Genomic DNA, 57,671 nt, shown 5'->3' with positions numbered 1-57,671 from the left:
ATACTTTCCATCATATCCTTAGCATAAAGACTCTCTTTACGGGCTAATCCTTTTGCTACATTCGTCGAACACCACCAAAACTCGTTACATACTTCTGTGAATTCTCGTTGAGTTGGTCTTTTTACATGGTAATCTACATCGGAAGACGCAGGTATATCGTTAAATAAACCATCTTTGTCTAACCAGATAACGGATAGACTATCTTGTTTTAACTTATTTAGTTTCTGTAAAGGGAACAAGGTTAAGTCTAGTCGACTACCATCATCGAATATCATTAAGTAGGCATAAGAGACAGGTATAATACCTTCTTCGTTACCTAAGTACATATCGTCAGGAAGCTGTTCTATGGCAGGTTTACCAAACTTTTTATGCACAATACCTTCTCTTTTTACACTTTCTATGTCATTGACAATATAGACAATATCAAAGTCTTGATATTGATCAGGAGTCACTAGTGAATTCGCTCTAGAACCATTGAGGATTACAGCCCTAATGCGTTCATCTTGTTGAGCTAATGCAAGTATGTTAGTTTCTAATTGTGAAGACATAATTAAATCGCTATAAAGTATAGCTAAGATAGATTAAATTATAGAACTTCATATCTTGATTAAACCAATAATATGTAGTTGACATATAAGCAAAAAACAATTATAAAAAATAGAGTTGAATTAGCGAGTAAAGGCATACTGTGGTTTTAAAGCTAATGAAAGAGCTATAAAGTAGAATTGCTTTGTAGTATTTGGCTAATGTTGTTTATAGGTTAAAGTTATTTACAGTCACTCTCCAATCCACATCCCAAAATTATATCTTCTCGATCAAAGGAGATACTCTATTTGTAATATGCTTTATATCAACTATATATTTATATAGCTGAAAGCTAATAATTCCTAATTGAGCGCAGTCTTTTGCGATTAGTGTCTCTTTGCCCAATGCCTGCCCATTGTGTGCAGTGTTGTTGCTGAAAGAAGCCGTCTGAGCTAGAAATCCTTTATCATTCCTCATGTTTTTAGCAATCATTGGTTAGGCTGATAAAGTATATGGGATGAGTTTGAGGACACTTATAATATCCATACCCCTTAATACATATCCACAAACTCTATTCGTGTGCTATGTCATTCTGACGACAGGAAGAATTGCATCCTATATGTCCACACAATAACCACAATATATATATCCTCAAACTACGTCATCTCGACGAAAGGAGAGACCCCACTTGAAATTCCACACAGTAACCACATTCTAAGTACCTAATGGCTGAAAGCCAACAATTCCTAATTCCTAATTTGAAATTCGTAATTCTTATTTATTTTCCCGTATTTTTGCACTTTAATTTTTATTGCTTTATAGACAAATGCCACAAGAATTACAATTACAAGTTCTTCCAGATGTTGCAGCTACGGCTGATTTATTGACACAGTATGTCGCTAACCAATTAAAATGTTCGACTTCAGACATTAAACACATTACTATCCTTAAGCGATCTATCGATGCGAGACAACGCAGTGTAAAGGTCAACCTAAAGGTAGAAATATTCTTCGCAGACGAAGATGTCGTACACAGACAAATCCACTTTCCCGAGTATAAAAACGTAAAAGACGCTCAGCGTGTTATCGTAGTAGGAGCAGGACCAGCAGGTTATTTTGCAGCCTTGCAGTTAATCGAGCTTGGCGTAAAACCAATTGTTATTGAAAGAGGAAAAGATGTACGTGGACGTCGTCGTGATTTAAAAGCGATCAATATAGACCATATCGTAGATCCAGATTCGAACTACTGTTTCGGAGAAGGAGGAGCAGGTACCTACTCAGATGGAAAGCTATACACTCGTTCTAAAAAGCGTGGTGATGTCAACCGTATTTTAGAACTATTAGTTGCTTTTGGCGCATCACAAGATATCTTAGTAGAAGCACACCCACATATCGGAACCAATAAACTGCCAAAGATTATGCAGGATATGCGTGAGAAGATTGAGGAGTTCGGAGGAGAGGTATTATTTGAGAAACGTGTAGTTGACTTTGTGATCAAAAGCAGTGAAATAAACGGAGTAATCTTACACAACGGCGATGTGATCGAAGCGAAGAAAGTCATCTTAGCGACGGGACACTCAGCACGTGATATATACGAGTTATTAGACCGCAAGAATGTATTTATCGAAGCAAAGCCATTTGCCTTAGGAGTACGTGCAGAGCACCCACAAGCCTTGATTGATAAGATACAGTACTCTTGTGACTACAGAGGAGAGTTTTTACCTCCTGCGCCTTATTCTATCGTGAAGCAGGTGAATGGACGTGGAATGTACTCGTTCTGTATGTGCCCGGGAGGAGTTATTGCGCCGTGTGCCACTGCCCCAGGCGAAGTAGTAACTAATGGATGGTCACCGTCTAAACGGGACCAAGTGACAGCCAATTCAGGTATCGTAGTAGAGTTGCGTTTAGAAGACTTTAAGCCATTTGAGAAGTTCGGTGCCTTAGCAGGTATGGAGTTCCAAAAGGCAATAGAGCAAAAGGCATTTTTATTAGCAGGAGAGACACAGCGTGTACCTGCACAGCGTATGGTAGATTTCTCTCAGTCTAAGGTATCTGAGTCTATCCCTAAGACATCTTACTTACCAGGTACAACGTCTGTAGAGTTAGGACAGGTATTCCCAGGTTTCTTAACGCAAATTATGAGAGAAGGCTTCCAAGAGTTTGGCAAGTCAATGAAAGGGTATTTTACGAATGAGGCTATTTTACACGCCCCAGAAAGTAGAACTTCATCTCCAGTTCGTATCCCTCGTGAGGACTATACTTTAGTACACCCACAGATCAAAGGGTTATATCCATGTGGAGAAGGGGCAGGCTATGCAGGTGGTATTATCTCTGCCGCTATAGACGGTGAGAAATGCGCTATTATGTGTGTGGAAAGCATGCAGTAATTAATTACAAATTAGGAATTGTTGCCTTTCAGGCACTAAGTGAAGTGGACTGTGCCTAGAACCACCCCGGCTTTCAGCCACCCCTCCACAGGAGGGAAATGCTGTGTGTGCCGACTGTGTGTCAGAGGTTTGTCTGTCCAGTATGTCTTTTCTGTTTGTTTTTCCGGTGCTACTATTCCCCTCCATTGGAGGGGTGCCCGCAGGGCGGGGTGGTTTACTACTCACAGTAGCCACAACGATAGAGGAGATCACTACATGCCCAATAATCAAAATACACAAGCCTAATTACGAGAGTAGTTAGGCTTTTTTATGGGGTATTTATATGTCATTAATAGAAGGTTATACAAAATAGTATAAATGTTGTATTTTTAGGGGCTGTCTAAACCCAGAATTAATGAAAGAACTATGAAGTAGAATTGCTTTGTAGTATTTGGCTAACGCTGATTCTGGGTTGAAAGTAGTTTTTAATTGAATAATTATGAAAAGAGTATTATATGTCTTATTCCTTGCAATTTCAGTAATGAGTTGTAATGCTAAAGAAAAAGAAGTTGATTTTAAAAACCTTCAAGAACGAAATGGGGTGTTTTATGAAATCAATTCAGAACAGAGGTTTAATGGTATCGCAAAGAGCTATTATGAGAATGGGCAGTTAGATGTAGAGGATAGATATGTGGATGGCGTACTTCATGGCATAACGAAGGGATATTATAAGAATGGAAAGCTAAAAGCTGAGGTAGACTATAAGGCAGGAAAGATAGACGGAATGAAGAAGAGCTATTACGAAAGTGGAAAGCTACATACTGAAGCAGACTATAAGGATGGCGTACTAGACGGAATGATTAAGGGATATTATGAGAATGGGCAATTATCAGGTGTATCAAGCTATCAGAATGGAATAGAAAATGGAGTAACAAAGGGGTATGATAAGAATGGTCAATTAAATCTTGAAGCAAATTATAAGGATGGTGTATTAGATGGAGTAATTAAGCAGTATTACACAAATGGACAACTAAAATCTGAAGTACATTACAAGGAAGGATCACTTCATGGAACGACTAAGGGATATGATGAAAACGGAAAACTAATAGGAGAAGCAAATTATATATACGATAAGTTAGATGGACCTGTTAAGAGGTATTAACGGGGTAATATCTATACTTTGTTTAGAATTTAAAGTTTTAAGTATTCTTTCTTGTAATTATATTTAGTAAGAAATGTAGCTATTAGTTGTGTCAAGAGTATGTAGTAAATATATCATTAAAATGAATATACAAACTTAATTACGAGAGTAGTTAGTCATATAATAAAAAAAGGCTTCACAAAAAGGAAGCCTATAGAATGGGGACTTTATAATAATGTATTATTCTAAGTTTCTTAAAAGTTGAATGATATGAGGGTTTGTTATCATTAAACTATTCTCTTTTAGTAGAACGATTGTACATTTTTGACAGCTAGGTAGTAAACCTGGATGATCTGGAGTATCTAGAGATAAAGGATTAGGGTCATAAGATATAGCTGTAGCTGGTTTGAACTTGAAATCTTTAGCAGAAGCCGAGGCAATGTTATATACCACTTTTCTATCAATGTCTTCTTGAGTAACAGGATATATAAGTGTGTATACCCATTCTTCATCTACTTCTAGTAAACCGTTATTGTTAGTATCTCCACTCATATACTGAGGTGATAAGCTAGTTCCTATCATTTCATCAATTAATACGACATTTCTTAAAGTAATATTTCCTGTGTTTTTAATTTTAAACGTATACGTTATTGTCTCTCCTATAGAAGCAAAACCTTGATTAGTACTAGTAATATTAAATTCACCTACTTTAGTAAGCCTGATAGCTGGTTTAGATTCTGCTATTTCACTACAGATGCCCTCTATTTCAGCTTTTAGTCCAGGAGGCCACATAGATTCACATGCTTGTTCGTTTGTACATAGATTAGCTTTACCAGGTAGAACGTGTGCTAGTCCTGCAAGAGCAAACCAATTTACAGAAGAAGAATCCGATAGTGTAGCTCCAGGAGTTCCTGAAGCAGGTGCTCTATTTACTACATTAGCAGTTTCATGTCCACCTCCGACATATTTAACCATTGGATAATGAATAGAAGATATAGATAGGGTAGCACAAACATTGATATTAGCACCATCACTTAAATTAAACTGGGCTTTACCGGTACTACTGCTATTTCCATCTGCAGGATCTAATTGTGAAATAGAACCATTGACGCTGAAGAAACTAAAGCTACCTACATTTACAATGGCATCATTTTTACTTCCTTTTTCACCAATGTTTACAGCTCCTTTAAAGAAAAAACCTGCATTATCACAGATATTGATTTCTCCACCTTTCATATGCATTGTTCCTGATGCTTGTAGGATTGCACCCTCAGGGATATATAATTTAGAATTAGCTTCAAGAATTAAACTATTCCCTGTAAGAATAATATCTTGATTGATGTAATACTTTTTACCACTTAATAAAGTTGAGGTATTTGGAGTAAGTAAAATGGCATCTGCAGGAATTTTACAATCTACGTTATTAGCCTTCCCTTGCATTGCTGCAAATAAAAATACTATAAATAATAGTAGTGTTTTTAAAGTGTGAATTCTTGTTTCTTTAATCATGGCTTTTTTTAATGAGTTTCAAAATTTACTTCAATGAGTATTTATTTGTTTTAGTAAGGGTGAATATAATTGTTAAAATAAACGAGTGTTTCAGATTGATTTTAGAAATAATAATAATAATCACAAGGTGTCTATTTGTGTTTCAAAACTCACTAAAATGTACAGTGTATGATTCTCAAAAAAATTTAAATTACTTACTAATAATTTGAAACATATTTTTAAAGTATTGTATACTATGTTGTTATGTAGTATTAGTGCTTTTATAGTTATTAAAATTTTATTTAATAATACAGAATGTGATTTTTAACACTTAAGAAGCACTATTATTTATACTTTTAAACAAAATAAACATATGTTAATCACCAAAAGTGTGAATCAATAGTATAGTATAAAAAGTTAAATACTAAAGAAGGGGATGATTTTTAAACTTAGAAAATTAACAAGTGTACATATTGTAGCTTTCTTATTATTAAACAGAAGAAAATAATAATAATTTGTTATAGTAAATCATGATAAAAACTATGTGAAATATGATATTCATATTTATAGGGGGATAAGGCGGTTTTTTTTGTGCATTTTTATAGTTTAATTAGCTATATTTTACATTATATATTTTTTAAAGTATGAAATTCTTCTGTTCTTTGCTTGATAGGTACAAATAAGCTCATTTTATCAAAAATAGAGTATATAATAATATAGAGTACTTATAAAAATTACATGTTTTATTGGCAATATTATTAGTGTTGTCTCGCAAGAGATAGTTTAGTGTAATAGCAATATAAAATCACTTTAATGTGATAAAGTAGAAAGTGTATGGTAAGAAAAGGAATAAAAAATTTAGCACTTGTATTTCTTTTATTTTATGTGTCATTACAGGCAAAGGAAACGGACCCTGATATGTTGTTGGCTAAAATACTAACTGAAGTAAGGCCAGTTGACCAAAAAAGAGCTTTTTACATCGTTGACTCAATTTATCAAAACAATCCCGATGTGCATGTAAAAGTGCATGCGCTTTTTATTAATGCTTTTCTATATCACGATGATTTTGATATTCCTAATTCATTAAGTAAGGCATTGTTAGCTATAGACTTATCAGAGAGAAACAAAAGTTATAAATGGTTGAGTCGATTATATGGATTTGTTGGGGCAGAATATAGTCGTTTAGAGCTTTTTACAGAAGCTCAGATTTATTTTGATAAGATTGAATCTGTTCTTCCAAAAATTGATAATGAATATGATCGTATCTTCTCTACATACTATTATTATCACCTATTGTCCTCATTTTACTATCAACAAAAAAATTATATCAAAGCTTTAGAGAGTTTACACTTAGGGGAGAGTTATCTTAATCAAATTTCATCGAGATTATTTCGCTATAATCATTACTTGATTTCTAATGAACAGAATAAAGGAATTAATTATTTAGAATTGAAAGAATTTGACAGAGCTAGAGAAGCTTATGAAAAAGGGCTTTTATATTTAAATAAAGAAGAGCTATTAGAGAATGATTTAACGGCTGGCTATATCTATGTAGGATTAGCCCAGGTCTACTATCAGCAGAGAAGTAATGTTTCATCAGATGCGATATTAGATTATTATTTGAAAGGCTTACATATAGCTACAGTAAACAATAGTAGAGATTTAAAAGAAACTACATATTATTATTTGAGTCAGTACTACGATCGTATAAATGACTTTGAAAATTATAGCAAATACAATAAGGCATACCTTCAAGAGAAACAAGCTAAAGAGAACTTTAGAACAACTACAGTTAATGAGTTATTAGAGAAACAATACATTTATAAAGAAGAGATTAAAAGTAAAAACAAAAAGTATTTTATTGTAATACTTTTCTTCTTAGTCGTCTTGATTATTATTCCTACGGTTTACTTTATCAGACATAAAAAGATAAAGAAGCATTTAGTAAACGATATTACTGCTAATGATTTTCTATATAGTTTAACAAATACTAAAGAAGAAAATTTACATGCCTTGTTTCAAGGAGTTTTATGGTTAAATCAGTCTATAGAAGAAGGAGATAAAGAAGTTGTTGAAAAGTTAAAGAAATTTGAACAGACAAAAGGGTACTTAGATAGCTTTGTTACTATTGAATCTCTTGCTAAGTACTGTGATACTGAGATGACAAATATTTCATATATTCTAAGAAAGTATAAAAATATAGATTTTAAAGCCTATTTATCTCAGTATAGATTATTAGAAGTAATCAAATTATTGCGCTTTGAAGAAAAGTATAGAAAGTATAAAATAGGTCATTTAGCAGAGATTATAGGTTTTGGGTCTCATAGTAGCTTTACGATTGAGTTTAAGAAAATAATAGGAGTTAATCCCTCATTTTTTATTCAATATCTAAATGAGATACAAAGTAAAAGTGATATTTAATGGAACAGTACACATTGTATTCTCTTTTAATAGTAGTGGTTGTCACGATGTTATTATCGATAAGTCTGCTTAATTTATTACTTATTAATAAATCAAAAAAGAGTGACTTATATGCGCTAAGATTAAAGGAACAGTCTAATGTTATAGCTTTAGTATATAGTATTGTTTTTTTATTATCACTGTATTTAAACGCTGTTGATTCGTTTAGTAATATTACTTTAAGCTTTTTATTTTTGATTTGGCCAAACATTTATTTTGTTTTTTTAGAGTCTTATGAAGATAATTTCTCTCTAAGCAAATATTACAATATCTTATATGGATCTTATCTGTTAGCTATAGTAGCTTTAATATTCTTTTTTGTATTTGATTTTTATGAACAGTTTAAGTATCCGATAGAGTTTTTTGTATGGAGTCTATTGTTGCCTATGATTTTATATTTTGCCTATTTGTTTATACAAGGGGAACTTTATAGAAGATGTAGAAGTTACCTTATCTATATTGCTTTAATAGGTTTATTATTTGCTACAATAGTTCTTTTTAGTAGTAGTGTGATACATTATTTGAACTACTTAAAGAACCTAAGTCATATTTTATTAGTCATATTTCTCATTTGCATAGCTATTATTAATACTAATGATTTAATAGATAAGCTTAAAAACTATTACAGAGAACAGGTGGTAGATGTTGACGCATATTCTAGTATGGATGAAATAGAAACTAAAGAGATAGTGAATACTATAGCTCATAAGTATGTCAAATCTTCAATCGACAAGGGTAAACAAAATGATATTGCCTTTGCACTAGAGCAATTACCTAAAGAGTATTTTTATAACCCTTATTTGACATTAAATACATTAGCAGACACATTAAATACTTCTTCTTATGAAGTCAGTCATTTGTTCTCTAATCACTTAAATACAAACTTTAATCAGTATATAAATGCTATTAGGGCTTTAAAAGCAAAAGAATTATTAGCAGATGAGCGTTATGCAGATATGTCAGTTAAGAATATAGGCATTGAGGTAGGTTTTAGTTCTAGTTCATCTTTTTATCGTGTTTTTAAAGAAAGATATAATATTCCTCCTTCTGAGTATCGAAGGAATAAGGAGTAAATGTCTAGTTTATAGATGTTTATTTCATTTTTGAAAGAAAACAAATACACCATCTTAGTATTTCTTAATAACTGAATAATTTATATAAGCCTAATTACGAGAGTAGTAAGGTTTTTTTATGGGGTAAAGGAAGGAAGTGCACTGTTGTTTTTAAATTTTTAGAAATTAATTTAGGCTTATAATAGCTAGTTTATTTTTTAGAATTATTACTTTTAGTTTTAAACAATAATAAATAAACCAAATTATGACTACAAATAGAACACGTACCTTCTCTTGGGAGGATCCTATTAAAGTATTAGAAGAAGCAAAGAAACTAAATGGATATGACTTTCTGATGAATGTATTCGAGGGGAATCTGCCACTAGCGCCTATTCAAGAGACTATATCATCACGAGTAGTCTCTGTGGAGAAGGGGCAGGTAGTATTCGAATTAAGAGGAGAGGAGTTTCATTATAATCCGATTGGGAGTGTGCATGGCGGGATTATCAGCACAGTACTAGACTCAGCTATCGGCTGCTCATTATTAAGTACCTTAGAAGTAGGGGAGAGCTTTACATCTCTAGACTTGAAAGTTAACTTCTTGCGTAGGATAACTGCTGAGTCACCTGCTTTAAAGACTAAAACGAAAATTATTCACAAAGGTAGAACTACCGCTTACTTAGAATGTGAGTTAGTAGACGATGAAGGCAAACTATATGCACACGCCGTGTCAAACTGTATGATCTTTAGGTAAACGCTACGCTTGAATTAGGGATTTTTGGCTCGCTATTTAGTGTACGTTATATGTGAGATGCTTCATTCTTCAGCAAAACATTGAAGGTAGATTAAATTAACTAGGAATTGTCAGTTTTATAAGGTTGCTCAAAGCTGGGAGACTTTGCAACTAGGATATAAAGCCCACTCCTCACCTAGTGGGCTTTTTTTGCACTAATAATTCGCAATCAAAAGAACGCAGAATAACAAAAAATAAAATACCTTTCAATCTGTAAATTGCTAACGTTATGAAAGATATATTAAATGATGTTCGTCAGACTTTACAGGATTATATAGAACCTGAGAGAGTGATTATCTCTGACCGATTCTTTAAAGAAAATGAAAAGGCGAAGGTCTATGGCGTGTCTAAAGAGATACTTAGTAAGATTGGTAGAGAGTTGTATAACGAGCTTAAAGGGCAACCGAAGGAAGAAGTATATGCGCTGTGTAATGAGTTGTGGAAATCGCTTTATTTCGAAGAGGGGTATATAGCGTGTATATTGACAAAGAAACTACTGAAGCAGTATGAAGCAAAAGATATCAAACACTTCCGTCTCTGGTTAGAGAAGTATGTGCAGAATTGGGCGAGTTGTGATACGCTATGTTGTTCTACTATTGGGCCTTTATTAATCAAGTTTCCAAATGAGGTAGATCAACTTACACAATGGGCAAGTTCTATTAATCGATGGATGCGCAGAGGGGCTGTAGTGAGTCTAGTTGTACCTGCCAAGAAGGGATTATATCTTCCTAAAATATTCGAATTAGCCACTCTATTAATGTTAGACCAAGATGACTTAGTACAAAAAGGAATGGGGTGGATGCTAAAAGAAGCGTGTAGACTACATCAGGGAGAGGTGTATGACTTCATTATGGATCATAAAGCAGTGATGCCTCGTACTACGCTGCGTTATGCTATCGAAAAAATGCCACTTGACCTAAAGACTAATGCGATGAAGAAACCGTAAGCAGTACACTGTACACTGTACACTGTAAACTGAACCTTATTAATACTATCAATGTATAGAATACCTAGTAGAGACACAATACTTTGTGTGTCACATCATACATCGAAGTGCTCATTTGGAGGGTACTTTACTTTAGTTTTTTGTAAGGGTATTAGGATGAAGTAGGTCGTGTTAGATGCTATGTGGTTTCTTCTTTTACTTTTTTTCTTGATTAAAAAAGTAATAAAAAATCAAGGCTTTAACTCCTAAGCTGTCAATTACAGCACCAATTCCGGAACAAAATTAACTCGCTGTCGCTCTACAGTTTTTTTTTAAAAGGAGTTAGCACCTATTGATACTCGCTTATCTGTCCAGGCCGTTAGGGACTTCGTAAGTCTAGGATATTTTATAGGGTACTTAGTTTTATCACTTCGTAAGGTTATTAAGCTTTTAACCGCAGTCTAAAACTGTCAACCGTTAACCATTAACCCTATAATATTTAAAAAACAAAACTACTTTTTACAATTTTAAAACTACATTTGGAGCAGACTAAACCAATCCTTATTTTATGATTCCAATACAAGATTTACTGTTATTCGCTATGGCAGCTATAGTGCTAGCGATAACACCGGGGCCTAATATGCTTTACCTAATCTCTAGAACACTATCTCAAGGCAAGAAAGCAGGGCTTATTTCCTTGATGGGAGTGATGAGTGGATTCTTGTTTCACATTGTTTTAGTGTCTTTTGGATTGACTGCTATTCTATTTACTATCCCGTATGCCTATGCTATTTTAAAGTGGACAGGTGCCTTATACTTGGTGTATCTAGCGTTTCAAGCCTTAAAGCCAAACAGCAAAAATATGTTTGATGTAGAACAGACCATCAAGACTGATTCTCCACGCAAGCTGTTCTCTATCGGTTTTTTAACTAATGTATTAAACCCTAAAGTCGCAGTGTTTTATCTATCGCTATTCCCTCAGTTTATCAAGCCTGTGTATGGTTCTATCTTTTTACAAAGTTTGACATTGGGGACAACGCAATTGGTAGTGAGCTTTATCAATAACCTATTGATTATACTATTTGCAGCGAGAATGGCAGTATTCTTTCAAAGACAGCCACTATGGGTAAAAATCCAAAAGTGGTTTATGGGAAGTGTATTGTTATTTTTAGCCTTTAAAATGGCGATCTCGAAAGGAAAGTAGACTATAATTAGATGTTATAATGAGAAAGAGATATATCGTTTTATTGACTTTAGTAGTGCTCATTAGTATCGTACTAGTTTTTTCAGAGACTATTATATTTAAGCTAGTGGGGTTGCAAGAGATAGAGATATTCTCTCAGAAGGATTATGACAAATCCGTTGAGAAAATCAAAGAGATTTATTCTGATTCTGCTCAGTTTATAGTGAGTACGAATGAGCAGTTTATAGGGTATTCTTCTTTAGTAGAATCTGATAAACAATATGTTTTGACTAAGCCGATACAAATATTATATTTTAAACAGGATAACTTAGTTTCATTTCACTCGAGCTGTAATGTTCCATTGGATTATTGGACGTGGAAGCTGAATTGGAATGAGGAGAATAGGTTTGAACAATGCCCGCCCAAATCAAGTATGCCTGTATTAGATATTGATCTACAACAGATAAAACAGTTATACCATTTCTCATTAGAAGATGAACATCAGCATACAATAATTGTCTTTTGGAGTCGCCTTTTAAAGAAGCAAGTATATGAAGCTGTGCGTACAGTAGTGAAGAATAAAGCACTCTATAAAGAGGAGACTCCTAAACTTATCTTTATTAATGTGGATCAAGCTTTCTTAGGAAAGACAACGATTGATGAGGGAGAGTAACTATTGGATATATAGTTGCTTTTTTTTGTGTATATTACTTAAATTAATATAAAATATTGTTATGATTATACTTATTAGTTGTTGTTTGTATATTTGTTTAACTTTTAAAATTAATATAAATATGATAGCATCAATGAGTACATATTACATCATCATAGGTGTAATAGTAGTAATAGCAGGTATACTTTATCTGTTATTTAAAAGACGAAATAAGGGAGGAATAAGCAGTTTAATTATGATAGGAACAGTTATCTTATTAGTTGTTATCAATCTTAATGTACCTAGGTGCTTAACTGTAGAAGCCTGTGAACAGTATACAGAAGAAGCAATCTTGTTTCCTACTATCTTAGGTGATGCAAAAACAAGTTATGGTAAATTCACTTATATCATTAATAATTCGGAACAACCACTAGGGCTTGAGTATATATATTACGGTTCGAATGTAGCTAAAGATGATGAGGAAGATGTATTAATTATGCCTAAAGAAGTACAGAGAGTTAAGGGAATTACTATAGATTACTTATTTACTGAACCCGAAAATACAGTCAGTACAAAATCAGACGGAGTTACTAAAACACACCTTTTATGTTTGAGCTTAGAGGATTTTATGGAAGAGTCTGAAGAGTAATTAGACAATCTTATACACAAAAAGGACACTTTTACGAGTGTCCTTTTTGCATTTATACCTATTCAGTAAAATTATTTCCACTTTTTTTAGCAACATTTATAAATAAGCCCGAATGTTTGTTTTTTGAACTAAATAGAGGTTATTTAAGGCTTTTTTGAGTCAAAATAAGCTTAAATAGATACTTTTTTTGACTGTTAGGTAAAGTTGAGGTAAAACGAGTATAGTACTAGCTTTAGCTTATGAATGTGTTCTTAATAGGAAAGTAAATAGAGTTGTAAATGTTAAAAATATTTTAGACTGATGTTGTGTGTATTGATATTTTTATATTTTATACTGTGTTTATTTGTTTTTTATTTTGATAAAATGGTTGTTGTTTGATGAAAATGTAAGTTGTTGTGTGTTTTTTTATTTGGAATTGTTAAATCAATTTATATCTTTGACCTATAATTCCGAAAGTAAAATGAGAAATTTAGTAAGCATTTTAGTGGTCCTAATTATTGTGATTGTGGTAAACACATTTGCACGGGAGCTGCTATGCTAATTTTTTCTATCTAGAGATAAAGAATATTTGAAGCCTCCCATAACGGGAGGCTTTTTTTGTTTATAGTATTTACTTCTAGAGTATTGAATATGAAATAGGTCAAAGCGATAACATAACCAAAAACTAGAAATATGAATGTTTTAAACAAATACAGCCGTGTAATCACACAAGATCAAACACAACCTGCCGCACAAGCTATGCTCTATGGTATTGGGCTTACGGAGGAAGATCTAAATAAAGCACAGGTCGGTATCGTTAGTATGGGGTATGAGGGCAACACTTGTAATATGCACTTAAATGACTTGGCTAAGCAGGTGAAACAAGGGGTAAAACACAGTGATCTAGTAGGGCTAATTTTTAATACCATCGGTGTAAGTGACGGAATATCGAATGGTACAGAGGGGATGAAGTTCTCATTGGTATCTCGTGATATTATCGCTGATTCTATTGAGACTGTAGTGAGTGCACAGTGGTATGATGGTGTTATTGCTATCCCGGGTTGTGATAAGAATATGCCAGGGGCTATTATAGCGATGGGAAGGCTTAATAGACCGTCTATTATGGTTTATGGAGGAAGTATTCACTCAGGTAAGTACAAGGGAGAATCACTAAATATTGTCTCTGCTTTTGAAGCATTAGGCAAGAAGTTTAGCAACTCTATTTCGGATGAAGATTATAAGGGAGTGATTAAGAATGCTTGCCCAGGAGCAGGAGCTTGTGGTGGGATGTACACCGCTAATACGATGGCTTCAGCAATAGAAGCATTGGGGATGAGCTTGCCTTATAGCTCTTCTTATCCTGCCTTGAGTACAGAGAAGAAAGAGGAATGTCTACACACAGGAGAAGCCCTAAAGAACTTGTTAGAGAAAGACATAAAGCCAAAAGATATTATGACACTTGCGGCTTTTGAGAATGCGATGACGATGGTTATAGCGCTTGGTGGTTCTACTAACGCTGTACTACACTTGATCGCGATGGCGAATTCAGTAGATCTAGAGATTACGCTGCTAGACTTTCAGAAGATTAGTGATCGAGTACCTGTGTTGGCAGATTTAAAACCAAGTGGGAAATACCTAATGGAAGACTTGCATAAGATAGGTGGTGTACCAGCTATTATGAAGTATTTGTTAGAGCAGGGGTTACTACACGGAGACTGTTTAACAGTTACAGGCAAAACTGTTAGAGAGAATCTAAGTGAAGCAAAAGACTTAACTGCAGGGCAAGACGTGATAGTGGATTTGACTACTCCGATTAAGGAAAGTGGACACTTACAGTTCCTATATGGCAATCTTGCTGAGCGTGGTAGTGTAGCGAAGATAAGCGGTAAGGAGGGAACGTTCTTTAAGGGGCCAGCTCGAGTATTTGATGATGAGTATGCAGTGATCACAAGTGTCTCAGCGAAAGAAATACAGCCAGGAGAAGTAATCGTGATTCGCTATTGTGGTCCTAAAGGAGGCCCGGGAATGCCCGAAATGCTTAAACCTACTTCAGCTATTATGGGTGCGGGTCTAGGAAATAGTGTAGCCCTAATCACGGATGGTCGTTTCTCAGGGGGAACACACGGTTTTGTGGTGGGACACGTCACCCCTGAAGCTTATGATGGAGGAGCTATTGCCTTAGTTGAGAATGGCGATATGATCAGTATTGATGTAGAGAATAGGAGACTTGATTTACTAGTAGATACAGAGGTATTAGAAACTCGGAAAGCAAAGTGGCAAAGACCTGAACTGAAGTTTAAAAAAGGGGTATTGTATAAATATCTAAACAGTGTAGCAGACGCATCAGAAGGATGCATTACAGATAAAATTACGAATTAAGAATTACGTGTTTGTGACACCATAACGGTAGGGACGTATTACTATAGGCCCACCTAAAACATCTTTAGATGTTTTCATCATACCACGACATCGCAGGGCTAAACGTCAAGAAAATGTCTAGTAGACATTTTTAGTGATAGAGCCAGCCGGCGCACGAGGGGAAATCACGACATCACAACATCACAAAAAAACAAATTATGCAACAAGAACAAATAACAGGAGCACAGGCAGTAATATCTTCTTTGTTGTGTGAAGAAGTTCAGACAATATTTGGGTATCCGGGAGGAGCTATTATGCCTATCTATGACGCACTTTATGACAAGATGAATGAGTTAGAACACATCTTAGTACGTCACGAACAAGGAGCAATACACGCAGCACAAGGCTTTGCACGAGCATCAGGTACCGTAGGAGTAGTATTTGCTACTTCAGGGCCAGGAGCCACTAATCTAATCACAGGGCTAGCAGATGCTTATATTGATTCTACTCCTGTAGTATGTATCATAGGGCAGGTAGCCTCTAAGCTATTAGGGACAGATGCCTTTCAAGAGACTGATGTGATTGGTATTTCTATGCCGATTACCAAGTGGAATTTTCAAGTGACGAAAGCCTCTGAGATTGCACCTACTATCGCTAAGGCGTTTTATCTAGCTAGGTCAGGAAGACCGGGACCTGTGGTTATTGACATCACGAAAGATGCGCAGTTTGAACTGACAACTTTTAAGTACGAGAAGTGTATAGGGGTGAGAAGTTATAACCCGCAACCACAACCAGATTTGGCACAACTAATCAACGCATCTGACTTAATCAATAATGCGAAGAAGCCTTATTTATTAATTGGGCAAGGGATACTATTAGGTCACGCAGAGCAAGAGTTAAAGGAGTTTGTAGAGAAGACAGGTATTCCCACTGCATCGACATTATTGGGATTAGGAGCATTGCCTAGTAACCATCCTAATTTCTGTGGTATGCTAGGTATGCACGGAGACTACGCTGCAAATATTAAGACCAATGAGTGTGATGTACTAATCGCTATTGGGATGAGGTTTGATGATCGAGTGACAGGGGATGTGTCTAAATATGCTACACAAGCTAAGGTTATTCACATTGATATTGATGCGGCAGAGTTAAATAAGATTATCAAGGCGGAAATCCCCATACACAGTGATGCTAAGGAGGCTTTGAGAACGTTGATTGGTTTAGTAGAGCCGACTACACACGCTGCTTGGCTAGGAGAATTTAAACAAGGCAAAATGTATGAACAAGAACAATTAGCTAAACACAGAGAGGAGATAACTGCTGATAAAATACTGATGGAGGATGTAGTGAAACTATTGACAGAATTGACTAATGGCGAGGCTATAATAGTAACGGATGTAGGTCAACATCAAATGATTACAGCTCGAAATAATCAGTATAATACTGCCAAAACTAATATTACATCCGGTGGATTGGGAACGATGGGGTTTGCACTACCTGCAGCAATGGGTGCCAAACTTGGTAATCCTAAGCAGACAGTAGTTGCCATAGCAGGGGATGGTGGTTTTCAGATGAATATACAAGAGCTAGGGACGATTATGCAAAGTGATATTGCAGTGAAGATCATCATCCTAAACAATAGCTTCTTAGGGATGGTAAGACAGTGGCAACAAATGTTCTTTGAGAAGAGATATAGCTTCACTGAAATGAACAACCCAAACTTCGTAGGTATAGCGAAATCCTATAATATAGAAGGTGAAAAAGTAACTCAGTCTAGTGATTTAAGACAAGCGTTAGAAGAGTTATTAGCTCACCCGAAGGCGTATCTATTAGAAGTAGTCGTAGAGAAAGAAGAGAATGTATTTCCGATGATTCCCACAGGAGCGAGTGTATCAGAGGTGTTGTTGAAATAAAGGGTATAAACAAAAAAGGTATGAAAGAAGAATTCACATTATCAGTATTTACAGAGAATAGCATCGGTATGCTTACAAGGATAGCTAATGTGTTTACCCGTAGGCATATTAACCTAGATAGCTTGACTGTATCAGAGTCAGAAATAAAGCAAGTGTTTAAGTATACTGTCGTATTTAAAAGCACGCAAGAGCAAGTCGATAAGCTAATCGGACAACTCGAACGACTAGTAGAAGTCTTTAAGGTATGCGCTTATATGAATGAGGATATCATTTATCAGGAGTTAGCACTATATAAAGTCAAAACAGAGCTAATGTCTAATAAGGAAGTCGAACAGATTATTAGAGAGAGCCAAGCGAGAATATTATCTGTAGATAAGGAGTTTATCGCTATCGAAAAGACAGGATATATCGAAGAAATAGAGAGTCTATTCACCCAATTATCTAGCTTCGGGATACTAGAGTTCACCCGATCAGGTAGAGTAGCGATTACTAAGCCTATGAACTATGAATTTAGAATTTAAATAGGAGAAACAGGAAACAGGGAGCGGGAAACAGGGAGCGGGAAACGGGGAATAAGGAACAGAAAACGGAGATGTATTGGTAATTCGTTACGGTGTCTCGACATCACAACATCACGACATCACAGGGCCAAACGTTAAGAAAATGTCTAGTAGACATTTTTAATGATGGAGCCAGCCGGCTCGATAGGGGAAATCACAAAAAAAACAAAATCAAAAAAACTATAAAAATGGGACAAATCAATTTCGGAGGAACATTAGAAAACGTTGTAACAAGAGAAGAATTCACACTTGAACAAGCAAGAGGAGTATTAAAGAATGAGGTACTAGCTGTAATCGGTTATGGAGTACAAGGTCCAGGTCAAGCTCAAAACCTTAGAGATAATAAGATAAATGTAATCGTAGGTCAACGCAAGGACTCTGATAGTTGGAATAAGGCACTTGCAGATGGATGGATAGAAGGCAAAGACTTATTTGATATTGAGACAGCGTGTCAGAAAGGGACTATCGTGATGAACCTATTGTCTGATGCAGGACAGATTCACACTTGGGATGCAGTGAAGGCAAATCTAATAGCGGGTAAGGCATTGTATTTTTCACACGGTTTTGGTGTTGCATTTCACGAGAAGACGAATATCATTCCACCAGCAGATGTAGATGTGTTCTTAGTAGCACCTAAGGGATCGGGTACATCACTGCGTACGTTGTTTTTAAAGGGGTGTGGGCTAAATTCTAGCTATGCCATCTTCCAAGATGCAACAGGCAAAGCACAGGAGCGTGCCTTAGCAGTAGGTATCGCTATTGGTTCGGGGTATATGTTTGAGACAACTTTTGAGAAAGAAGCCTATAGTGATTTGACAGGAGAGAGAGGAGTATTAATGGGGGCTATCGCAGGTATCTTTGAGGCACAGTATAACGTATTAAGAGCCAAAGGACATACACCTAGCGAGGCGTTTAATGAGACAGTAGAAGAGTTGACACAGAGTTTAATGCCTTTAGTAGCCGATAACGGAATGGATTGGATGTATTCTAATTGTTCTACTACTGCTCAACGAGGAGCTTTAGATTGGAAAGACAAGTTTAGAGATGCCACTACACCTGTATTTACAGAATTATATGAGAGTGTAGCTTCAGGACGAGAAGCCGAAATCGTAATCATTGCCAATAGCAAGAAAGATTATAGAGCTAAACTTGAAGAGGAATTAAAAGAACTAAGAGAAAGTGAACTGTGGCAAACAGGTGTTGCAGTGCGTAAACTAAGACCATCAAAAGCATGAATCTATTAACGAAAGTATATCAAGCACAACAAAACATAGCACGAGTCGTCGTGCAGACTCCTCTTATCAAGAATCTCAATCTAAGTGCGCTTTATCAAGCTGATATTTATTTGAAGAGAGAGGACTTACAACCCGTAAGGTCTTATAAATTAAGAGGAGCCTATAATAAAACTACCACACTTACTCCAGACCAAAAGTCTGGAGGGGTAGTGTGTGCTAGTGCGGGTAATCACGCGCAGGGAGTAGCCTTCGCTTGTCTGCAACTAGACATACACGCGACTATATTTATGCCTGTTACAACTCCAAAGCAGAAGATAAATCAGGTCAGATTATTTGGAAAGGAGAAAGTGGAGATTGTGCTAAAAGGAGATACTTTTGACGCTTGTTTTGCTGAAGCAAGCCAATATTGTAAAGAGCATCAGGCTGTATTTATACACCCTTTTGATGATGAGGAAGTTATTGCAGGTCAGGGAACAGTCGCTTTGGAGATATTACAGGCTGTGAAAGAGCCTATCGACTATGTATTCGTCCCTATCGGTGGTGGAGGGTTAGCGTCAGGAGTGAGTACTGTATTTAAGCACCTTAGCCCCCATACTAAGATTATCGGAGTAGAGCCTATAGGCGCAGCATCGATGCATAAGTCGATACAAGCGAATGAGAACACGGCACTAGATACAGTAGATACGTTCGTAGATGGAGCTGCTGTAAAGAGAGTAGGTGATTTGACTTTCGCTATCTGTAAGGAGAGTTTGCACGAAGTGATTACAGTTGCTGAAGGGAAAGTGTGTACGACTATTCTCAAGCTTTATAATGAAGAGGCACTAGTAGTAGAACCTGCAGGAGCATTGAGTATCGCAGCCTTAGACCTCTATAAGGATAAGTTAGTCGGGAAGAAAGTAGTCTGTGTAGTCAGTGGAAGTAATAATGATATAACCAGAACAGAAGAGATCAAAGAGCGTTCGCTATTATACGAGGGATTAAAGCATTACTTTATTATCAACTTTCCACAACGACCAGGAGCACTTAAAGAGTTCCTGAATGAAGTATTAGGGGAATGTGATGATATCACTTACTTTCAGTTTTCGAAGAAGAACAATCGAGAACGCGGACCTGCTGTGGTAGGAATAGAATTAGCAGATAGATTAGATTATGATCTCTTAGTGGATAAATTAGAGAAGCGCAAGTTTAGTTATCAATATTTAAACGATAACGAAGCACTGTTTACACATCTTGTTGGGTAATTAATGACTTCAAAAAAAGGTTTTACAGCGATGTAAAACCTTTTTTTGAATTAATGAGAGTATTTTATTTAGAGGAGACATAATAAGCTATTTACTTTTAGAGAATATTTCTAATAACCTATTTGATACAGAATAAAATAGATTATGGTTCATTTTGAGTTTCTTGTGATTAATATTTTCATTTTTAGAATGATTATAAAAACAGTTTTTTTTATAAAAAAATAGTCGATTGGTACTTATTATTTGTTGTTAAAATTTTAACAAATGATTGTTTTTTAGTGGTTTTGTATGTGCTGTAAACTCAGTGATAGCGTGGCTTGTAGAAGGTTTGTTTGAACGTTGTTCGGGGATTGTTCGGAACTTCTTCGGAAAATAGGGGGTTTTTCCGAACAAGCCCCGAATAAACCACAAGTGAGACTGCATGAATGCTGGATTTTGTGTTAAATCAAGTGTTAAAGTTGATGGTGGTGAATTTTTGAAATTGAATTTTTTACCTCGTTAAATGTAGTGAGTTGAGGTTGTTATTTGCGTAAGGATATGCAAATTTTGAGAATACATATACAGTGCAAGTATATGTGATAAATATATGAATTATATCGATACGTTTACATAGGGTGTATTAAATTGTTGCGGAATATTAGTGAGGTATAAAGCGATATGGGAGTTATTTGGGATGTACCTAATGATACTGTTTAATGCTCTATTTACAGGGGGATTTGAGCTATATTTAGCAACTTTTGACTTTCTAAAATAGCTATAATTAATAGTTAAAAGATATCTGTAAGAATTGTAATTTAGACACTATATAATTTGAGTAGTATGATAAAGATGTTTTTAAGTTCATCGTTCTCTGATGTAGTTAGTTTATTTAAAAGTTTTGCAGAGGAAGAGGTAGCAGGTAAGAAGGTAACTTTTATTCCTACTGCAAGTATAGTAGAGAAGTATGTCGGGCATGTAGAGAATGATAAGAAGGCTTTTGAGAGTCTTGGTATTATAGTAGATGTATTAGAATTAAGCACTGCTAGCAGTGCGGATATTAAGAATAAGATTACTTCTAATGACTATATATTCATTTCGGGAGGTAACTCGTTTTACTTACTTCAAATATTAAAGGAAACAGGTGCAGATCTATTGATAAAAGAACAGGTCTCTAAAGGAAAGTTATATATTGGTACTTCTGCTGGTAGTGTTGTTATGTCACCTAATATTCAATATATAGGGCTGATGGATGATAAGTCATTTGCTCCTAAGTTGACAGCGTATAATGCGATGGGGGTGACAGATCAGTATCCATTAGTACACTACGGTAGTGAACCTTTTGCGACAGTAGCAGAAGAGGTCTATCAAAAATATAAGGATAAGTTGCCTTTAGTATTACTTAGTAATTACCAAGTTATGATTGTCCAAGATCAAGATACAATGGTGTTATCTATATAAATCAAATCAAATTATATCAATTATCGTATATTTTGTTTGAATAGTATCAGTATTTAGTGTTTGAAAAAAAGCAAGTATTTACTAGCTTGCACTAACCTAAAAGCAGAATTGTTAAAGGTTGATAAACACACACACTTATCATTTGTCAACTTTTTGTTTACTAAGTGAGTTTTCTTTTATAAGGTTATTCATAAAACAAAAGTGTTTTGAAAAAAACGATGGGGGCTACAGTAATGTAGCCTCTATTTTTTTAGTATTTTATTCTTTTAGTAACTGTCCTAATACTGTCTTCTTATACGTATCCCCTATCGGGATAATAGCCTTATCGATATAGAGTCTATTTCGCTCTATCGTGTCGAGGTGTTGCTTATTGATAATATAGGATTTATGCACGCGTATAAACTGTTGGTTAGGAAGTTTATCTTCCATTTCTTTTAAAGTACTTAGCGTGATAAGACGTTCATTCTTTAGATGGAGTACAAGATAATCTTTTAGCCCTTCTACATACTTCAGATCATCAAATAGTACTTTGATGTGCTTGCCATCCGATTTAATGAATAAGTGGTTCTCTTGCTTTGTTAGTACAGTAGGAGTTAGTGGTACATTATTTTGTTCTACGATAGGCATTGCTTTTTGTATACTCTTAAAGAATCGCTCGTAAGTAATAGGTTTTAGGAGATAGTCAATCACATTATGCTCATATCCCTCTAATGCGTATTGATTATAGGCTGAGGTAATGATAAAATATGTTTTTCTGCCTAGTAGATTCATAATCTGTAGACCAGTCAACTCAGGCATCTGTATATCTATAAAGCACAAGTCTACTTCTAACTGCTGCAACTGAGCTAAAGCAGTTAGGGCAGAGGTAGAGCTACCTACTAACTCTAGCTGGGGTGACTTCTGTACATAGTCACTTAATAGAGCTACAGCTAGTGGTTCGTCATCTAAGATATAGCATCGGATAGACTTCATAATTCGATCGTTAGTTGGCACGTAAAGATATTCTCTTCTTCTGTAATAGTCAAGTTGTGTTTAGTAGGAAACTGCAAGTCTAATCGCTTGCGGATATTGGTCAAACCGATACCACTAGTCATATCTTTATTATACTTATTTGATTTGTTTTGAGTATATAACTCTAGGCGATTGTCTTTTTGTGTAATAAGTATCATAAAGGGATGTTCTCGTTCTGTTAATAGCCCGTGTTTAAAGCCATTCTCTATGAAGGGCAGTAATAACAAGGGGGGGATTAGTAGATTGGGATTCTCTATGTCAATGGTTAGTTTGAGTTGTACCTCTCCTGCGATACGCATTTTCTCTAGGTCAATAAAGTCTTGGATATAGTTGATCTCCTTTTGAAGTTCGACGTTATTATGTTCTGTTTCGTAAGTCATATAACGCATGAGTTGACTTAACTTATCTATGGCAGGTAACGCCTGTTCTGATTTTTGATAGACTAAAGAGTAAATGTTATTTAGGGTATTAAAGATAAAGTGAGGGTTTATCTGAGACTTTAAGAAACGCAATTCAGCATCATTCTTTTGCTCCTGTATGATTTTGTTTAGTTGTAGACTGCGTATTAAGTGGATGATAATATAGGTGATCGTAGCCATAGCAATAGGTATCATACTAAAGTAGATATTATCAGTTATATAGAACCATGCAGGTGTACCTGGGAAATAGTTTTGAAGCCCCCATATCCACACCGTTAATACTTGTTCTATTATAGCTCTTATTAACGTAAAGAATACATAAGCCGTTAGTAATCCTAAAAACACTCTTTTCCACGTGAATTTCTGCATTACTCTAGGCATAATACACAGATAGTGGAAGTAAAAGACAGTGACAAAGATTATTATAAAGGTGTTGTTAAATAGAGAAAAGTCTGTAAACGTTATCAAATAAGGAGCATTATAATCCAAGTGAACATAGCGTGCATAGATTAAGAATAACCATAAGAATGCGTGTAAACGCACTTCTTCTTTTGTTGATAATACTTCTAATGGCTTCATAAATAATGTTTTTGTAAAGCTATTAAAACTTCGCTTTCTATTAAAGGGTGTTTATCGGATAAAATGAGGCGTTGGTCGAAAAAGGAAAAATAGTAAGTATGAAGTACTGCATCTTTGTCATGTGAATAAGAAGAAACACTATAAAGTTTCAACTCACAACATCACAAAACAAACCAATTAAAATTATGAAAACTAAATTATTCAGCTTACTTACAATGTGTTTAATGGGAGGGCAAATTGCCAATGCTCAAATAAACGAGGACTTAAAATTAAATAAGCGTATCCCTGTGCTTAATATGGGAACTTTCCATATGGGATATACTTCGGATTCTAACAAGGCTGAATTTGATGAGAATGACGCTAAGAACAAAGCGATGGTACACGAAGTAGCTAAAGCTATAGCAGAGTTTAAACCTACTGTAATCGTACTAGAGCAAAGAGCAAGTACTATGGAGGTTTTAAATGAACTATACCAGTCTTATTTGAAAGATCCTAATATAAAGATAGTTGATCCTAACGAAGTTCACTTGTTAGGATTCGAATTAGGGAGATTAGCAGGAGTGAAGAAATTATATGGTATAGATTATAGCAAAGGATATAACTATATGGTGAATAAAAATATCCCTGAGTATAATGACAAAGCAATTTATGATGACTATATAAACGTTGTTTTAAGACAATTAAGGGCTAGTGATGAAGGAGGTAATGTACAGAAGATGCTATATAATACGAATACTAAGAAATCATTAGATGCTTATATCAATCTAAATGCGGATATGCTAACACATGTGTCTTCTCCTGGTAAATCAGAGGGAGCTGATGAGGCTGCTAAGTATTATCACAGAAACCTGATTATGTATTCTAATTTAAATCAGATACCATTAACAGAGAATGATAGAGTGTTTATCCTAATGGGATCATCTCATACTGCTTTCTTTAATATGTGGTTAGAGCGTAGTCCTAAATATGAACTAGTGAATACGTTAGATTATTTAAAGAAGTTTAAGTAAAAAGGGAACTGGAAACAGGGAACAGCGATTTCACGACATCACACAAAAAACGACATCACAAAAAGAGTTGATAAAAATATGTTAGGCTACTCAGAGTAATCTGAGTGGTAATAAAGAAGCCCTCAGAGATGAGGGCTTTTTGCTTTTATGTTTTTTGCTATTTATGACTTAACGATTTTAGCGACTGATACAGTAAAGATACCATAGTTGTCGATTACCATATTTTGTTTAAATACGCTGTTATAAGCGAATAGTTTATCTAGTTCGTACTGAGAACGACGACGCATCACCCAGTCAGTATCTCTGTGACTTTTTAGTACAAAGGCAATCGTCTTAAGCTGTGGATGCCAAGGTTGTCCTGTATAGACTATGCTACTGTTATTCATCGCTATAGAGCTGATTCCCTTAATCGTGTTACAGATCATATCATTGTCTTCAAATAATTCGAATATACCCGAGATAATCGTGATATTTGGTTCGAAGTTGAATAGTGGATATGTATTCGGATCAAAACAATCATAGTTGGTAAAGCGAATGCCTGTAAGATTATGTTCCTTAATATACGCTTCACCAACCTCGATATTAGAACGTTTAAAGTCGTTAATCACAATCTCAGCTTCGGGATACTTGGCTTTGATATCAAATAGATAGTTACCTGTACCTCCTGCTACGTCTAATATTCTGATAGGTAGTCCTTGCTCTTGTAGCAATAGTATTTGTTTATCTATTTGCTGTAATAAATGTATTTTTCGCTGACGGATACCTGCCCAGCCTATAGCATTTAGATAGTTTTTATCCATCATCTTACCGAAGCCTAGTCTACCTTGAGGAGTATTCTTATAGACATAATCCAGAGATATTCCTGAGTCAAAACCATATAGTAAACCTAGACGCATTCCTTCAGATAAGGGACCAATAATCCCTAATAATCTTTTCTGTATTTTATAGGATAGGAGTTCGATAGCAGGATATAAACCGAACATCATTTTAAAGTATTCATCCCTTGTAAACTTATCAGCTTTTAAGTTTATTTTGACCTTAGGAGCCGTGAAGCTCTTATTCATAAACTTGGCAATGTCTCGGTAAACTTGTTCACGTCCTTTCTCAAAGAGAATACCGTGGAAGCTACCTTTAAGCATTTTGAACTCTCTTAAATCACTACTCAGATTGTGGAAAAAGCGCTGTTGCGTTTTATTTTTTACAACATAGTCTTTCTCAGCAGCAAATAAGATGGTTGGGATAGTAATCGCAGCAGCATCATCTACGATACGCTTCCCTGCATCTAGTAGATCCACGAGCATACGTCCATTAATAGACTTGGTAATTAAAGGATCACTATCATAAGCTACTTGTTGATCTTTCTCGTGTGTCAGTACTTTAGATTTGACATAGCTCGTAACGATCATCTCTGGTTTCAGCTTCGTTCCTAGTGCAATCATTTCTTTTGCAAAAGGCACATATAGTTTAATTTCAAAAGCAGGCGCTAATAACGCCATACCTGCTATGGGAATAGCAAAATCGTGTACCCAAGCACTTAGGATCACACCTGCGATACTATTAGCTACGACAAACGTATCGTGATAGTGTATCTGGTATTTATCATTTAGATAATGAGCAAAGGCATCTAAGTCACGGACGTAATCCATAAAGTTAGGTGATACCTCTTGCTTAGTGTATCCATGTCCTCTAAAGTCAAAACTAAATACATTGTAATTAGCAAATGGTGCACTCTGAGCAAATTCAGCTAAACGCGCTGAGTGTTCGTGACCACGGTGAAGGACGATCATAGTCTTTTGTCCTTCTTTGTAATTCCAAGCTCGATAAAATATTGATGCATCATCAAAGCTAGTGAATGTTCCTTCTATCATAGGTGTTTTTTGTTTTATAGCAATTTATTATAGTTTAAAGATAGCGTTTTGATTAATAGATTGTATATATCTCTGTGCTTCTTTTTTAGTGCACTGTACACATTGTGAGTAAACTAATGTGGATACAGCCATACTTCTAGACAGTCCCATCGCACAGTGTATATAGATTAGGGTATCTTGATTTCTCGCATTATAAGAGTCAATAATATGTTGTACTATCTGAGCTAGGTACTCTTCATTTGCTTGTCCAATGTCTAGTAAGGGAAAAAAATGATATGTAGCTTGCCTTCGTATATAGGTATTCTCTGTCATTTCTGCAGAGAGGTCATAAACGATGATATTCTTGTGTTGTACCAAGTGTTTTTTAGCCTCCTGCGTAGACAGTAATGCTCCGATATATAGCTGAGGTAACATTTCAGCAAAGGGAACAGGATTATAACGTCTATTCAACTTTCTTAGTATAACATACGTCAGCAAATAAGGAAACAAGATAATGTATTTCCACCATGCTATCTCACCCTCTTTATTCTTGATGAAGTAAACATTGTTTTGGATATACGCCTTGCCTATATAAATGAGGTTAAAACTTATCCACAGTAGGATTGCCGTAAAGGAATTAAACCAAATAAATGTAATCAGTATGAATAACGAAGCTAGGATAAAGTATATTAATCCCTTTTTGATATTGAGATACAGTCTATTCTCTTTGTTAGGTACAAAAAAGAAAATGAACAAGCATACGATCACAGCTGTTAATACATCGATGCTGTGATGTTGATAGACAAATACCGTAGATAATGCTACTAAAGCTAACCACAGATATAATAGCTTCTTTGTGAAATTGCTGAATCGAGTAGTTTGTTTCACTACTGTCATAAAGATTACAGCATAGGCTACGTGTAGAGAGGGAGCTTGATTATAATGAGTATCCCAGACATTGATAAAGTCAAAGAATAGGTCAAATATTCCAATCGTATGATAAGGTTTATCAAGTGTAAACTGTATAGGAAAGGCTATAAAACCAATAAAGGCAACTAGTGTAACAAGTAACATTCTCTTGGTAAGTACTCTTAGTTGCTCCATTGTATCGACCCAATAAAACACCAATAAAAAGAATGGTGCGCTAGTGGCATAAGGGATAATCATCCATTCTACAAAAGGGATGTGCTTATCTATGGGCAGCGCAAATGACCAATCTAATGCTCTGAATACAGCATAGTACTGAGCAGTCATATAAGAGGTGATAAATACTATATAACATAGTATCATCGAGGTATTCCGTTGTTTAAAAGTAGGGGTTATTTGTTCTTCTGCCATTTTGCTTTTTTATGCATAATACGTTGTAGTATTCCCTTTGGCAAGATTTGTAAGAAGCGAATAAGTCTATACATCTTCCTTGGAAATACGATAAGTTGTTTGCCTTTAGCGAGGTCAGTATAGATTATATTAGCCGCCTCACTTGGGGTGATTACATATTGCTTCTTAGATAAGTCATCTTTGTTAAGGGCTAATAATCGGGGAGTAGCGACATAACCCGGATGTACAGTGACAATGTGGATCCCTTTATCTCTATAAGCGCGTTGATAAGCTTTTGCTACAGCTACTACAGCTTGCTTACATCGGGTGTATATCGTAGCATCTGTATAGTCTAAAAAGGTAGAAATAGAAGCAATGCACACTACTTTACCTCCTTTATTCTTCATTAATTCTCTTGCTACTTCTAATGCATTTAGTGTTGCTTTGATATTGTTGTCTATCATAGCATTTGTTTCTTGCCAAGAGATCGTCTCTAATGCACTGTCTGTATAGTTACCCGCTCCAGCGATAAAGATATCTAACTGTCCTTGGCTGAACTCTTGAGCAGCTTCATATAAATTGAAAAAGTCAGTTGCATCTACTGTATATACAGATAAGTTAGCATAGATGCTGAAGTGATGTTCTTCTTTATATGGCATACGACTGCCTATCCCTACACGATAACCTTCTTGTAAGTAACGCTGAGCTAATGCCCATCCTATACCAGATGTACCTCCTGTAATAAAAACCTTTTTCATGACTTTAATGCATTAAGAACTACTTGATATCCATAGTCAAATTGTCTAAATATCTGATCTTTACAGTCTTCTTTAGATACGGGAAGCTGTATTTCTAAGGCAAACTTTCTCCAATTAATCTTGCGGCTTAAATAGCCTCCAGCTAACTTACTTCTCATATCACTAGTATCTATTCTCTTTGCTGTAACAGTAGCGGCTGTATTTAATCGTGAATTACCACTATATCCAAATACCGCTCTTACTAGTCCTTCTTCCATAGCAGAATATGGAGCCTTGTGCTCTAACCATATTTCACTACCTAATGTAGTTGCTAGTTCGAATGGAATAAGATCTATGGCTCCTCCTAAATACTGCTTACCTCCATACTGAGCAGGTGCCATATAGAACATATCAGATGTACTAATACGCATCGCTCTTAAGGATTCTACCCCTAGAAGTAATTCTGTATCTCTCTCTACTGCACTATTTGTATCAAATTTGTATTGATCAATATATTGATGCAATGGATCAAAAGGAATATTAGAGGTAGGGATGAGTACTTTTTTAAAGGTTTTCTTACCCTTCCTCTTTTTGTTTACTTGATCAGGTGTGTATAATATCTCAGAACCAATGGTAATTACCTCTGGAGCATCAGTATGTGTAGTTAATAGAGAAGGAAACTTCTCATCTAGGTTTTGAGGCTGATCAACAAAATACTTGTTAAATAGGTCTAATAAATAGGGTGCATTCTCCTTTTTCTTGCTGTGTTTGATACAGTAGTAAGGAAGGCGATCTAGTCTCGTCTGATTAGTCAAAAAAGTATTCATCGCAGCAGTCAGAAATTCGTCTGATGCTAGATAAGCTTTAATGGCTTCAGGTGTATTAAAGGTGCGTATAATCGATGTAGAGATAGTCGCTCCACAAGTAGATATAATCAAATCAGGGCGAACATTGTGTTCGACCATTGCAACATACATACCACAGTACATCACAAAGCGGCTTCCGCCACCTGAGAACACTGCTACACGATTATAAGGTTTTATTTCAGCCATATCATTGTTATATAGAATAGTGGAGTGGTGTATAGTAGACTATCTACTCGATCTAATAAACCTCCATGTCCAGGAAGTAAAGTACCTGTGTCTTTTACATTGGCTTTTCGTTTGACTAGGGATAACGTTAGGTCTCCTAAGAAACCAAGTAGACTAAGTGCCATGGCAAGTAGTATTGTCTTGATTGTTATCATTTCATTGAATAACACGTAGTACATCAAGTTAAATATAATAGTTGTCATGACCACTCCACCTATAACTCCTTCTGCTGTCTTATTAGGACTGATATTAGGGGTTATTTTAGTTTTGCCAAATAGTTTACCTGACATATACTGACTTACATCATTAAGCTCCATCGGAACAACTAATAAGATGAGATATTTATACCCCTTCACTTGTATGCCTATATAAAATAAGATAGAGATAGATAGTAAGTAGACTGTCATTATTATTAGATAAAATAGATATTGTCTATATTTAAGATATACGTACGAATAGGTAATCATACACCATCCAAGTATGGTTAATAAATTATTTTCGATAGATAATACAAATAAACTAAGAGTAATTATAACAGTAGTTAGTATAGCGAACCACGTTCTTAGTCGTCCTATCGGAATAGCAATAGTGTAAAATTCTCGTTGTCCCCAATAGAGTAGGAAGAGTGTAAAAATAAGCAGACTAATCGGATGCAATAATGCTATGGCAAATACCACAACGATATAACCCCACGTCTTGACGCGAAGTGGTACATCGGCAAATTTTCCTTCTTTATTCATCTATTGTGCGTTTTTAAGTGCTTTTCGGCACCTTGTTATCGTACTTAAAAGTAATAATAAATTGACAATGATAAAGAGGTAAAGAGAAACTCCACTCATATTAATGTGTAGAAACATCAGTAAACCATATACCCCAAGGACTAATGCTCTGTCACTTTTGCCCATCGGCCCATCATAGCGTCTTTCTCCGTCTAGTACCTTCCCCATTAAACCAGCAAACTCGTTGATAATACTGAGTCCAATAAATAAGACGATTAGGTAAAGACTCTCACTTTGAAACTTTAATAGAGGGATGAATAGTATAAAGTCAGAGAATATATCTCCAACTTCGTTTAGTAGCTCCCCTTTTTTAGAAGTTTGTTTATACAGTCTCGCCATCATACCGTCCAGTGCATTCAGTGCCATTCTGATTAATAACCCTATTGGTAATAGTAAAAAGAAGAAGTGATATAAATCTGCAAACCAAAATAAGATTGCTAGGACTATAGAGAAGAGTATCGCGAATACTGTTATCTGATTAGCTGTAATATTTTTTCTGTGCAACGCATTAAGTATAGGCATTAATGTTTTTTGGAAATAAGGTTTTATTTTATAGACTGATATCATATTTTAACTTTTTTATTAATTAGTGTTTAGTAAAATAATAACATAGGACACAAGTGTATATTGGTTTTTATTTGTTATTTTATAGGTTAATATTGATATTAGGTGTGTTTTTTAATGATAAAAACTGAATTAAAAATAAAAATACTCTTTATTTATTCATTATCTTTAAAAGTGAAAAATAAAAAGAAACAACACATTATTGTAATATCTATTTTCTTTAAAAAACTAAAAATAAATATTGTAATAATCATGTTTGGCATTTTTGTTGAGTTTATATAAAAAATAAAAGTAGTAAAAAAAAACTATTGGCTTCATCAATGTAAATAGTGAAATAAGAGATAAAGTATTACTACAGAAATAAATTACTCGTATGGCAAGTAAATTAGAACCTATCAAACCCGTACCGGCATTAATCGCGGTCGCTATCACATTAATTATTTGGTTTATTATCCCTGTTCCAGAAGGCGTTAGTCCTAATGCGTGGCAGTTGTTAGCATTATTCGTTGGAACTATTGCAGCTATTATTGGAAAGGCGCTACCTATCGGAGCAGTGTCTATTGTAGCGATAGCATTAGTAGCGATAACAGGTGTAACTAATCCAGGCAATTCTAAAGCAGCCTTAGCGGATGCTTTAAGTGGTTTTTCTAATGATTTAATCTGGCTTATTGGAGTGGCAGTGATGATCTCTATCAGTTTAAAGAAAACAGGCTTAGGTGCTAGAATAGGGTATTTCCTTATTTCATTGTTTGGTAAAAGGACCTTAGGGATTGCGTATGCATTGTCTTTTGCAGAAACAATCTTAGCTCCTGTAACACCAAGTAATACAGCAAGGGGAGGAGGAATTATACATCCTATTATGTGTTCTATTGCAGTAAGTTTTGGTTCTAGACCAGAGAAAGGGTCTGCCGAAAAGATAGGACGTTATTTAGCATTAGTTAATTATAATGCCAATCCTATTACTTCAGCAATGTTTATTACCGCTACAGCTCCTAACCCATTAATTGTGAGTTTGGTTCTAGCAGGTACAACAGCAGGAATAACTATAACTTGGGGAATGTGGGCATTAGCAGCTTTAGTACCAGGACTAGTAGCTTTAATTGTGATGCCTTTAGTGATTTATATGATCTATCCACCAGAAATAAAGAAAACTCCAGATGCTCCAGTATTTGCTAGAAAGCAATTAGAAGAGTTAGGACCTATTTCTTTACCTGAATATATCACAATGGGAGTATTTACAGTTTTATTATTGCTATGGGCAGGAGTTCCTGCAATGATCTTTGGAGATACTTTTGCTGTTCAACCAACAGCGGCTGCTTTCTTAGGATTGGGAATTCTTATTGTCACAGGAGTATTGACTTGGGAAGATATATTAAAAAATACAGGGGCTTGGGATACGATAGTATGGTTTGCAGCTTTAGTAATGATGGCAGGTTTCTTAGGTAAACTAGGATTGGTAGGATGGCTCGCTACAACAGTAGGGAAAGGTATTGCAGGACTAGGACTATCGTGGATACCAGCTACCCTTATACTGCTTCTAGTATATGTATACTCTCACTATTTCTTTGCGAGTACTACAGCGCATATTACAGCGATGTTTGCAGCCTTTTTCGCAGCCGGTATTGCTCTTGGAGCACCTGAGATGTTATGGGCGTTAGTACTAGGTTTCTCATCATCTATAATGATGTCATTGACACATTATGGTACAGGTACAGCACCGATTATTTTCGGAACAGGGTATACAACATTAGGAGAATGGTGGAAAGTAGGTTTTGTAATGAGTGTGGTTAATCTAATTATTTTTATCCTTGTAGGAGGACTATGGTGGAAAGCACTAGGATATTGGTAAGAGAAAAGTATTTATTGAGTTATTAAATTAACTTCCGTACATTAGTATCTTAAAATCAACAGTATGGAAATTTTTAAGGGTCAAAACATTCTTAACTTAGTAAAAGAACTACCAGATGACGAATCTTGTAAAGCTTATCTAAGTAAAATAAAGTGGTCAAACGGTTTTACTTGTGTAAAATGTGGACACAAAAAAGGTTGCTTAAAATCTAATCATTCATACTATTGCTATAACTGTGAGCATGTTGAAAGCTCAACAGCTAATACCTTATTTCACAAAGTCAAATTTGGTTTACATAAAGCATTTATGATTGTGTTTGAAATGACAACTTCTACCAAAAGCATATCTAGTATTCAAATGGGTAAACGCTATGGTATAAGCCAGCCAACAGCGTGGGGCTTTATGCATAAAGTTCGTTTAGCTATGCAAAGTAGCGAGCAATCTCCTATGACTGAGACAGTCCATGTTGATGAGTTTGTTGTAGGGGGATACGAACAAGGAAAACCAGGAAGAAGTTACGACACCAAAAAAGCTAAAGCAGTGATAGCTGTAGAGTTAAATACTGAAAGAAAAGTAAAAAGAGCCTATGTTAAGTGTATTGACGATTACTCTGCTAAGTCATTAACTACTATATTCGAACAACACATTTCAGAAGATGCTAATGTAGTTACAGATAAATGGAGGGGATACAATCCCTTGAAAAAAAAGTATAACATCACTCAAAAAGAAAGTGATAAAGGTGCTAATTTTAAAGAATTACACGTGATAATTCACCAACTTAAATCCTGGATTAGAACTGTACCTTCACATATCAATAAGAAATACATCCAAGCTTACTTTAATGAGTTCGTATATAGATTAAATAGATCCTTATTTAAGGAAACTATTTTTCATAACACAATTGTAAAGATGGTTAAAGCGAAACCAACTACTTTAAATATGATTAGCGGAAACTAAACAGATAACTCAATAAGTTTTTTATTATATACGTAAAAGCCAGTCGATGTCGACTGGCTTTTGTTGTATAAATCAATGAAGTATAATGAGATAGAATCTCCTTAATTAGATTAAAACTTATAGTTAAATGATAAAGTAGCTATTCGACTATCTAGATCATATTTCTTGCGAATATTAGAATTAAAGTTATCTCCTGTTACATTATAGTTCACAGTGTTTAGAACATCTGCTACAGCTAGTTTAATAGTCGCTTTGTCTTCTAATAGGGCCTTAGATAAGCCTATCGTTAAGTCAAAATAACTATCTCTTTTGTATAGGCCTAAGTTTGACTTAGAGAAATACTGTGCATTGACATCAGCTTTTAATCCTTTGACAATAGTAAAGTTGTTTTGAGAGTTAAAAGTGAAGGCTACTTGCGAACTATTGATTTCTGTACCTTGATAGTTCCCTTCATATTTGTTGTTAAATAAATTAAACATATTACTCATCGACCACCATTCTACAGGGCTTATTGTACCTGTTACATTCGCACCATAGTGATATGATTTGTTTAGGTTTTCTTGTGTACTTACTAAGATACCTGTATCTTGTTGGTAGTTATACACATTCGTCATCACATCATTTGTCAAACTGAAGTACACATTTGCGATAAGGTACTTACTCCATGTATATCCTACTTCAGAAGCGTGTGTTATCTCAGGTTTTAACTTAGGGTTTCCTTGCCAGTAGTTAAATGGATCATCGTAAAAACGGAATGGGTTTAAGTCAAAGTGACTTGGTCTATTAATACGTTTACTATACGAAGCATAGAAGCCATGTGCATTATCTGTTTCGTACTTGATAGAAGCGCTAGGAAAGAACTTTGTATAATCGTTTTTACTGTATTCGTTAGTCGTTTTTTGATCTATCTCTGTTTGTGTAAACTCTGAACGCAATCCTACCTGGAAGTTCCAATGATCTAAACTAAACTTGTAATTTGCATAAGCAGCATGTATTTGCTCATTGTATTTATAGTGATTAGTAGAAGCAGGATCAATTAACCACGAATCAGCATTTTGCATTTCATAGACAGAAGGATTGTCATTAGATTTTACTGTTGATTTCCATCCAGTTTCTAAATTATGCTTATCGTTAAACGGAATAGTGAAGTCCGCTTTTCCATTAAATACTTTAAACTGTGAAGGGATATGTCCTCTTCTGTTTCTATATAGCGTAGCATTTGACGTATTTGCAATTACATCTGAAAGTTGTATTTGATTAGATCTGAATTTAGAGTTCTCATATTCTAAATCGACATCTACTTTACTTCCTTTTTCATTAAATAGGTGAGTAGCAGTAAGTCCATAAGTATAGTCATACCAGTGTTCACTATTGCTATTATTTGTATTAACATGAAGATCTAGCTGACCAGAAGGACTGAAATTCTTATTATATCCTTTAGAGAAGTCTTCATATCTACCTATTTTAGCATCTAGTAAGAATCCAATAGTCGTCTTAGAAGAGATACTATAATCTACACCTATTTTAAAGTTGTTAGAAGTCAGAGGTTCATTACTTGTTAAGCGTTGTTCGTTATGCTTGTCTATTAGAGTAGGATTAGCAACATTGTAAAAATCTTGGATATAATGCTTGTGTTCTTCCTCTCCTCTAAAAGTATAACTGTAATCCCCAAATAGGCTAAGTTTGTTATGTGTATAGCCTAAGCTAGCACCAGCATTCATTCGGTTTTTACGACCTCGTCCTGCATTGACATAAGAACTTCCTTTTAGCCCTTCCATCTTGTACTTCTTTAGAACAATATTGATAATACCTGCATTACCTGCCGCATCATATTTAGCAGAAGGGTTAGCGATAATCTCTATATTTTTAACTTGAGAAGAGTTGGTTGATCTCAAGAGATTGGCTAGTTCTTTTGTAGAAAGAGAACTCAGTTTTCCGTTTAGCATAACACTAACTCCCTTTTTGCCACGTAGTGATAATTCGCCTTCTTGAGATACAACTACTCCTGGAGCTCTTCCTAATACTTCTAGAACTGTACTTCCATCTGATAAAGCACTGTTCTCCACACTAAATACCATCTTATCTGCTTTCTGTTGAAACACAGGAGTAGAGGTATTGATAATTACTTCTCCTAGATTCGTGTTAAATGCATTGAGTAGACTGTCTAATTGCGCTTCGGTTTGGGCATAGGTACCCAAGCTACATAGTGAAAGTAGCCATATATATGATCTATTCATTATAGTTTAAATTAATTCGTAGTCTTTTTCTTATTTCGTCTACCCCAGTAGATTATAAAACCTGTGACAGGAAGTGATGCACAGAATAAACTCATGATAAAGGCAAGTATCTTACCTGTCATTCCAAAGAAAGCACCTACGTGTAAATCATACGTAGCACTAGTAGCACGGTCTGCTAATAATCTTTCTTCGTGAGGTCTATTAAACAGTACTTCGCCTGAGTGCTCATCGAAGATCATTAGGTTTCCTTCACTATAAGTAAACTCTCGATCTTTAATCCAAATACTCATGTTATCATGGTGGTGATCCGCTTCTTCGTGATCTTCTAAATCAAGACCAAATGAGAAGGCGTTAGGGTAGTATTCTTTTACTTTCTCTGCTATGCGATCTATGGTAGTAGCAGTCTCCATTGATTCAGGAGCTACTGTCTTAAAGTGACTGAAGTCAGGTGAATGTGATGAGAAGCCATTTATTAAAAAGTAAACCCAAGTCATCGTAATGCGGAATGAATACATAATTCCTGTAATAGCAACTATCAGCGCTAAGAAGGAAGCGTAGAACCCTAGTATATTATGAATATCATAGTTCTTACGACGCCATCCTTTTACTTTCTTCCATCTAAACCAGAAGCGTTGCTTACGCATATTCTTATTCTTAGGCCACCATAGTATGATACCCGTTACTAACATAACAACAAATATGATAGTAGATACACCTACGATAGTTCCTCCTACTGAACTACTTAATAGTAATGAGCGGTGTAAGATCATCGTAAAGAAGAACGGACTCTTTCGAAGGTCGCGTATAGCTATTATTTCACCTGTATATTGATTAACGTAAACTGATTTAAAGACAAGGTAAGTGTCGAAGTAGTTCCACCCATTTCGACTCACTTTGTCAAGCCCAAATTGGTAAGAGCGGTTAGGATCTATGGGAATGGTAACGCTTTCGGCAGGTACTTCTTCATTGACTAACTGCGCATTGACTATATCTTTTAATTCCTTAATAGGAATGGGCTTCTTATTTGCAATATCTGTTTCTCCGTGAAAAATCTGCTCTTTATTAAGGTAGGCTGAGATATCTTCATTGAAGACAAATACAGCACCTGATAAGGATACGATTAGTACAATTATTCCTGACAATAGTCCTAGCCATAAGTGAATTTTAAGCATATACTTTTTAAAAACTCCCTTACTTTTTTTGGGCTTATCAGCATTCATTATATTTCGTTATTTAGATTAGTTAAGTTTAATTAGGTAGGGCAAATATATAATTATTTATAATGATTCTAAGTACAAACCTTCTTATTTTGAGAATATTTTTATAACTAACTGATAATTAATTGTTAAATAAGATGAGGTGGTTGAGTTAATTCTAAATAAGGGAGTGATTAGTATAAAAAAAGAGTTGCACTCTGGCAACTCTCTAATTATTTATTAAGGGGCTGTGTATTGGCTTATTTAGCAGCCCATATTTCTATTTCTAAGTGAATCTCCGGAAATCCTAATGCAGTGATATAACCTACCGTCATAGATGGATACTCTGTACCGAATGTATTATCCCATACCTCATAGAAGAAGTCCCAATCAATTTCTTTAGTTGCCCAGATGTTTACTTTGATTACATCTTCTGCATGTAGCTTTTGACTAGCTAATACTTGGATGATATTCATAAAAGTATTTTGCACTTGCGCATTAAAAGTTTCAGGGATATTACCCATAGCATCTGTGCCTATCTGACCAGAGAATGTATATAGATTAGCACCTTTAGGTACTACTGTTACGTGAGAATATCTTCCTACAGGAGCGGCTAATGTACTAGGGTTAAGTCGTTGTATTTTTGTACTCATTTGCTGTCGTTTATTATTTCGCGGACGAAAATAACATTTCCTTTTCTCAATTTGAGTTTCCTAACATATTTTAGCTTATTTATATGATGATTGACAATCTATTGATGACGACCCGCTGTATTACTTAAACCCTAAACTTCTCCCTATACTGCGAAGGTGTCATCAGCTTGTGCTTTTTAAACAACTTAGACAGGTGACTCTCATCATTAAAGTCAAGTTCGAACGCTATCTCTTTCAGTCGCATAGTACTGTATTTTAACCTTGTCTCTACTAACTTTAGTTTATAGTCTAAGATGTAATCTTGCAGAGAGACACCCACTTGCTTTTTAAAGTATTCTCCAAAATAGTTTTTAGAAATCCCAAATGCCGTAGCTAAGGCATCAATAGAGAGTGATTGTTTATCGCCGATATGCTGTTGTATATAGGTAATAATCTTCATTACATCTTGTGCCGTGCTGTTATCCGCTACTTGCTTGTGATCACTTTGTATGAGGTTTCTCGCTACTAGATTTAGTAAGATAGAGACACACTGTCTGATGATTAAGTAATCTTGTGTGTTAGTCTGATATTCTTTTTTTATACTATGTAGCAGTGTAGAAGCGAATAACTCATCAGCCTTATCTCTAAACACACATCCTGCCTTTGAGTGATAGTTATGGGTGATAAACGTAAGCTTGTTGATGTTGTCACAAGTCTCTATACGATCTGCTTCTGTGCGGATCTGTGTTATAAACGAGGGGGGACACTCAATTAGGAGTAAGGAACAAGACTTGCTCTTAAACGTATACTTGGTATCAAAGGGTATCACAAACAACTTCCCCTTTTTAAAAGGGACTTCCTGTGTATCATACACACTTGATCCTTTTCCCTCGTGTACATAGATAAGCGTTAACTGTGCTGTAGGTTGTACTTCAAAAACTTCGTCTTTAAGCTCAATCTCTTTCACAACAATCGGTTCAAACAAATTCTTACGTACCATAGCATACTTATAAAACCTTTTAAAGTACAAGATTATTTGTACTTAGGGTGTTTACTTTGCAAAGTAATAAAAAATAAATATATGAACGAATATAAGAATAGATGGGGTATACTCCGCTATTTAGTTATTGGAGCTTTTTTATCTCCATTAGATTACTTTATTGTCAATATGGCGCTACCTGCTATTAAGGCATCGTTTCACGCTACAGAAAATCAGTTACAGATGGTTATCGCTATCTACGGATTAACTTATGCTGCCTTAGTAGTGTGCAGTGGAAAATTAGGTGATATGTATGGAAGGCGTACTGTGTTTACAACAGGACTGTGGATCTTCTTATTGTCTTCGTTAGCGTGTGCTTTCTCACCAATGATTGGTTGGCTGATCTTTTCTCGTTTCTTACAGGGAGTAGGAGCTTCGTTACTTGCACCACAAGTATTAGCCTCTATCCGCATCCTCTTTGATGAGTCAGAACGAGCGAAGGCATTGGGGGTCTTTGGCTCTGTATTTGGCTTAGCGGCTATAGTAGGACAGCTATTAGGTGGAGTGCTACTAAATATACACTTGTGGGGGTTGACTTGGGAGATAATCTTCTTGGTTAACGTGCCTGTAGCAGCTGTGTGTTTATATGGTATTTATGCGAATATGGAGAAAGAACAAGTACAGCAACAAAAACTTGACTATATAGGAGTAATCCTTGTGATCAGTGCATTGCTTTGTTTTATTACGCCACTTATTTACGGTAGAACGTATGATTGGGCGTGGTGGATATTCGCACTTGTCGCTTTGAGTTTAGTCTTGGTAACTTTATTTGTCAAGTATGAACAGTATAGAGAAAAACAAAGCAAATCAGTACTCTTATCTATTGCATTGTTTCAAAACAAAAGCTTTGCTTATAACTTGCCGATTATCTTGTTTTACAACTTTACAGCAGGGCTATTTATCTGTTATCCTTATTACCTTCAGTCTCACCTTGGCTGGGAAGTGCTAACTGTAGGAATCGCTATCTTGCCTTATGGTATTGGGTTTTTCTTAGGACCTGTATTATTTGCAAGGATAGAGAAGTCAACTGCCTTTTGGGTGAAATTAGGTTTGGGGTTATTGCTAATCTCTTTTGTAACTTTAGGGGGACTATTTAGTCTGTATAGCGAACCTAATGTAATGATGCACATTATGTTTTTATCCGCAGGGTTGGGACATGGTATACTAATGCCTGTGATGATGAAAGAGAGTATACGTAGTATAGTAGTAGAGCAAGTAGGGCAGGCATCAGGTATCGTGAGTACTACTATTCAAGTAGGGAGTGTGTTAGGAGGTGCTATTATAGGGACAATATTCTTTAGTTTAAGCGGAGTAGTAGGGTACCCTACAGCATTTGCTATTGCAATATCCGTAATAGGATTAGTACAATTAATAAGCATAGGTTTTTATGCTCAAATCAATAAACAAAAATAAACAATATGAATAATTTAGAATTAGGAAAACAACAGGTAATCGACTTTCACGTCAATATACAGACTTGGTTTAATGGGATTGCTACAGATAAGGAGTCAGTATATAAGGCTATATTAAGTACATTTGATCCATCATTTATAATGACGAATGGCGATGGTAAAAGTATGGGGTATGATACGTTTACGCAATGGCTAACCACTGCTTATGGAATCTTTCCAACAAGACAAATAGAGGTTAAAGATATAGCAGGATACGCTACTTTCGGGCACATCATAGTGGAGTATATAGAAATACAACAGACTGATGATGTAAGAACAGAAAGACAATCTTCTGCTATATTTACTTTAAAAGATGGTAAAGCAATGTGGTATCACTTAGTAGAGCGTTGGGTTTTATAGGTTAACGGTATATGGTTAACAGTTGACGGTTTTAGCCTTGCGTTTAAAAGGCTATTAATCTTACGAAGTGATAAAGTGAATGTGGGCTATTAAATATAACTAAACTGCAAAGTCTCTTGACTTTGAGGTAAATAGAATATCGATAATTTGATGGTTTCAGTCCACGGTTTTAGCCTTGCGTTTAAAAGCCTCCTATTCTTACGAAGTTATAAGGTAAAGTGGATGTGATATAGTTTGCAAGTATTTGCATGAAGTCGAGAGACCTCATACACAGGGACTTTTCACAGCAGGTTAGTGTGACTAAAAATAATGTGAATGGATAAAGTTTATATGATGAATCTGATGACCTATCATATTGAATCCCATTGCTTCTACAGATATTCTATGTTTCCAATTAATACCTGATTTTCTAAAATCATATTGATCAAATGTATTAAAAAGAGCTATAGTTGCTTTTCTAACAACTATTAGCTCTTTTATAATTTGTTCTAAAGACCTATTGTTAGCTTTAGAATGACTAGCTATAAGTTGTTCATCGAATGATATTACATAGTTTTCATTACCTTTTACGAATTGAAGTGTACCAGAACATAGTATTCTTTCTATGTCTGCAATATGCTGAAATACTTCATTAATTGTCCATTTATTAGGAGCATATGTTTTTAACCCAATGTTGTTTAGCAATGAGTAATTGACAGATTCTAGTTGTTTTAAACTTGCGTCAAATGCTTCAAATAAATCAATGTCTTCAACTAAGTTTATGTACTTGTCAAAGTATTCGGGCATATTAATTATTTCACTTTTTTTCATATAATGCTTAAACAAACTACTTCTTTGTTGATATATTGCAACATCACGCTCGCGCAGATTTGCAATCTGTGTGATCACACCATCACACCTCCACGACATCACAACCCCCAAAACTATTTCCTATCAAGATCTGTAATCAACAAAGGATTATCTTGACGCAACTGTTCGATTAACTTTTCTGTCTCTGTAGTCATAGGATTCTCTAATAAGATATCTAATTCTTTCTGTGTAATTCCCACCATTTGTAAGAAATCAACACGTCCATTAGGAGTATCTAAAGAGCCTAATTCTGGATCTCTTACAAAAGCGATAGCTACTAAATCGGTATCATAGTCTAATCGAATAGGGCCATTAACCGGAATAAAGTGAAACTCTTCAAACCACTTACCTGAGTTGAATACATATTTCGCTAAGTTGTTCATTAGGTTCATTGCCCAATGGATATTTTCATCACCTTGCCTCTTTAAACGCATTGTCATCTCAAAACCATATCCACTGTAATTATTGTTTACTCCTTCTTCGTTGTAATACAAATCAGAGAAACCAAAAGTAGTAATATGAAAGTGGTCAGTCTGTTTCTCGCTTTTATATACACTCAGCCCGTCTAATGGATTCTCTCCTCCTAAAGAATAAGGAATAGCATTACCGAAATGCTCAGGCTGTTGTTCTCCGTATAGTTTTTCTAAGTGATCAGAGATAGCGTCCCATCCCACAGGATCTTCTTCATTATAATTTTGTTTGTATTCTTCTACAGTCATTTTTCCATATTTTTCGTGTGAAACAAATATAAATGAAATATGATAAACAACATCTTTCGGTATATATCAAAACGTTAAAAATTATTTGTGTTAGAAATATTAGAATTATATTTAACAATTCAAAATAAGCAGTTATATACAATATGAAAATAGCCATCGTATGCTATCCTACCTTTGGAGGTAGTGGTGTAGTAGCCACTGAATTAGGATTAGAATTAGCAAAAAGAAATCACGAGGTGCATTTTATTACTTATAGTCAACCTGTACGTTTAGCTCTGCTAAACCCTAATATATACTATCACGAAGTAAATGTACCCGAGTACCCATTATTCCATTATCAGCCTTATGAACTTGCCTTGTCAAGTAAGTTAGTAGATATGGTTAAATTATTTAAGATAGATGTACTTCACGTACATTATGCTATTCCTCACGCTTATGCAGGGTATATGGCAAAGCAAATGTTGAAAGAACAAGGTATCAACTTGCCAATGATTACAACACTACACGGAACGGATATTACGTTAGTAGGGAATCATCCTAACTACAAGTCAGCTGTGAGTTTTAGTATCAATAATTCAGACTATGTTACTTCTGTATCTGAGTCATTAAAGCAGTCTACACATTGTTTGTTTGGTACAGAGAAAGAGATACATGTGATTCCTAACTTTATTGAAGTGAAAGAGATGGACTGTGATGATACTCCATGTAAACGCAGTGCAATGGCAGGAAAAGACGAAGTCATTATCACGCATATCAGTAACTTTAGAAAAGTAAAGCGCATAGAAGATGTAGTCTCTATATTCTACGGTATTCAGAAAGAAAGACCTGCCAAACTAATGTTAGTAGGGGATGGTCCTGAGAAAGAGCGTGCAGAGCGTCAAGCCTTAGAATTAGGTATTTATGATAAGATTATCTTCTTTGGCAACAGTAACGAAATAGAGCATATCTTATCTTATTCTGACTTGTTCTTATTACCATCTGAGACAGAGAGTTTCGGTCTTGCTGCACTAGAAGCAATGGCGATGGGTGTACCTGTTATCTCAAGTAATACAGGGGGACTTCCAGAAGTGAACGAACCAGGTATCTCAGGGTATTTAAGTGATGTAGGGGATGTCGAAGATATGGTCGCTAACTCACTAAAAATATTAAAAGATCACGATACATTATGTGGGTTTAAACAACGTGCACGTGAAGTAGCGAAGAAGTTTAGTATCGATAAGGTATTGCCATTATATGAAGAGATTTACAACGCAGCGATTGCGAAGAAGTAAAGTATTATAAATAGTAAAAGGGAGTCAAGTGATTGGCTCCCTTTTTTATCATCTCTCCTTAGGGTATTTATAACAATTCTTAATCTAGGTAAATTGCCCTGTGGTATATACTAGTACTATTAAGCGGCTTATCTAAGTTCGTCCATACCGTCCAAAGATGTACAATACCAGCCCCCTAATCTTTAGGAAGAGAGACAATTCCTTGTTCGTCTTCACGCTGACCAATATTTTCAACGATGTGAAATGCATTCTTTTGATTGTGAAAAAAGACAACAGATAATAGGTCATTTGCGTTTGTTAAGCTATTGTGACTATTGTCTTCCCATTGTAGATATACTTGCTTATCCTCTGTCAGTTTTATCTCTTTAAAGTGAGTAACAGGTAATATTCCTAAAGCCACGGTTACCTTATTAAGAAGAAGATAAGGGGTATTATCTATGACCTCTAAACCTTGTTTTAATAATATAGAACTAGCCTGATCCGTCCCTGTAGGCATACTCTTTTTTCCTTGAATAGGGGAAATGTGACTATTAATAAATGGTTTTAGTGTTTTTAAGAAACGCGATACTAAAGTGAGTTTAGCTCTTTGTAGTAGCTGTTTTTCTGATGCAGGTTTGCCATTTGACGTTGGTAGAGAGCGCAAGATTTTTTTATCTATCCATTGTACTCCTACTACAGTACCTACTTTTTCGATAGGTGGACTAAGAATTCCATCTTTTATTTGAGCTGTAATCTATTGATTTTGAATGATTAATAATTGTTGGGAAGATATGTTTTTGGTTATTGCAGTTTTACAACTAGGGGAGTAAACAGGAGTAAAACGGAGTAAAAGAGAGTAAACAGGAAGTAAATATGAACTATAAAGTTAATTCGTTGCCTACTTCGAGAAGGTTATTTGCCCATTTCTTGCTGAATGAAGTCCTCTGAGCAGGAATACCGCAGTGATAATGCATATACTCGGCTATAAAGGGCAAGGGGAAATTAGGAATAACATCTAAGGTTTTTTTATACAAAAAAAGGCTGTCTATTAAAGACAACCTTTTTATATAGTGATATTATTAAAATATCTATGACTAACCTTCTTTCTTAGTACTAAAAATGGTAGAACCTACACTAGCTGTGATGACACAGGCAATAGATATCCACTGTATGAAAGTCAAATGTTCCTTTAAGAATAACAGTCCTGACATCGCTGCAAAAGCAGGCTGTAAACTTGTCAAGATACTAAAGGTTTTAGCAGGTAATTGTTTTAAAGCGATTAGGTCTAATGAGAAAGGCAATGCACTAGATAGAACTGCAACTAATACACCTAGACCTAAACTGCTCCATGTTAGGTTTTCTAGTCCGCCACTAAATAATGCTACTGGAACGACAATAAGGGTAGCAAAAACTAATCCTACTGATACAGCGTGATTCGTATTCATCTCTTTAGAGACTTTACTTCCCATCACTATATAACATGCCCAGAATACCCCTGCTGTAGCAGCTAATCCTAGACCTATAATATCTACATTATTGGTTTGCCAGGGTACGATAAGTAATATTCCTGCACAGGCAAACAATGCCCATACAATATCTAATAGTTTTCGCGATAAGAATAAGGCTAAAAATAATGGACCTATAAATTCGATTGTAACTCCTAATCCTAGTGGGATACGCTGTATTGCTAGATAAAATATCATATTCATTAAAGCGATCGATCCTCCAAATAAACCACAATACATCCATTCTTTTTTAGAGAATTTAGAGATCTTAGGTCTGTTGATGATATTAAGTAAGATAGCTGATATTCCTATTCGCAGTGCAGTAGTACCTGTAGCACCTACTACTGGAAATAATTGCTTGGCTACAGATGCTCCTCCTTGCACACACATCATAGAGGTTAAGGCAGCAGAAACTGCAGACGCTGTTTTGTTTTTTTTCATTTGTAGTTTAAGGTAGTGTTTTTATATAATTTCAGATATCTCAGTACTTGACAGAAGCTATATTAATTACATTGATTGTCTTATAGGTTAATCGTCAAAGCTATGATAATTTCTAAAAATATCAAATAGAAGGGTAGGTTCTTATTTGATTGGTGTTAGAAGATGTATAGCTTATATATTAGCGACATTTCATAGCAAAAAACACTCTAATAAATAGTTAAGATTAGATATTTTAGAGCAAAAAGTACTTTTTAATTTGGTAGTTCAATATATAATTGTTTTCTTTGGCATCGGTAATTAGGAAAAACACTAAATTTTTGTGTAGTAACTATTTGAAAATGAAGATAGATTAGATGTGAGAGAGCAAAATAGTAAGTAATTACCTTCTTAAGTAAGAATAATTAATTCATCTACTAAATTAATATCACAGTTAAAGCTCTTTCTTTTTTAGAAAGAGCTTTTCTTTTTAAAGGAATATTAAACCTATTAGACTAAATATATACTTTTTTAGAAGTAAAAAATGGGATGAAGTCTCTATATTTTACAAAGAACATTCTCAATGCGTGAAGTTTTATGTGTTTTAACTAAAAATAGTTTATTCTACACTTGATTTGACTTATTTTTAGCGCCTATTAATGTCAATCAAACTAATTAACCTTACTAACGAGTGAATACAAATATAAAGATACAGACATTGTCTACTTCTACTATTTTAGGAGAAGAGACTTCGGATATTACCTTATTTAAACATATAGAAAAAGGTAGAAACGATCTATTATCTCCACATAAACACGATTTCTATTTTATCTTTTTTGTAGAAAAAGGAGGGGGATACCACGATATTGATTTTGAACGATTAGAAGTAGTAGACTATCAAGTGTTTTTCTTAAGACCACAGCAAGTACATTATTGGTTATTAGAGAATCACACTGTTGGTTTTCAACTTATGTTTTCTCCTACTATACTACAATCGTTAAACACTACTTACAGCCCATTGGCTTACTTTCAATTAGGGGCTCCAAATCAAATGCGCTTGTCTAAAGAAGCATTTGAACAATATAAGACTGACTTAGAAGAGTTAGAGCATAGGTTAGGTAAAGATCAGATAATAGATAGGGAGATCTCTCTTTTGTCTTTTCACTTGCTATTAAAGCATTTACATAAACACTTCTTAAGCTATCATGGTGCAGTTAATCCTCAGGGTATTGATAAGAATATAGTACAGTTCGAAGAGTTGTTAGAAATACATTTTAAAGAACAAAGCGGAGTAGCTTTTTATGCAGAGAAATTAAAAATAACACCGAATTATCTGAATATACTTTGTAAAAAAGTATTAGGAACTAATGCTGGATCGCTTGTCCAAAATAGACTTTTATTAGAAGCTAAAAGATTATTAACTACGACTAATATCTCGGTAAAGGAAATAGCTTTCTCACTGTCTTTTAATGATACGAGTTATTTTAATAACTTTTTTAAGAAACAGTTAGGTGTTACTCCTGGAGAATTTAGGTCTAGTTATAAAAAATCCAATAATCTATAATTATATTGCAACTTCCTTCATATCGGTACTTCTATCTTTGTGTTAGTAGTTATAAGTAATGAACTTAACCTATTAAAACCAAGAAATATGAAAATGATAAGAAGAATAGCTATACTATTTTTTATAGGCTTTATTGGAGGTGTGGCTATGGCTTGTAACACGTCAGATGAAAGTTTAAATCACTCAGATGAAGTAGTAGATATGAAGGAAGTATCTTTATTTACCGCAATTAAGAATAATAATCTTACTGCTGTTAAACAGCTTATAGAAAGTGAGGTTGATATCGAGCAGCGCAACGAGAAGGGGGAAACACCTTTAATGTATGCGGTGTATTTGGAACGCAATGCTATTGGTAAAATACTAATAGAGTCTGGAGCAGATGTCAATGCACAAGATAAAGTGTTAAACAGTCCTTTTTTGTATGCTGGTGCTGAAGGTAATTTAGAAATAGTACAGTTGTCTTTAGAAAATGGTGCAAATTTTAGCGTATTTAATCGTTATAATGGTAGTGCTCTTATACCTGCAGCAGAAAAAGGTCATGTAGAGGTAGTTAAGTTACTTGTTAATTATCCTGATTATCCCATTGATCATATCAATAGATTAGGATGGACAGCGTTAATAGAGGCTATTGTACTTAGCAATGGTGGAGCTGTACACATCCAAATCGTAGATGAACTTATCAAAGGAGGAGTGAACGTAAATATACCTGATGCAGATGGAATAACTCCTCTGCAACATGCTCAGCAAAGAAATTATACCAGTATAGTTAAACTACTTAAGACTGCTGGTGGAAAATAAAATGAGCAGTGAATCAACCAATAAGAACTCAATATGATAAATAGAAAGCAATTTCTTGGCTTAACAGCCGCTGCTGCTGGTGGATTATTTATACCTTCAGTTGGCTCTTCTACAAAGGCAAGTACTAATACTTTTCTAGATATAGATGGTACTTCATTTGTATTGACTAATGTTTTATTAGAAAAAGGTTTCGAATATAATGAACAAGGGCAAGTATGGCGTACTATTACAGAATTGTGTGATATTCATATAGTAGAAGGTATTATTGTTGCTATTAATCTAGCAGGTACTAAAGTATATGACGATATTCCTAAAGTAGAAGGAAGTAATTTTTTAATGTTGCCAGGGTTGAGAGATATGCATATTCATATTGATAAGACTTTTTATGGAGAACGATGGTATGGAGATCCTAAACCAGGTCGATCTGTAAAAGACATGATAGATTTAGAGCGTAGAATATTGCCTAAGCTTTTAGAGAAATCTGTTGAGAAGGCAGAATTGGCAATTGATTTAATGAATAGTCAAGGTACTTATTTTGCAAGGTGTCAGACTAATATAGACCCTATAAGTGGATTGAAAAGTTTAGAAAATCTAAAAATAGCACTAGAGAATAAAAAAGATGCTATGGGAAGTGAAATAGTAGCTTTTCCGCAGCATGGTATATTATATTCTGGTAGTGAAGGATTGTTGCGAGAGGCAGCTCAGCTTGGAGTGGACTATATCGGAGGACTTGACCCTACTACTGTAGATGGAAATATGGAGAAGTCTTTGGATACAATGATTCAGATTGCTTTAGATTATAACAAAGGAATAGATATTCACTTACACGAAGGAGCAAAGACAGGTATTCCTGCAATAAAACATATTTTAAAGCACGTAGAAGCAAACAAAGCCCTTCAGGGACGTACTTATATCAGTCATGGGTTTGCACTTGGTCAAATAGACGCTAAAGAGTTAGAGTCCCTATCAGAACAAATGAGATCTACTAAAATAGGTATAATATCTAGTGTACCTATTGGGCGTTCTATGATGCCTATCCCTACATTTTATAATCACAAAGTAAGTGTAATGACAGGTACAGATAGTATTATTGATCATTGGCAGCCTTTTGGATCTTGTGATATGATAGAAAAAGCAAAATATTGTGCAGAACTTTATGGATGGACTGATGAGTTTAGATTAAGTAGAGCATTACAGATAGCAACAAAAGATCAAATACTTCCTTTAAGCGATAAAGGGGAACGCCAATGGCCTAAGGTAGGTGATTCTGCTAATTTTGTTTTAGTAAAAGCAAGTTGCTCTGCAGAAGCAGTAGCTCGTACACCTGACAGAGAGGCAACATTCTATAAAGGGAATAAAGTTTATACTAGAGGAACTGTTTAGTTTTTTTTCGGTTCTCAAACCACAACTTAACCATCTTATAGAATAACAAAAAAAGGAGTTGCTTTTAAAACAACTCCTCTTACAGTACATTAATATATTTACGTTATATTATTTCTTGTAAACACTTTCTTTTTTAAAGTGAACAGTTAATAGATAATAAACTACTGCTCTGTATTTATTTCTGTTAGATTGACCATATTTGTCCATTACAGCTTGAATACCTTTGTCTAATTCAGGACTGTCCTTAAGACCTAACTTTTTAATTAAAAAGTTGTTTTTAACTGTAGCTAATTCAGATTCTGAAGAACCTGCTACAGTAGATGAGTCTTGGTTATAGATAGATGGTCCACATCCGATCGTTACAGCAGTTAATAAATCCATATTAGCTGTTACACCACACTTTTCTTTTAAATCAGTAGCGTACTTTTGAATTAATTCGTCTCTTTTACTCATAATTTTCTTTTTTATTGAGTACAAGGTACATAAAATTTCAATACGCAAGCATTAATATTGTATAAAATTACATATTGCGAAAATATGTACTTAGAACAGTATTGTTAACCTCAGTTGGAGTAAAAACTTCTAATATACATGGACCATCATTATATTTAAATAATGTAGTACATGCTTTTGTTAACTCCTCTTCATTTTTAGCTGTTAAATATTTAAACTTATACATGGTGGCTAAATGCTCTGCTGTTAGTTGGTGACTTGTTTCAAAGTATGTATTGAAGACAGGAGTTTCTCTATGTCCTGGTAGTATTCTAAAGATTCCACCACCACGATTGTTTAATAAGAGTATTTTAAAGTCTTTTGGGATATAATTATTCCACAGACCATTGCTGTCATATAAGAAACTAATGTCCCCTGTGACCAATAGTGTAGGTCGTTTAGTGGCTACAGCAGCACCAATCGCAGTAGAAGTACTTCCGTCTATTCCACTAGTTCCTCTGTTGCAAAACACATCATTTGAAGCATTTATTTTGATTAATTGAGCATAGCGAATAGCAGAGCTATTGCTAATTTGTAATTGGGTATCAGTAGGAAGTTGTTTAAAGAGGATATCAAATACTTTTAAGTCACTAAATGGAATAGTTTGCAAATAAGCTGTATGCTTTTCTTGTCTTGTTGTAGCTATTGCTTGTATCCATTTTTGGTAGTTAGCATCAGGGTAATGCTTAACATTTTCTTTTAGCATCTGAAAGAAGTTTTCAGGTGTATCAAATATTGCTTTATTTAGAGCATTATATGTATTATAATGTCTTAAGGTATCGATATGCCAATGCTGAGTAGGTTTATACTTACGCAAGAACGCTTTGATTCGCTTACTAACGACCATTCCTCCAAAAGTAATTAGAATATCGGGTTGGAGGGTAATAAATTCTTCTTCAGAGAATGTAGTAATTATTCGGTCAATATGTTCTATAAAAGCAGGGTGATGTAAATTAGAAGTTGTCTCAGTCATTACAATTACAGAAGGATCATTTGCTAGCCATTCTATTATCGTATTACTTATGATATTAGGTGTATTTACACCTACTAGAATAAGTTTTTTAGACGCTGCTTTGTAATCTTCTATATATTGGTCATATTCTGTAAATTGAAGAGGAATATTTTCAATATCCACAATGGATGGAGATACAGTAAGTTCTTCTATTGTGTTGTATAGAGGTTCTTCAAAAGGTGCATTAATATGTACAGGTCCCTTCTGAACAATAGCTGTATTAATAGCTGTATTGATTAAAATATCATTTTCTTGACTGGCTTCATCTAATAGGTTAGCATTGTATATAATATGATTTTCATATACATTTCGCTGTCTGATTGTCTGACCATCTCCGATATCTATCTTAGAAGTAGGTCTGTCAGCTGAAATAATAATCATTGGTATTTGGCTATAGAAAGCCTCTGCTACAGCAGGATAATAGTTTAGAAGAGCAGATCCAGATGTACATACCAAGGCAATAGGGAACTCTTTTTGTTGGGCTATCCCCATGCCGAAAAAAGCAGCGCATCGCTCATCAGCAAGACTATAACATGTAAAAAAAGGATCACTAACGAACCCTATAGTTAATGGTGCGTTACGTGATCCTGGTGATATGATTATATGTTGAATATTCTTTGCCTTACAAATTTCAATAATACTTTGTGCTAGTTCTATTTGTGGGTAGTTCATAATTTAATAGGTAAAACCCAAAGATACGAACAAACACTTTGCATTAAGTAAAGTGTACATTTAAAATTCACTTAATAATTTGTAGGTAGTGATTATCCTTTCACCCATGCTTTGATTTCTGGATCATCAGGTAGCGTTCTAGGATTAATTACTTTGACTAAATGTCCTTCTTCATTAATTAGATATTTTTGGAAGTTCCATTGAACTTCACTGTCTTCTAATCCGTTCTTTGATTTTTTAGTTAAGAAGTCGTAGATAGGAGCAATATCTTTGCCTTTTACAGATATCTTACTCATCATAGGAAAAGAAACTCCATAGTTTTGTTCACAGAAGGTAGCAATTTCTTCATTACTTCCAGGCTCTTGAGAACCAAAGTTGTTAGCAGGAAAACCTATAATAACAAAATTATCTCCTCCGAACTCGTTATACATATTCTGAAGTTGTTTGTATTGAGGGGTTAATCCACATTCAGAAGCTGTATTTACAATCATTATTTTCTTTCCTTTTAGAGAAGAAAAATCAAATTCCTCTCCATTGAGATCAGTGACTTTAAACTGGTAAATACTCTTTTTATCTTTTGGGGTTTGTGTCATAATAGTTGTTTTGGTGTTATAATTAGTAAGGTATGTGTGTGCGAAAGTAGGAGTGATGGCTAATATAGTAGCAATAGCTAATAACTTTTTCATAATTGCGTGAGTTTTAAATTGATGTGAATGTACAAAACGATTTTTAAAACCTTGTAGGTTTTAACGCTTAATTTGTATTATTAAATAGTTAGTCGATACTATTGGACATTATAGCGCATAATATACATGTCAAGTCCAGGAGCCCAATAATCTTTTTGAACTTCTATTAAACGGAAGTTGTGTTGTTCAAAGAATTTGTAAACTACTTGAGAGGTTCTAACTTGTATTGTCTTTATTCTAGTGTCTTGACTGAGAATATTTAGTCTATGCTTTAAAAGTAGAGAACCAGCTCCCTTTCTGTGATAATTGGGAGATAAGAACCCCCAACTAAGAGCTGCCGATTCTGCTTCTACGTTTCTATTTATACCAGCTGCTCCAATTATTTTGTTATTGTCTAAAGCGACGAAGTATAGGTCTAGGTGATTGTCAAGATATTCAGCTAGGTCATTTACTTCTTCTTGTGCAAAATAAGTAGGTACATTGAGTTGAAGAATATTTAGCAACTCTTGCTTGTCAGTCGATTGATATGGCCTAATAGTAAAATGCATATATTAAAGTAATTAGGGTATAAAAATAAGAAAACTTAAAAAAATGGAGTGTTTAAAACTCTATTTATAGCAATAAACTTATAACTTTGATTGTTTCCTTGTGTGGGAAAACTAAGCCAATAAATTATAATATATGAAATCAGTTGTCATTCAGGGGATTAAAGGGTCTTTCCACCATGAGGCGGTAGATAAGTTCTTTAATCCGGAGCAAGTAGAGATTGTAGATAGTCCTACATTTAATTCATTAGTCAAACAGGTTGTTAGTAAAGAAGCGGATTATGGTATGATGGCTATAGAGAACTCTATAGCAGGATCTATATTACCTAATTATTCACTTTTAACTAAGAATGATTTATATATCTGGGGAGAGATAGCATTGCCGATTAAGCATCACTTGTTAGCTTTAAAGGGACAGACTTTAGAGGATATTACAGAAGTGCGCACTCACCCGATGGCACTATTGCAGTGTGAGAATTTTTTAGATCAGTATACAGACTGGAAGCGTCTAGCGATGGATGATACAGCCACATGTGCTCGTAATATTCAAGAGAAACAACATGCAGGTGTAGCTTCTATTGGATCTGCTTTAGCGGCGAAGATGTATAATTTGGAAGTATTGGCAGAGAATATTCACGATGTGTATGACAACTATACACGATTTTTCTTGTTAAGTAAAAAACCTAAGAAAGTAGAGGGATTTAATAAAGCTTCACTGTATTTTTATACTGATCATCAAAAAGGAAGTTTAAACAGAGTATTGGAAATATTAGCGTCACATGATTTGAATTTGAGTAAGATACAGTCTGTACCTCTATCAGGAAGTGTGTTTCAGTATTCATTCCACGTAGGTGTTGTTCTTGTAAATCAAGATTATGATTTGTATTACAAAGCATTAGAGGAAGTAGCTAAAGCAACTAGATATCTTAAAGTTCTAGGTGAGTATAAACAGGATAGATTAATTATCCCTGATCAAGAATAGAAAAGAGAGGACTTAAGCAAGTCCTCTCTTTTATCATTAAGATCATTTACTCTTTTGAAACTAATAATAATCCTGCTCCAATAGGAAGGATAACTTTTTTGAACTTACTATCATTTATCAAAGCGATAAACTCTTCTACTTCAGTCTCGTGAGAAATTACATTGTCAACCACTAATAAGCTGTGTTCTGTTTGAAGAAGAAGGCGTTCTAAGTCCTTCCAATATTGGGTGTAGTAGCTTCTCTCTGCATCTAATAAGATAAGATCAAAGTCAAGATTAGTATCAGCCAAGTATTGCCCAGCATCATAAGTCAATAACTCAACATAAGACTGCAAGTCAAATTGCTTTAGATTATCGAAAGCCTTATTTGTCCTTTCTCTTTCAATATCTATAGAGATTACTTCACCCTCTAAATGGGAGATTGCTTCTGCTAACCATAATGTAGAGAAACCATTAGAAGTGCCTAACTCTAATACTCTCTTGGCATTTTTAGTTTTGATAATTAGAGATAAAAACTCAGCAGACTCGGGCTCTATATTACGCCATTTATCTAATCTGTCTGTTTTTAGAGCATCTTCTTTTTTAAAAGTATCATATAGGTCAAGGAAAGCCTTTTTAAGTTGGGGATTCATAGTTTTTAGTATTTTTCTTGAATTAGAACAACTAATTTACATAAAAAGCGTTAGTATAATGAGTAATTAAAATAGTATTTTTGAATAATAAATAGTTGGAATAGCGTATATTTATATCTATTCGTCTATATAATAGAGTAATATGAGGATTTTTTTAATGGTTTTGTTGTGTAGTTTAAGTTTAACACTACAGGCAAAAAAGAAACCAAGCTTAAAAAGAGCAGATAAGTATTATAAAAATACAGAATATACAAAAGCAGCAGAAGAGTATAAGCGCTTATTAATAGGTAAGCGTACGGCTAATTATATCTATTTGCAATTAGCAGATTGTTATGATAGATTAAATGTTGATATCGAAGCGTCTAGGTATTATGGGAAGGCTATCCAGCAAAACGATTCTACACTTAAGCCAGATATCTACTATAAGTATGCTAAAGTGATGGAAAAGAATGGTCGTTATGAGGTAGCAAAGGAAATAATGAAACAGTTTGTGGCTAGAGCTCCTAATGACTCTAGAGCAAAAGATTTTTTGGCAAAACCAGATGCGCATAAAGCATTAGTGGATAGGTATCCAAGTTATATGTTTCAGGAGTCAGGATTAAACGATAGGGAATATGATGATTATGGTGCGTGGTTAAGTCCTGGTGATACACTTTATTTTGTTTCTAATAGGACAAAACAAGAGAAGAAATGGATGCGTAAAATATTTGAAGTAAGAGATACATGGGAGCGTAAACCTAATTATGATATTTATACAGCCGAATTTAAAGATAAGTATGAACCTATAAAGGGAGTAGCACGTATTAAAAGTCGTGTCAATAGAAGGTTTAATGATGGTACAGCTGTTCTTTCAAAAGATGGTAAACGTATGTATTTTGCTTCTGAAGCCTATAGAAACCGCAAGTTTAGAAGAAATGATAATGTAAAGAATAGAGATCATCTGATGAGTTTATTCTATGCAAAAAAGAAAAAAGATAAGTGGAAGAAAATAAAACCTCTGAGATTTACTAGACCTGGGTTTATGTATACTAATCCATCTATTTCTGCTGATGGGAAGTATTTATACTTTGCATCTAATATGCAAGGAAGTCTTGGGGAATTAGATATTTGGCGTACTGAAATATTGCCAGATGATGAGTTTGGTACTCCAGAGAATTTAGGACCAGTTATTAATTCCGGAACACGTAATGATTATCCTTATTTAGCATCAGATGATAAGCTTTACTTTAGTTCAGATCGATGGGGAGGGTATGGAGCTATGGATGTTTATGTTATAGATATGAATAATCCTACTGCAACACCTATCAACCTAGGAGAACCTATTAATACTGCTAAGAATGACTTTGCATTTAGCTACTATCCAGAAAAAGAAATGGGGTTATTCTCCTCTGATCGAATAGGGCGTACTGATATTTACAAAGCATTTCCATTGTGTTTTGTAGAATTTAGAACAATGTTGAAAAGCAAAGGATATAATACTCCTATCGCAGATGCAAAAGTGGAGTTTATTAATACGAGACGCCAAGTAGAAGATCACGGAGTGTCTAGTAGGAGTGGTATGGCTAGAGGTGAGATAAAATGTAAAGAAAAATATAAGATTAAGATTTCTCATCCTGATTACTTAGATGAACTTATTGAAGTAATAGTTAATGCAGAAGAGGGGATTCAAGAATTAGAAGTATTGATGCGTCCATTAGAAGAATTAGTTATAGGAAAAGATAAGATAGAATTAGGGGATATTCAATTTGCGTTTAATCAAACTGAAATTACAGAAAATAGTAAAACTGAACTGAATAAATTAGTGAAGGTTATGAAACGTTATTCGAATATGAGAATTAAAATTAATGCTCATTCGGATAGTAAAGGGAGTCCTGCTTATAACTTAAAATTATCTAATGAGAGAGCGAAAGCTACTTTAGATTATATTGTTTCCCAAGGTATAGAAGAAAGTAGATTAGAGTCACAAGGATATGGCTCTCAAGAATTAAAAGTAGAATGTGCTCCATGTACAGAATGGGAAGATGCACAGAATAGACGTTCGGAATTTATTATTTTGCAGAAATAATAATTTCTTACTAGAATCAAAAAGGCAGTAAATCACACGCGATTTACTGCCTTTTTGATTCTAGTAGACTATTATATGGTACTTTATTGCGTTATTGTTATAATGTAAAAATGTTTTGTTATAATAATTATGTTAATTATAAGTTAAATATCATATAGATTGAAGTCACTGATAGTGATTAAGATATTTGTAGTAGTTATCAGTATAATAAGAAATACTAATAATATAGTTTATTTAAACTGCTAAATTTTTAAATAAAAATAGTTATTATAGAGTTTAAATGTTGTTAATATAATTATTTGAATCTTTAAAGTGAAATGTCTAGAAAAGTGTTATTTCGGATTGGTGAACATAGTTTTTTAAATAAACCACAAATAGTGATTGTGTTAATAACTGCGTTTTTTCTATGTGTTTGTAAGGAATAAAAACATGGTTACATTTGCTGTGTACAAAAAACATAACAACAAGATTATTGGTATGAATAGCATCATAACTTAGATTCATTTTAGGTGTTTTTAGTTTTATTATTATAGCTATAATAATATTTTTTCATAGTCATTATAAATACCAACCATAGCCAAGTTGATGATATCTAATGATGCTTTAGTTATACTAATTAAAAATCTGTTTTTGTATTACCTCGTTGTTATAGTTAACAACAAGAAGTTGATATAAGACAGACTTTTAAAAAACTTCAATCCCTCCTAAGCTTAATTCTTTTTAAATTATTGCTTATGAAAAAGAGGTCATCTTTTAGGTTTAGTGAGGGATTGTTTTATTGTATTCATTTATTTGAGTGTTAATTAAAAAAGAAGCCTTCTAATAAAGGCTGAATAAGGTGTTTTTCAAATTGTTTTATAGAAAAAGAGAAGCAGAGGTGCTTCTCTTTTTCTTTTATACCTAAAATCAGTGTTAGCCAAAAACTACAAAGCAATTCTACTTCATAGTTTTTTCATTAGTTCTATAGCCATATTATACTATGTTTTTGTCAATTCAAGTACTTCGAAATCTCTTGTATTAATAGAACCACAATGTCCGCCTATCTGTATAATTGTCTTTTGTTTATCTGT

General features: G+C 34.6%; 50 protein-coding genes (1 of these 50 running past the window's edge). 26 read left to right on the top strand and 24 right to left on the bottom strand.

Going from position 1 to position 57,671, the window contains the following annotated elements:
• Positions 1-548: the 5' portion of an aminoglycoside 6-adenylyltransferase gene (locus LNQ81_RS17195; protein WP_229948884.1), read on the bottom strand. The gene continues 295 nt to the left of window position 1, outside the view; only the first 548 of its 843 coding nucleotides appear in the window; its start codon is at positions 546-548; its stop codon lies beyond the left edge, outside the window.
• 253 nt (positions 549-801) lie between these two features.
• A complete protein-coding gene (locus tag LNQ81_RS17190) occupies positions 802-1,002 on the bottom strand; it encodes a hypothetical protein (RefSeq protein WP_229948883.1) in 201 nt (66 codons plus the stop codon).
• A gap of 349 nt (positions 1,003-1,351) precedes the next feature.
• On the opposite strand from LNQ81_RS17190, the gene LNQ81_RS17185 reads away from it, so the two are divergent.
• Both LNQ81_RS17185 and LNQ81_RS17180 read left to right on the top strand, forming a co-directional pair.
• A complete protein-coding gene (locus LNQ81_RS17185) occupies positions 1,352-2,911 on the top strand; it encodes an NAD(P)/FAD-dependent oxidoreductase (RefSeq protein WP_229948881.1) in 1,560 nt (519 codons plus the stop codon).
• 478 nt (positions 2,912-3,389) lie between these two features.
• On the top strand, positions 3,390-4,052 hold the full coding sequence (locus LNQ81_RS17180; RefSeq protein WP_229948880.1) for a toxin-antitoxin system YwqK family antitoxin: 663 nt from the start codon (positions 3,390-3,392) through the stop codon (positions 4,050-4,052).
• 219 nt (positions 4,053-4,271) lie between these two features.
• Here the strand turns inward: LNQ81_RS17180 and LNQ81_RS17175 are convergent, their stop codons facing one another.
• Positions 4,272-5,540, bottom strand: a complete 1,269-nt coding sequence (locus LNQ81_RS17175) for a DUF11 domain-containing protein (protein ID WP_229948878.1) — start codon at positions 5,538-5,540, stop codon at positions 4,272-4,274.
• 813 nt (positions 5,541-6,353) lie between these two features.
• On the opposite strand from LNQ81_RS17175, the gene LNQ81_RS17170 reads away from it, so the two are divergent.
• From LNQ81_RS17170 to LNQ81_RS17110, 13 genes are all read left to right on the top strand, one after another.
• Entirely contained in the window at positions 6,354-7,940 is a 1,587-nt protein-coding gene (locus LNQ81_RS17170) for an AraC family transcriptional regulator (RefSeq protein WP_229948876.1), read from the top strand.
• On the top strand, positions 7,940-9,052 hold the full coding sequence (locus tag LNQ81_RS17165) for a helix-turn-helix transcriptional regulator (RefSeq protein ID WP_229948875.1): 1,113 nt from the start codon (positions 7,940-7,942) through the stop codon (positions 9,050-9,052). Before LNQ81_RS17170 ends, LNQ81_RS17165 begins: the two co-directional genes overlap by 1 nt.
• 244 nt (positions 9,053-9,296) lie before the next feature.
• Positions 9,297-9,785, top strand: coding sequence for a PaaI family thioesterase (locus LNQ81_RS17160; RefSeq protein WP_229948873.1), 489 nt, complete (start codon positions 9,297-9,299; stop codon positions 9,783-9,785).
• Between the two features lie 268 nt (positions 9,786-10,053).
• Positions 10,054-10,770, top strand: coding sequence for a DNA alkylation repair protein (locus LNQ81_RS17155; protein ID WP_229948872.1), 717 nt, complete (start codon positions 10,054-10,056; stop codon positions 10,768-10,770).
• Between the two features lie 547 nt (positions 10,771-11,317).
• Entirely contained in the window at positions 11,318-11,953 is a 636-nt protein-coding gene (locus tag LNQ81_RS17150; RefSeq protein WP_229948871.1) for a LysE family translocator, read from the top strand.
• Positions 11,954-11,972: 19 nt separating this feature from the next.
• Positions 11,973-12,605: a hypothetical protein gene (locus LNQ81_RS17145; protein ID WP_229948869.1), complete on the top strand. Its 633-nt coding sequence runs from the start codon at positions 11,973-11,975 to the stop codon at positions 12,603-12,605.
• Between the two features lie 121 nt (positions 12,606-12,726).
• The gene (locus LNQ81_RS17140) at positions 12,727-13,233 is read left to right on the top strand and encodes an LPXTG cell wall anchor domain-containing protein (protein ID WP_229948868.1); all 507 of its coding nucleotides are present in this window, start codon (positions 12,727-12,729) and stop codon (positions 13,231-13,233) included.
• A gap of 672 nt (positions 13,234-13,905) precedes the next feature.
• Positions 13,906-15,591 carry a dihydroxy-acid dehydratase gene (ilvD, locus tag LNQ81_RS17135; protein ID WP_229948866.1) on the top strand — a complete coding sequence of 562 codons (1,686 nt, stop codon included), beginning with the start codon at positions 13,906-13,908 and terminating at the stop codon, positions 15,589-15,591.
• A 197-nt stretch (positions 15,592-15,788) separates the two neighbouring features.
• Positions 15,789-17,483 (top strand): biosynthetic-type acetolactate synthase large subunit, encoded by a 1,695-nt coding sequence (gene ilvB, locus LNQ81_RS17130; RefSeq protein ID WP_229948865.1) that lies wholly within the window; start codon positions 15,789-15,791, stop codon positions 17,481-17,483.
• 20 nt (positions 17,484-17,503) lie between these two features.
• Entirely contained in the window at positions 17,504-18,004 is a 501-nt protein-coding gene (ilvN, locus tag LNQ81_RS17125; protein ID WP_229948863.1) for an acetolactate synthase small subunit, read from the top strand.
• A gap of 227 nt (positions 18,005-18,231) precedes the next feature.
• Positions 18,232-19,278, top strand: coding sequence for a ketol-acid reductoisomerase (gene ilvC, locus LNQ81_RS17120; RefSeq protein ID WP_229948861.1), 1,047 nt, complete (start codon positions 18,232-18,234; stop codon positions 19,276-19,278).
• Positions 19,275-20,519, top strand: a complete 1,245-nt coding sequence (gene ilvA, locus LNQ81_RS17115; RefSeq protein ID WP_229948859.1) for a threonine ammonia-lyase IlvA — start codon at positions 19,275-19,277, stop codon at positions 20,517-20,519. Before ilvC ends, ilvA begins: the two co-directional genes overlap by 4 nt.
• An 819-nt stretch (positions 20,520-21,338) precedes the next feature.
• On the top strand, positions 21,339-21,956 hold the full coding sequence (locus LNQ81_RS17110; protein WP_418887956.1) for a Type 1 glutamine amidotransferase-like domain-containing protein: 618 nt from the start codon (positions 21,339-21,341) through the stop codon (positions 21,954-21,956).
• A 258-nt stretch (positions 21,957-22,214) separates the two neighbouring features.
• On the opposite strand, the gene LNQ81_RS17105 is transcribed toward LNQ81_RS17110, so the two are convergent.
• Both LNQ81_RS17105 and LNQ81_RS17100 read right to left on the bottom strand, forming a co-directional pair.
• Positions 22,215-22,928: a LytR/AlgR family response regulator transcription factor gene (locus LNQ81_RS17105; RefSeq protein ID WP_229948856.1), complete on the bottom strand. Its 714-nt coding sequence runs from the start codon at positions 22,926-22,928 to the stop codon at positions 22,215-22,217.
• The gene (locus LNQ81_RS17100; protein WP_229948855.1) at positions 22,925-23,965 is read right to left on the bottom strand and encodes a sensor histidine kinase; all 1,041 of its coding nucleotides are present in this window, start codon (positions 23,963-23,965) and stop codon (positions 22,925-22,927) included. The genes LNQ81_RS17105 and LNQ81_RS17100 overlap by 4 nt, the downstream gene beginning before the upstream one ends.
• Before the next feature lie 185 nt (positions 23,966-24,150).
• Here LNQ81_RS17100 and LNQ81_RS17095 point away from each other — a divergent pair, with 185 nt between their 5' ends.
• Positions 24,151-24,975, top strand: coding sequence for a DUF5694 domain-containing protein (locus LNQ81_RS17095; RefSeq protein ID WP_229948853.1), 825 nt, complete (start codon positions 24,151-24,153; stop codon positions 24,973-24,975).
• Between the two features lie 161 nt (positions 24,976-25,136).
• On the opposite strand, the gene LNQ81_RS17090 is transcribed toward LNQ81_RS17095, so the two are convergent.
• From LNQ81_RS17090 to LNQ81_RS17065, 6 genes are read right to left on the bottom strand one after another with little or no spacing between them, the layout of a single operon-like run.
• The gene (locus tag LNQ81_RS17090) at positions 25,137-26,843 is read right to left on the bottom strand and encodes a bifunctional alpha/beta hydrolase/class I SAM-dependent methyltransferase (protein WP_229948851.1); all 1,707 of its coding nucleotides are present in this window, start codon (positions 26,841-26,843) and stop codon (positions 25,137-25,139) included.
• A 27-nt stretch (positions 26,844-26,870) separates the two neighbouring features.
• Positions 26,871-28,160 carry a phosphatase PAP2 family protein gene (locus tag LNQ81_RS17085; protein WP_229948849.1) on the bottom strand — a complete coding sequence of 430 codons (1,290 nt, stop codon included), beginning with the start codon at positions 28,158-28,160 and terminating at the stop codon, positions 26,871-26,873.
• The gene (locus LNQ81_RS17080; protein WP_229948847.1) at positions 28,142-28,897 is read right to left on the bottom strand and encodes an SDR family NAD(P)-dependent oxidoreductase; all 756 of its coding nucleotides are present in this window, start codon (positions 28,895-28,897) and stop codon (positions 28,142-28,144) included. The genes LNQ81_RS17085 and LNQ81_RS17080 overlap by 19 nt, the downstream gene beginning before the upstream one ends.
• The gene (locus tag LNQ81_RS17075) at positions 28,894-29,928 is read right to left on the bottom strand and encodes a patatin-like phospholipase family protein (RefSeq protein ID WP_229948845.1); all 1,035 of its coding nucleotides are present in this window, start codon (positions 29,926-29,928) and stop codon (positions 28,894-28,896) included. The genes LNQ81_RS17080 and LNQ81_RS17075 overlap by 4 nt, the downstream gene beginning before the upstream one ends.
• Positions 29,916-30,707 (bottom strand): phosphatidate cytidylyltransferase, encoded by a 792-nt coding sequence (locus LNQ81_RS17070; protein ID WP_229948844.1) that lies wholly within the window; start codon positions 30,705-30,707, stop codon positions 29,916-29,918. Before LNQ81_RS17070 ends, LNQ81_RS17075 begins: the two co-directional genes overlap by 13 nt.
• Positions 30,708-31,313 (bottom strand): CDP-alcohol phosphatidyltransferase family protein, encoded by a 606-nt coding sequence (locus tag LNQ81_RS17065; RefSeq protein ID WP_229948843.1) that lies wholly within the window; start codon positions 31,311-31,313, stop codon positions 30,708-30,710. It abuts the gene before it with no gap.
• Between the two features lie 370 nt (positions 31,314-31,683).
• Here LNQ81_RS17065 and LNQ81_RS17060 point away from each other — a divergent pair, with 370 nt between their 5' ends.
• Together LNQ81_RS17060 and LNQ81_RS17055 are read left to right on the top strand one after the other, a co-directional pair.
• Positions 31,684-33,159 carry a DASS family sodium-coupled anion symporter gene (locus LNQ81_RS17060; protein WP_229948841.1) on the top strand — a complete coding sequence of 492 codons (1,476 nt, stop codon included), beginning with the start codon at positions 31,684-31,686 and terminating at the stop codon, positions 33,157-33,159.
• A 63-nt stretch (positions 33,160-33,222) separates the two neighbouring features.
• The gene (locus LNQ81_RS17055; RefSeq protein ID WP_229945071.1) at positions 33,223-34,116 is read left to right on the top strand and encodes an IS1595 family transposase; all 894 of its coding nucleotides are present in this window, start codon (positions 33,223-33,225) and stop codon (positions 34,114-34,116) included.
• Positions 34,117-34,226: 110 nt separating this feature from the next.
• On the opposite strand, the gene LNQ81_RS17050 is transcribed toward LNQ81_RS17055, so the two are convergent.
• From LNQ81_RS17050 to LNQ81_RS17035, 4 genes are all read right to left on the bottom strand, one after another.
• On the bottom strand, positions 34,227-36,353 hold the full coding sequence (locus tag LNQ81_RS17050; protein WP_229948840.1) for a TonB-dependent receptor domain-containing protein: 2,127 nt from the start codon (positions 36,351-36,353) through the stop codon (positions 34,227-34,229).
• A gap of 11 nt (positions 36,354-36,364) precedes the next feature.
• Positions 36,365-37,525, bottom strand: a complete 1,161-nt coding sequence (locus LNQ81_RS17045) for a PepSY-associated TM helix domain-containing protein (protein WP_229948839.1) — start codon at positions 37,523-37,525, stop codon at positions 36,365-36,367.
• A 284-nt stretch (positions 37,526-37,809) separates the two neighbouring features.
• Complete coding sequence (locus LNQ81_RS17040) at positions 37,810-38,202, bottom strand: RidA family protein (RefSeq protein WP_229948838.1); 393 nt, start codon at positions 38,200-38,202, stop codon at positions 37,810-37,812.
• A 124-nt stretch (positions 38,203-38,326) separates the two neighbouring features.
• Complete coding sequence (locus tag LNQ81_RS17035) at positions 38,327-39,181, bottom strand: AraC family transcriptional regulator (protein WP_229948837.1); 855 nt, start codon at positions 39,179-39,181, stop codon at positions 38,327-38,329.
• 81 nt (positions 39,182-39,262) lie between these two features.
• Between LNQ81_RS17035 and LNQ81_RS17030 the strand changes: the two genes are divergently transcribed.
• Positions 39,263-40,633: an MFS transporter gene (locus LNQ81_RS17030; RefSeq protein ID WP_229948836.1), complete on the top strand. Its 1,371-nt coding sequence runs from the start codon at positions 39,263-39,265 to the stop codon at positions 40,631-40,633.
• 5 nt (positions 40,634-40,638) lie between these two features.
• Positions 40,639-41,031, top strand: a complete 393-nt coding sequence (locus LNQ81_RS17025) for a hypothetical protein (RefSeq protein WP_229948835.1) — start codon at positions 40,639-40,641, stop codon at positions 41,029-41,031.
• A gap of 300 nt (positions 41,032-41,331) precedes the next feature.
• Here the strand turns inward: LNQ81_RS17025 and LNQ81_RS17020 are convergent, their stop codons facing one another.
• Both LNQ81_RS17020 and LNQ81_RS17015 read right to left on the bottom strand, forming a co-directional pair.
• Positions 41,332-41,841: a DinB family protein gene (locus LNQ81_RS17020; RefSeq protein ID WP_229948834.1), complete on the bottom strand. Its 510-nt coding sequence runs from the start codon at positions 41,839-41,841 to the stop codon at positions 41,332-41,334.
• Between the two features lie 113 nt (positions 41,842-41,954).
• Positions 41,955-42,599: a suppressor of fused domain protein gene (locus tag LNQ81_RS17015; RefSeq protein ID WP_229948833.1), complete on the bottom strand. Its 645-nt coding sequence runs from the start codon at positions 42,597-42,599 to the stop codon at positions 41,955-41,957.
• Positions 42,600-42,742: 143 nt separating this feature from the next.
• On the opposite strand from LNQ81_RS17015, the gene bshA reads away from it, so the two are divergent.
• Entirely contained in the window at positions 42,743-43,870 is a 1,128-nt protein-coding gene (gene bshA / locus LNQ81_RS17010) for an N-acetyl-alpha-D-glucosaminyl L-malate synthase BshA (protein WP_229948831.1), read from the top strand.
• A 175-nt stretch (positions 43,871-44,045) separates the two neighbouring features.
• On the opposite strand, the gene LNQ81_RS17005 is transcribed toward bshA, so the two are convergent.
• Both LNQ81_RS17005 and LNQ81_RS17000 read right to left on the bottom strand, forming a co-directional pair.
• Positions 44,046-44,564: a DUF6266 family protein gene (locus LNQ81_RS17005; RefSeq protein WP_336245925.1), complete on the bottom strand. Its 519-nt coding sequence runs from the start codon at positions 44,562-44,564 to the stop codon at positions 44,046-44,048.
• A 379-nt stretch (positions 44,565-44,943) separates the two neighbouring features.
• Entirely contained in the window at positions 44,944-45,795 is an 852-nt protein-coding gene (locus LNQ81_RS17000) for an EamA family transporter (protein WP_229948827.1), read from the bottom strand.
• A 667-nt stretch (positions 45,796-46,462) separates the two neighbouring features.
• Here LNQ81_RS17000 and LNQ81_RS16995 point away from each other — a divergent pair.
• From LNQ81_RS16995 to LNQ81_RS16985, 3 genes are all read left to right on the top strand, one after another.
• On the top strand, positions 46,463-47,335 hold the full coding sequence (locus LNQ81_RS16995) for a helix-turn-helix domain-containing protein (RefSeq protein ID WP_229948825.1): 873 nt from the start codon (positions 46,463-46,465) through the stop codon (positions 47,333-47,335).
• Between the two features lie 87 nt (positions 47,336-47,422).
• A complete protein-coding gene (locus tag LNQ81_RS16990; RefSeq protein ID WP_229948824.1) occupies positions 47,423-48,133 on the top strand; it encodes an ankyrin repeat domain-containing protein in 711 nt (236 codons plus the stop codon).
• 33 nt (positions 48,134-48,166) lie between these two features.
• Positions 48,167-49,516, top strand: a complete 1,350-nt coding sequence (locus LNQ81_RS16985; RefSeq protein ID WP_229948822.1) for an amidohydrolase — start codon at positions 48,167-48,169, stop codon at positions 49,514-49,516.
• 108 nt (positions 49,517-49,624) lie between these two features.
• Here the strand turns inward: LNQ81_RS16985 and LNQ81_RS16980 are convergent, their stop codons facing one another.
• The 4 genes from LNQ81_RS16980 to LNQ81_RS16965 form a co-directional block, all read right to left on the bottom strand.
• A complete protein-coding gene (locus LNQ81_RS16980; RefSeq protein ID WP_229948821.1) occupies positions 49,625-49,969 on the bottom strand; it encodes a DUF2853 family protein in 345 nt (114 codons plus the stop codon).
• Positions 49,970-50,036: 67 nt separating this feature from the next.
• Complete coding sequence (menD, locus tag LNQ81_RS16975; RefSeq protein WP_229948819.1) at positions 50,037-51,692, bottom strand: 2-succinyl-5-enolpyruvyl-6-hydroxy-3-cyclohexene-1-carboxylic-acid synthase; 1,656 nt, start codon at positions 51,690-51,692, stop codon at positions 50,037-50,039.
• A gap of 92 nt (positions 51,693-51,784) precedes the next feature.
• Positions 51,785-52,378, bottom strand: a complete 594-nt coding sequence (locus LNQ81_RS16970; RefSeq protein ID WP_229948817.1) for a glutathione peroxidase — start codon at positions 52,376-52,378, stop codon at positions 51,785-51,787.
• A 98-nt stretch (positions 52,379-52,476) separates the two neighbouring features.
• The gene (locus tag LNQ81_RS16965; protein ID WP_229948815.1) at positions 52,477-52,926 is read right to left on the bottom strand and encodes a GNAT family N-acetyltransferase; all 450 of its coding nucleotides are present in this window, start codon (positions 52,924-52,926) and stop codon (positions 52,477-52,479) included.
• 133 nt (positions 52,927-53,059) lie between these two features.
• On the opposite strand from LNQ81_RS16965, the gene LNQ81_RS16960 reads away from it, so the two are divergent.
• The gene (locus LNQ81_RS16960) at positions 53,060-53,905 is read left to right on the top strand and encodes a prephenate dehydratase (RefSeq protein ID WP_229948813.1); all 846 of its coding nucleotides are present in this window, start codon (positions 53,060-53,062) and stop codon (positions 53,903-53,905) included.
• A gap of 46 nt (positions 53,906-53,951) precedes the next feature.
• Here the strand turns inward: LNQ81_RS16960 and LNQ81_RS16955 are convergent, their stop codons facing one another.
• Positions 53,952-54,536 (bottom strand): O-methyltransferase, encoded by a 585-nt coding sequence (locus LNQ81_RS16955; RefSeq protein ID WP_229948812.1) that lies wholly within the window; start codon positions 54,534-54,536, stop codon positions 53,952-53,954.
• Between the two features lie 142 nt (positions 54,537-54,678).
• Here LNQ81_RS16955 and LNQ81_RS16950 point away from each other — a divergent pair, with 142 nt between their 5' ends.
• On the top strand, positions 54,679-56,601 hold the full coding sequence (locus LNQ81_RS16950) for an OmpA family protein (RefSeq protein WP_229948809.1): 1,923 nt from the start codon (positions 54,679-54,681) through the stop codon (positions 56,599-56,601).
• Positions 56,602-57,671 lie beyond the last annotated feature (1,070 nt).

Source organism: Myroides oncorhynchi (genome assembly GCF_020905415.1).
Taxonomy (GTDB): domain Bacteria; phylum Bacteroidota; class Bacteroidia; order Flavobacteriales; family Flavobacteriaceae; genus Flavobacterium; species Flavobacterium oncorhynchi_A.
Note: the sequence above shows the minus strand (reverse complement) of the source record. Positions and strands in the feature narration are given on the sequence as shown.

What these genes read in the sequence shown, in the direction of transcription:
- LNQ81_RS17190 (WP_229948883.1), bottom strand. Translation starts at nt 1,002, where the DNA reads ATGAGGAATGATAAAGGATTTCTAGCTCAGACGGCTTCTTTCAGCAAC.
- LNQ81_RS17185 (WP_229948881.1), top strand. Translation starts at nt 1,352, where the DNA reads ATGCCACAAGAATTACAATTACAAGTTCTTCCAGATGTTGCAGCTACG.
- LNQ81_RS17180 (WP_229948880.1), top strand. Translation starts at nt 3,390, where the DNA reads ATGAAAAGAGTATTATATGTCTTATTCCTTGCAATTTCAGTAATGAGT.
- LNQ81_RS17175 (WP_229948878.1), bottom strand. Translation starts at nt 5,540, where the DNA reads ATGATTAAAGAAACAAGAATTCACACTTTAAAAACACTACTATTATTT.
- LNQ81_RS17170 (WP_229948876.1), top strand. Translation starts at nt 6,354, where the DNA reads ATGGTAAGAAAAGGAATAAAAAATTTAGCACTTGTATTTCTTTTATTT.
- LNQ81_RS17165 (WP_229948875.1), top strand. Translation starts at nt 7,940, where the DNA reads ATGGAACAGTACACATTGTATTCTCTTTTAATAGTAGTGGTTGTCACG.
- LNQ81_RS17160 (WP_229948873.1), top strand. Translation starts at nt 9,297, where the DNA reads ATGACTACAAATAGAACACGTACCTTCTCTTGGGAGGATCCTATTAAA.
- LNQ81_RS17155 (WP_229948872.1), top strand. Translation starts at nt 10,054, where the DNA reads ATGAAAGATATATTAAATGATGTTCGTCAGACTTTACAGGATTATATA.
- LNQ81_RS17150 (WP_229948871.1), top strand. Translation starts at nt 11,318, where the DNA reads ATGATTCCAATACAAGATTTACTGTTATTCGCTATGGCAGCTATAGTG.
- LNQ81_RS17145 (WP_229948869.1), top strand. Translation starts at nt 11,973, where the DNA reads ATGAGAAAGAGATATATCGTTTTATTGACTTTAGTAGTGCTCATTAGT.
- LNQ81_RS17140 (WP_229948868.1), top strand. Translation starts at nt 12,727, where the DNA reads ATGATAGCATCAATGAGTACATATTACATCATCATAGGTGTAATAGTA.
- ilvD (WP_229948866.1), top strand. Translation starts at nt 13,906, where the DNA reads ATGAATGTTTTAAACAAATACAGCCGTGTAATCACACAAGATCAAACA.
- ilvB (WP_229948865.1), top strand. Translation starts at nt 15,789, where the DNA reads ATGCAACAAGAACAAATAACAGGAGCACAGGCAGTAATATCTTCTTTG.
- ilvN (WP_229948863.1), top strand. Translation starts at nt 17,504, where the DNA reads ATGAAAGAAGAATTCACATTATCAGTATTTACAGAGAATAGCATCGGT.
- ilvC (WP_229948861.1), top strand. Translation starts at nt 18,232, where the DNA reads ATGGGACAAATCAATTTCGGAGGAACATTAGAAAACGTTGTAACAAGA.
- ilvA (WP_229948859.1), top strand. Translation starts at nt 19,275, where the DNA reads ATGAATCTATTAACGAAAGTATATCAAGCACAACAAAACATAGCACGA.
- LNQ81_RS17110 (WP_418887956.1), top strand. Translation starts at nt 21,339, where the DNA reads ATGATAAAGATGTTTTTAAGTTCATCGTTCTCTGATGTAGTTAGTTTA.
- LNQ81_RS17105 (WP_229948856.1), bottom strand. Translation starts at nt 22,928, where the DNA reads ATGAAGTCTATCCGATGCTATATCTTAGATGACGAACCACTAGCTGTA.
- LNQ81_RS17100 (WP_229948855.1), bottom strand. Translation starts at nt 23,965, where the DNA reads ATGAAGCCATTAGAAGTATTATCAACAAAAGAAGAAGTGCGTTTACAC.
- LNQ81_RS17095 (WP_229948853.1), top strand. Translation starts at nt 24,151, where the DNA reads ATGAAAACTAAATTATTCAGCTTACTTACAATGTGTTTAATGGGAGGG.
- LNQ81_RS17090 (WP_229948851.1), bottom strand. Translation starts at nt 26,843, where the DNA reads ATGATAGAAGGAACATTCACTAGCTTTGATGATGCATCAATATTTTAT.
- LNQ81_RS17085 (WP_229948849.1), bottom strand. Translation starts at nt 28,160, where the DNA reads ATGGCAGAAGAACAAATAACCCCTACTTTTAAACAACGGAATACCTCG.
- LNQ81_RS17080 (WP_229948847.1), bottom strand. Translation starts at nt 28,897, where the DNA reads ATGAAAAAGGTTTTTATTACAGGAGGTACATCTGGTATAGGATGGGCA.
- LNQ81_RS17075 (WP_229948845.1), bottom strand. Translation starts at nt 29,928, where the DNA reads ATGGCTGAAATAAAACCTTATAATCGTGTAGCAGTGTTCTCAGGTGGC.
- LNQ81_RS17070 (WP_229948844.1), bottom strand. Translation starts at nt 30,707, where the DNA reads ATGAATAAAGAAGGAAAATTTGCCGATGTACCACTTCGCGTCAAGACG.
- LNQ81_RS17065 (WP_229948843.1), bottom strand. Translation starts at nt 31,313, where the DNA reads ATGATATCAGTCTATAAAATAAAACCTTATTTCCAAAAAACATTAATG.
- LNQ81_RS17060 (WP_229948841.1), top strand. Translation starts at nt 31,684, where the DNA reads ATGGCAAGTAAATTAGAACCTATCAAACCCGTACCGGCATTAATCGCG.
- LNQ81_RS17055 (WP_229945071.1), top strand. Translation starts at nt 33,223, where the DNA reads ATGGAAATTTTTAAGGGTCAAAACATTCTTAACTTAGTAAAAGAACTA.
- LNQ81_RS17050 (WP_229948840.1), bottom strand. Translation starts at nt 36,353, where the DNA reads ATGAATAGATCATATATATGGCTACTTTCACTATGTAGCTTGGGTACC.
- LNQ81_RS17045 (WP_229948839.1), bottom strand. Translation starts at nt 37,525, where the DNA reads ATGCTTAAAATTCACTTATGGCTAGGACTATTGTCAGGAATAATTGTA.
- LNQ81_RS17040 (WP_229948838.1), bottom strand. Translation starts at nt 38,202, where the DNA reads ATGAGTACAAAAATACAACGACTTAACCCTAGTACATTAGCCGCTCCT.
- LNQ81_RS17035 (WP_229948837.1), bottom strand. Translation starts at nt 39,181, where the DNA reads ATGGTACGTAAGAATTTGTTTGAACCGATTGTTGTGAAAGAGATTGAG.
- LNQ81_RS17030 (WP_229948836.1), top strand. Translation starts at nt 39,263, where the DNA reads ATGAACGAATATAAGAATAGATGGGGTATACTCCGCTATTTAGTTATT.
- LNQ81_RS17025 (WP_229948835.1), top strand. Translation starts at nt 40,639, where the DNA reads ATGAATAATTTAGAATTAGGAAAACAACAGGTAATCGACTTTCACGTC.
- LNQ81_RS17020 (WP_229948834.1), bottom strand. Translation starts at nt 41,841, where the DNA reads ATGAAAAAAAGTGAAATAATTAATATGCCCGAATACTTTGACAAGTAC.
- LNQ81_RS17015 (WP_229948833.1), bottom strand. Translation starts at nt 42,599, where the DNA reads ATGACTGTAGAAGAATACAAACAAAATTATAATGAAGAAGATCCTGTG.
- bshA (WP_229948831.1), top strand. Translation starts at nt 42,743, where the DNA reads ATGAAAATAGCCATCGTATGCTATCCTACCTTTGGAGGTAGTGGTGTA.
- LNQ81_RS17000 (WP_229948827.1), bottom strand. Translation starts at nt 45,795, where the DNA reads ATGAAAAAAAACAAAACAGCGTCTGCAGTTTCTGCTGCCTTAACCTCT.
- LNQ81_RS16990 (WP_229948824.1), top strand. Translation starts at nt 47,423, where the DNA reads ATGAAAATGATAAGAAGAATAGCTATACTATTTTTTATAGGCTTTATT.
- LNQ81_RS16985 (WP_229948822.1), top strand. Translation starts at nt 48,167, where the DNA reads ATGATAAATAGAAAGCAATTTCTTGGCTTAACAGCCGCTGCTGCTGGT.
- LNQ81_RS16980 (WP_229948821.1), bottom strand. Translation starts at nt 49,969, where the DNA reads ATGAGTAAAAGAGACGAATTAATTCAAAAGTACGCTACTGATTTAAAA.
- menD (WP_229948819.1), bottom strand. Translation starts at nt 51,692, where the DNA reads ATGAACTACCCACAAATAGAACTAGCACAAAGTATTATTGAAATTTGT.
- LNQ81_RS16970 (WP_229948817.1), bottom strand. Translation starts at nt 52,378, where the DNA reads ATGAAAAAGTTATTAGCTATTGCTACTATATTAGCCATCACTCCTACT.
- LNQ81_RS16965 (WP_229948815.1), bottom strand. Translation starts at nt 52,926, where the DNA reads ATGCATTTTACTATTAGGCCATATCAATCGACTGACAAGCAAGAGTTG.
- LNQ81_RS16960 (WP_229948813.1), top strand. Translation starts at nt 53,060, where the DNA reads ATGAAATCAGTTGTCATTCAGGGGATTAAAGGGTCTTTCCACCATGAG.
- LNQ81_RS16955 (WP_229948812.1), bottom strand. Translation starts at nt 54,536, where the DNA reads ATGAATCCCCAACTTAAAAAGGCTTTCCTTGACCTATATGATACTTTT.
- LNQ81_RS16950 (WP_229948809.1), top strand. Translation starts at nt 54,679, where the DNA reads ATGAGGATTTTTTTAATGGTTTTGTTGTGTAGTTTAAGTTTAACACTA.